The 53,723-nt window shown below is 64.4% G+C and carries 63 protein-coding genes and 2 tRNA genes (1 of these 65 running past the window's edge); 46 read left to right on the top strand and 19 right to left on the bottom strand.

The window, feature by feature from the left end:
* The 5 genes from H9532_RS02700 to ndhN all read right to left on the bottom strand — a co-directional run.
* A protein-coding gene (locus tag H9532_RS02700) for an HAD family hydrolase (RefSeq protein WP_296365576.1) crosses the window boundary here: on the bottom strand, positions 1-571 show its 5' portion. Its footprint begins 182 nt before the window's first position; only the first 571 of its 753 coding nucleotides appear in the window; its start codon is at positions 569-571; the stop codon falls past the left edge of the window.
* Positions 572-590: 19 nt separating this feature from the next.
* Positions 591-662 (bottom strand) — tRNA-Gln (locus H9532_RS02695).
* A 107-nt stretch (positions 663-769) separates the two neighbouring features.
* Positions 770-2,443, bottom strand: coding sequence for an AAA family ATPase (locus tag H9532_RS02690; protein WP_296365574.1), 1,674 nt, complete (start codon positions 2,441-2,443; stop codon positions 770-772).
* 55 nt (positions 2,444-2,498) lie between these two features.
* Positions 2,499-3,548, bottom strand: coding sequence for an LdpA C-terminal domain-containing domain (locus tag H9532_RS02685; RefSeq protein WP_296365572.1), 1,050 nt, complete (start codon positions 3,546-3,548; stop codon positions 2,499-2,501).
* Positions 3,545-4,012 (bottom strand): NAD(P)H-quinone oxidoreductase subunit N, encoded by a 468-nt coding sequence (gene ndhN, locus H9532_RS02680; RefSeq protein ID WP_296365570.1) that lies wholly within the window; start codon positions 4,010-4,012, stop codon positions 3,545-3,547. The genes H9532_RS02685 and ndhN overlap by 4 nt, the downstream gene beginning before the upstream one ends.
* A gap of 394 nt (positions 4,013-4,406) precedes the next feature.
* On the opposite strand from ndhN, the gene rplC reads away from it, so the two are divergent.
* The 30 genes from rplC (at position 4,407) to prfA (ending at position 21,110) form a co-directional block, all read left to right on the top strand.
* Positions 4,407-5,054 carry a 50S ribosomal protein L3 gene (gene rplC, locus H9532_RS02675; protein WP_296365568.1) on the top strand — a complete coding sequence of 216 codons (648 nt, stop codon included), beginning with the start codon at positions 4,407-4,409 and terminating at the stop codon, positions 5,052-5,054.
* An 11-nt stretch (positions 5,055-5,065) separates the two neighbouring features.
* A complete protein-coding gene (rplD, locus tag H9532_RS02670; protein WP_010311672.1) occupies positions 5,066-5,701 on the top strand; it encodes a 50S ribosomal protein L4 in 636 nt (211 codons plus the stop codon).
* On the top strand, positions 5,694-5,996 hold the full coding sequence (locus H9532_RS02665; protein ID WP_296365566.1) for a 50S ribosomal protein L23: 303 nt from the start codon (positions 5,694-5,696) through the stop codon (positions 5,994-5,996). The genes rplD and H9532_RS02665 overlap by 8 nt, the downstream gene beginning before the upstream one ends.
* 15 nt (positions 5,997-6,011) lie before the next feature.
* Positions 6,012-6,875 (top strand): 50S ribosomal protein L2, encoded by an 864-nt coding sequence (gene rplB, locus H9532_RS02660; protein WP_296365565.1) that lies wholly within the window; start codon positions 6,012-6,014, stop codon positions 6,873-6,875.
* 35 nt (positions 6,876-6,910) lie between these two features.
* A complete protein-coding gene (rpsS, locus tag H9532_RS02655; protein WP_010311665.1) occupies positions 6,911-7,186 on the top strand; it encodes a 30S ribosomal protein S19 in 276 nt (91 codons plus the stop codon).
* A 4-nt stretch (positions 7,187-7,190) separates the two neighbouring features.
* Positions 7,191-7,544, top strand: coding sequence for a 50S ribosomal protein L22 (rplV, locus tag H9532_RS02650; protein WP_296365562.1), 354 nt, complete (start codon positions 7,191-7,193; stop codon positions 7,542-7,544).
* Between the two features lie 19 nt (positions 7,545-7,563).
* Positions 7,564-8,292 (top strand): 30S ribosomal protein S3, encoded by a 729-nt coding sequence (gene rpsC, locus H9532_RS02645; RefSeq protein WP_296365560.1) that lies wholly within the window; start codon positions 7,564-7,566, stop codon positions 8,290-8,292.
* A 16-nt stretch (positions 8,293-8,308) separates the two neighbouring features.
* Positions 8,309-8,770, top strand: a complete 462-nt coding sequence (gene rplP / locus H9532_RS02640) for a 50S ribosomal protein L16 (protein WP_296365558.1) — start codon at positions 8,309-8,311, stop codon at positions 8,768-8,770.
* 2 nt (positions 8,771-8,772) lie between these two features.
* The gene (gene rpmC, locus H9532_RS02635; protein WP_296365556.1) at positions 8,773-8,982 is read left to right on the top strand and encodes a 50S ribosomal protein L29; all 210 of its coding nucleotides are present in this window, start codon (positions 8,773-8,775) and stop codon (positions 8,980-8,982) included.
* Between the two features lie 17 nt (positions 8,983-8,999).
* Positions 9,000-9,251 carry a 30S ribosomal protein S17 gene (gene rpsQ, locus H9532_RS02630; protein ID WP_010311655.1) on the top strand — a complete coding sequence of 84 codons (252 nt, stop codon included), beginning with the start codon at positions 9,000-9,002 and terminating at the stop codon, positions 9,249-9,251.
* 12 nt (positions 9,252-9,263) lie between these two features.
* Positions 9,264-9,629 (top strand): 50S ribosomal protein L14, encoded by a 366-nt coding sequence (gene rplN / locus H9532_RS02625; protein ID WP_296365554.1) that lies wholly within the window; start codon positions 9,264-9,266, stop codon positions 9,627-9,629.
* Position 9,630: 1 nt separating this feature from the next.
* Entirely contained in the window at positions 9,631-9,987 is a 357-nt protein-coding gene (gene rplX / locus H9532_RS02620) for a 50S ribosomal protein L24 (RefSeq protein ID WP_296365552.1), read from the top strand.
* Positions 9,988-10,053: 66 nt separating this feature from the next.
* A complete protein-coding gene (gene rplE, locus H9532_RS02615) occupies positions 10,054-10,593 on the top strand; it encodes a 50S ribosomal protein L5 (RefSeq protein ID WP_296365550.1) in 540 nt (179 codons plus the stop codon).
* A 19-nt stretch (positions 10,594-10,612) separates the two neighbouring features.
* On the top strand, positions 10,613-11,014 hold the full coding sequence (gene rpsH, locus H9532_RS02610) for a 30S ribosomal protein S8 (RefSeq protein WP_214338246.1): 402 nt from the start codon (positions 10,613-10,615) through the stop codon (positions 11,012-11,014).
* 16 nt (positions 11,015-11,030) lie between these two features.
* Positions 11,031-11,570 (top strand): 50S ribosomal protein L6, encoded by a 540-nt coding sequence (gene rplF / locus H9532_RS02605; protein WP_296365546.1) that lies wholly within the window; start codon positions 11,031-11,033, stop codon positions 11,568-11,570.
* Between the two features lie 32 nt (positions 11,571-11,602).
* Positions 11,603-11,968 carry a 50S ribosomal protein L18 gene (gene rplR, locus H9532_RS02600; RefSeq protein ID WP_296365543.1) on the top strand — a complete coding sequence of 122 codons (366 nt, stop codon included), beginning with the start codon at positions 11,603-11,605 and terminating at the stop codon, positions 11,966-11,968.
* Positions 11,969-11,982: 14 nt separating this feature from the next.
* Complete coding sequence (gene rpsE / locus H9532_RS02595) at positions 11,983-12,624, top strand: 30S ribosomal protein S5 (RefSeq protein WP_296365541.1); 642 nt, start codon at positions 11,983-11,985, stop codon at positions 12,622-12,624.
* An 8-nt stretch (positions 12,625-12,632) separates the two neighbouring features.
* A complete protein-coding gene (rplO, locus tag H9532_RS02590) occupies positions 12,633-13,085 on the top strand; it encodes a 50S ribosomal protein L15 (RefSeq protein WP_296365540.1) in 453 nt (150 codons plus the stop codon).
* Between the two features lie 105 nt (positions 13,086-13,190).
* Entirely contained in the window at positions 13,191-14,507 is a 1,317-nt protein-coding gene (gene secY, locus H9532_RS02585; protein WP_296365538.1) for a preprotein translocase subunit SecY, read from the top strand.
* 49 nt (positions 14,508-14,556) lie between these two features.
* Complete coding sequence (locus H9532_RS02580; protein WP_296365536.1) at positions 14,557-15,105, top strand: adenylate kinase; 549 nt, start codon at positions 14,557-14,559, stop codon at positions 15,103-15,105.
* 46 nt (positions 15,106-15,151) lie between these two features.
* Entirely contained in the window at positions 15,152-15,265 is a 114-nt protein-coding gene (gene rpmJ / locus H9532_RS02575) for a 50S ribosomal protein L36 (protein WP_010311631.1), read from the top strand.
* 68 nt (positions 15,266-15,333) lie between these two features.
* Positions 15,334-15,699 carry a 30S ribosomal protein S13 gene (gene rpsM, locus H9532_RS02570; protein WP_296365651.1) on the top strand — a complete coding sequence of 122 codons (366 nt, stop codon included), beginning with the start codon at positions 15,334-15,336 and terminating at the stop codon, positions 15,697-15,699.
* A gap of 130 nt (positions 15,700-15,829) precedes the next feature.
* Positions 15,830-16,222, top strand: a complete 393-nt coding sequence (gene rpsK, locus H9532_RS02565) for a 30S ribosomal protein S11 (RefSeq protein ID WP_010311626.1) — start codon at positions 15,830-15,832, stop codon at positions 16,220-16,222.
* Positions 16,223-16,279: 57 nt separating this feature from the next.
* Positions 16,280-17,218 (top strand): DNA-directed RNA polymerase subunit alpha, encoded by a 939-nt coding sequence (locus H9532_RS02560; protein WP_296365649.1) that lies wholly within the window; start codon positions 16,280-16,282, stop codon positions 17,216-17,218.
* A gap of 50 nt (positions 17,219-17,268) precedes the next feature.
* The gene (gene rplQ, locus H9532_RS02555; RefSeq protein ID WP_010311623.1) at positions 17,269-17,619 is read left to right on the top strand and encodes a 50S ribosomal protein L17; all 351 of its coding nucleotides are present in this window, start codon (positions 17,269-17,271) and stop codon (positions 17,617-17,619) included.
* A gap of 84 nt (positions 17,620-17,703) precedes the next feature.
* Positions 17,704-18,561 carry a tRNA pseudouridine(38-40) synthase TruA gene (truA, locus tag H9532_RS02550; protein ID WP_296365528.1) on the top strand — a complete coding sequence of 286 codons (858 nt, stop codon included), beginning with the start codon at positions 17,704-17,706 and terminating at the stop codon, positions 18,559-18,561.
* A 178-nt stretch (positions 18,562-18,739) separates the two neighbouring features.
* Complete coding sequence (gene rplM / locus H9532_RS02545) at positions 18,740-19,192, top strand: 50S ribosomal protein L13 (RefSeq protein ID WP_296365526.1); 453 nt, start codon at positions 18,740-18,742, stop codon at positions 19,190-19,192.
* Entirely contained in the window at positions 19,189-19,590 is a 402-nt protein-coding gene (gene rpsI, locus H9532_RS02540) for a 30S ribosomal protein S9 (protein ID WP_296365524.1), read from the top strand. Before rplM ends, rpsI begins: the two co-directional genes overlap by 4 nt.
* A gap of 32 nt (positions 19,591-19,622) precedes the next feature.
* Complete coding sequence (gene rpmE, locus H9532_RS02535) at positions 19,623-19,883, top strand: 50S ribosomal protein L31 (protein ID WP_296365522.1); 261 nt, start codon at positions 19,623-19,625, stop codon at positions 19,881-19,883.
* A 129-nt stretch (positions 19,884-20,012) separates the two neighbouring features.
* Entirely contained in the window at positions 20,013-21,110 is a 1,098-nt protein-coding gene (gene prfA / locus H9532_RS02530) for a peptide chain release factor 1 (RefSeq protein WP_296365520.1), read from the top strand.
* A gap of 7 nt (positions 21,111-21,117) precedes the next feature.
* Here prfA and H9532_RS02525 read toward each other — a convergent pair whose 3' ends face one another.
* The gene (locus tag H9532_RS02525; RefSeq protein WP_296365518.1) at positions 21,118-21,645 is read right to left on the bottom strand and encodes an HNH endonuclease; all 528 of its coding nucleotides are present in this window, start codon (positions 21,643-21,645) and stop codon (positions 21,118-21,120) included.
* Positions 21,646-21,746: 101 nt separating this feature from the next.
* On the opposite strand from H9532_RS02525, the gene alr reads away from it, so the two are divergent.
* Complete coding sequence (alr, locus tag H9532_RS02520) at positions 21,747-22,937, top strand: alanine racemase (RefSeq protein ID WP_296365515.1); 1,191 nt, start codon at positions 21,747-21,749, stop codon at positions 22,935-22,937.
* A gap of 18 nt (positions 22,938-22,955) precedes the next feature.
* Positions 22,956-23,044: transfer RNA gene (locus H9532_RS02515), tRNA-Ser, on the top strand.
* A 71-nt stretch (positions 23,045-23,115) separates the two neighbouring features.
* On the opposite strand, the gene H9532_RS02510 is transcribed toward H9532_RS02515, so the two are convergent.
* The gene (locus tag H9532_RS02510) at positions 23,116-24,039 is read right to left on the bottom strand and encodes a serine hydrolase (RefSeq protein ID WP_296365513.1); all 924 of its coding nucleotides are present in this window, start codon (positions 24,037-24,039) and stop codon (positions 23,116-23,118) included.
* 17 nt (positions 24,040-24,056) lie between these two features.
* On the opposite strand from H9532_RS02510, the gene H9532_RS02505 reads away from it, so the two are divergent.
* Together H9532_RS02505 and H9532_RS02500 are read left to right on the top strand one after the other, a co-directional pair.
* Positions 24,057-24,809, top strand: a complete 753-nt coding sequence (locus tag H9532_RS02505; protein WP_296365511.1) for a C40 family peptidase — start codon at positions 24,057-24,059, stop codon at positions 24,807-24,809.
* Between the two features lie 56 nt (positions 24,810-24,865).
* Positions 24,866-25,864: a glycosyltransferase family 2 protein gene (locus H9532_RS02500; RefSeq protein ID WP_296365509.1), complete on the top strand. Its 999-nt coding sequence runs from the start codon at positions 24,866-24,868 to the stop codon at positions 25,862-25,864.
* Here H9532_RS02500 and H9532_RS02495 read toward each other — a convergent pair.
* Positions 25,816-26,301, bottom strand: a complete 486-nt coding sequence (locus tag H9532_RS02495; protein WP_296365506.1) for a HEAT repeat domain-containing protein — start codon at positions 26,299-26,301, stop codon at positions 25,816-25,818. The genes H9532_RS02500 and H9532_RS02495 overlap by 49 nt on opposite strands.
* 95 nt (positions 26,302-26,396) lie before the next feature.
* Here H9532_RS02495 and H9532_RS02490 point away from each other — a divergent pair, with 95 nt between their 5' ends.
* Both H9532_RS02490 and H9532_RS02485 read left to right on the top strand, forming a co-directional pair.
* Positions 26,397-26,513 (top strand): photosystem I reaction center subunit VIII, encoded by a 117-nt coding sequence (locus H9532_RS02490; protein ID WP_010315023.1) that lies wholly within the window; start codon positions 26,397-26,399, stop codon positions 26,511-26,513.
* A 42-nt stretch (positions 26,514-26,555) separates the two neighbouring features.
* Complete coding sequence (locus tag H9532_RS02485; protein ID WP_296365502.1) at positions 26,556-27,047, top strand: photosystem I reaction center subunit XI; 492 nt, start codon at positions 26,556-26,558, stop codon at positions 27,045-27,047.
* Between the two features lies 1 nt (position 27,048).
* On the opposite strand, the gene H9532_RS02480 is transcribed toward H9532_RS02485, so the two are convergent.
* Both H9532_RS02480 and H9532_RS02475 read right to left on the bottom strand, forming a co-directional pair.
* A complete protein-coding gene (locus tag H9532_RS02480) occupies positions 27,049-29,265 on the bottom strand; it encodes a hypothetical protein (RefSeq protein ID WP_296365501.1) in 2,217 nt (738 codons plus the stop codon).
* A gap of 323 nt (positions 29,266-29,588) precedes the next feature.
* Complete coding sequence (locus H9532_RS02475; protein ID WP_296365499.1) at positions 29,589-30,998, bottom strand: DUF2079 domain-containing protein; 1,410 nt, start codon at positions 30,996-30,998, stop codon at positions 29,589-29,591.
* A 57-nt stretch (positions 30,999-31,055) separates the two neighbouring features.
* Between H9532_RS02475 and H9532_RS02470 the strand changes: the two genes are divergently transcribed.
* Positions 31,056-32,321: a ChbG/HpnK family deacetylase gene (locus H9532_RS02470; RefSeq protein WP_296365497.1), complete on the top strand. Its 1,266-nt coding sequence runs from the start codon at positions 31,056-31,058 to the stop codon at positions 32,319-32,321.
* Here the strand turns inward: H9532_RS02470 and H9532_RS02465 are convergent.
* The 4 genes from H9532_RS02465 to H9532_RS02450 form a co-directional block, all read right to left on the bottom strand.
* Positions 32,264-33,259 carry a glycosyltransferase family 2 protein gene (locus H9532_RS02465; RefSeq protein WP_296365494.1) on the bottom strand — a complete coding sequence of 332 codons (996 nt, stop codon included), beginning with the start codon at positions 33,257-33,259 and terminating at the stop codon, positions 32,264-32,266. The two genes, H9532_RS02470 and H9532_RS02465, sit on opposite strands and share 58 nt — an antisense overlap.
* A gap of 119 nt (positions 33,260-33,378) precedes the next feature.
* Positions 33,379-33,852: a DUF2079 domain-containing protein gene (locus tag H9532_RS02460; protein ID WP_296365492.1), complete on the bottom strand. Its 474-nt coding sequence runs from the start codon at positions 33,850-33,852 to the stop codon at positions 33,379-33,381.
* 18 nt (positions 33,853-33,870) lie between these two features.
* Positions 33,871-34,176: a DUF2079 domain-containing protein gene (locus H9532_RS02455; protein ID WP_296365490.1), complete on the bottom strand. Its 306-nt coding sequence runs from the start codon at positions 34,174-34,176 to the stop codon at positions 33,871-33,873.
* Complete coding sequence (locus tag H9532_RS02450; RefSeq protein ID WP_296365488.1) at positions 34,173-36,215, bottom strand: phospholipid carrier-dependent glycosyltransferase; 2,043 nt, start codon at positions 36,213-36,215, stop codon at positions 34,173-34,175. Before H9532_RS02450 ends, H9532_RS02455 begins: the two co-directional genes overlap by 4 nt.
* A 181-nt stretch (positions 36,216-36,396) precedes the next feature.
* On the opposite strand from H9532_RS02450, the gene H9532_RS02445 reads away from it, so the two are divergent.
* From H9532_RS02445 to H9532_RS02430, 4 genes are all read left to right on the top strand, one after another.
* On the top strand, positions 36,397-38,031 hold the full coding sequence (locus tag H9532_RS02445) for an iron uptake porin (protein ID WP_296365486.1): 1,635 nt from the start codon (positions 36,397-36,399) through the stop codon (positions 38,029-38,031).
* 223 nt (positions 38,032-38,254) lie between these two features.
* Positions 38,255-39,862, top strand: coding sequence for an iron uptake porin (locus H9532_RS02440; RefSeq protein WP_296365484.1), 1,608 nt, complete (start codon positions 38,255-38,257; stop codon positions 39,860-39,862).
* A 193-nt stretch (positions 39,863-40,055) separates the two neighbouring features.
* On the top strand, positions 40,056-41,651 hold the full coding sequence (locus H9532_RS02435) for an iron uptake porin (RefSeq protein ID WP_296365482.1): 1,596 nt from the start codon (positions 40,056-40,058) through the stop codon (positions 41,649-41,651).
* 487 nt (positions 41,652-42,138) lie between these two features.
* On the top strand, positions 42,139-42,738 hold the full coding sequence (locus H9532_RS02430; RefSeq protein ID WP_296365480.1) for a hypothetical protein: 600 nt from the start codon (positions 42,139-42,141) through the stop codon (positions 42,736-42,738).
* Between the two features lie 53 nt (positions 42,739-42,791).
* Here the strand turns inward: H9532_RS02430 and H9532_RS02425 are convergent, their stop codons facing one another.
* Positions 42,792-44,159 (bottom strand): hypothetical protein, encoded by a 1,368-nt coding sequence (locus H9532_RS02425; protein ID WP_296365479.1) that lies wholly within the window; start codon positions 44,157-44,159, stop codon positions 42,792-42,794.
* Between the two features lie 306 nt (positions 44,160-44,465).
* Here H9532_RS02425 and H9532_RS02420 point away from each other — a divergent pair, with 306 nt between their 5' ends.
* Entirely contained in the window at positions 44,466-45,419 is a 954-nt protein-coding gene (locus tag H9532_RS02420; protein ID WP_296365477.1) for a DMT family transporter, read from the top strand.
* Here H9532_RS02420 and H9532_RS02415 read toward each other — a convergent pair.
* The 3 genes from H9532_RS02415 to H9532_RS02405 all read right to left on the bottom strand — a co-directional run bounded on the left by H9532_RS02415 (position 45,367) and on the right by H9532_RS02405 (position 48,717).
* Positions 45,367-47,541: an AMP-binding protein gene (locus H9532_RS02415; protein ID WP_296365475.1), complete on the bottom strand. Its 2,175-nt coding sequence runs from the start codon at positions 47,539-47,541 to the stop codon at positions 45,367-45,369. The two genes, H9532_RS02420 and H9532_RS02415, sit on opposite strands and share 53 nt — an antisense overlap.
* On the bottom strand, positions 47,541-48,026 hold the full coding sequence (locus H9532_RS02410; RefSeq protein WP_296365473.1) for a Dps family protein: 486 nt from the start codon (positions 48,024-48,026) through the stop codon (positions 47,541-47,543). The genes H9532_RS02415 and H9532_RS02410 overlap by 1 nt, the downstream gene beginning before the upstream one ends.
* A 202-nt stretch (positions 48,027-48,228) precedes the next feature.
* Complete coding sequence (locus tag H9532_RS02405) at positions 48,229-48,717, bottom strand: hypothetical protein (protein ID WP_296365471.1); 489 nt, start codon at positions 48,715-48,717, stop codon at positions 48,229-48,231.
* A gap of 320 nt (positions 48,718-49,037) precedes the next feature.
* Here H9532_RS02405 and H9532_RS02400 point away from each other — a divergent pair, with 320 nt between their 5' ends.
* Positions 49,038-49,511: a hypothetical protein gene (locus H9532_RS02400; RefSeq protein WP_296365469.1), complete on the top strand. Its 474-nt coding sequence runs from the start codon at positions 49,038-49,040 to the stop codon at positions 49,509-49,511.
* A gap of 76 nt (positions 49,512-49,587) precedes the next feature.
* Here the strand turns inward: H9532_RS02400 and H9532_RS02395 are convergent, their stop codons facing one another.
* Positions 49,588-50,940 carry a glutamine synthetase family protein gene (locus H9532_RS02395; protein ID WP_296365467.1) on the bottom strand — a complete coding sequence of 451 codons (1,353 nt, stop codon included), beginning with the start codon at positions 50,938-50,940 and terminating at the stop codon, positions 49,588-49,590.
* 50 nt (positions 50,941-50,990) lie between these two features.
* On the opposite strand from H9532_RS02395, the gene H9532_RS02390 reads away from it, so the two are divergent.
* The 3 genes from H9532_RS02390 (at position 50,991) to H9532_RS02380 (ending at position 53,674) form a co-directional block, all read left to right on the top strand.
* Entirely contained in the window at positions 50,991-51,617 is a 627-nt protein-coding gene (locus H9532_RS02390) for an isochorismatase family cysteine hydrolase (RefSeq protein WP_296365465.1), read from the top strand.
* Positions 51,618-51,959: 342 nt separating this feature from the next.
* Positions 51,960-53,030, top strand: a complete 1,071-nt coding sequence (locus tag H9532_RS02385; RefSeq protein ID WP_296365463.1) for a phosphotransferase — start codon at positions 51,960-51,962, stop codon at positions 53,028-53,030.
* Positions 53,031-53,368: 338 nt separating this feature from the next.
* Positions 53,369-53,674 carry a hypothetical protein gene (locus tag H9532_RS02380; protein WP_296365461.1) on the top strand — a complete coding sequence of 102 codons (306 nt, stop codon included), beginning with the start codon at positions 53,369-53,371 and terminating at the stop codon, positions 53,672-53,674.
* Positions 53,675-53,723 lie beyond the last annotated feature (49 nt).

The following is a 53,723-nucleotide window of genomic DNA, read 5'->3' as shown; positions in this document are numbered from 1 at the left end:
AGATGGGGCGCGTTTGGTTTTGGCTCAGCTGCAGCAGCACTTCCGGTTTGCTGCCCTGCTCATGGCCATCTACCGCTTCGGGCTGCAACCCGTAGGCCTCCAGGAGCTGCCGCGCAAAGGCTCCCCCCTTGGTGGTGAGCACCCGCCAGGGGCTGCCTTCGGCCTCCAAGGCCTCCAGCCGCTGGATCACGCCTGGGTAGGGATGGTGCAGCGCCAGCCAGGCGTCTGGGTCTGCCTGGATCGCCTCGGCCCGCAGTTGCTCGAGCGCTAGCTGCAGGGCTTGCGGCTCCAGGTGCCAGCGCTGCAGGGCGGACTGCAGGTGATGGTTGTAATCGGCCAGATAGGCCGGCAGGTTGAGCTCGGCCCTGGAGAGTTCCAGGGCGGCCAGCACCATCTCCCAGCCCTTGTGGATCAGGGGGCGCAGTTGGCTGAAACCTGCAGGTGCTTGTTCAGGCAGCTGCCGCTCTGGGCGCAGGGCCAGGGCCGCCCGCCGGGCGCTCCACCAGTACTCGGCCATGCCATCCACGAGCACGCCATCGAAATCGAACACCAGCAGCGGCGCTTCAGCCATAGCTGGATTTGCTTCAAAACTGGGCCGCTAGGATTCGAACCTAGGAATGGCGGGACCAAAACCCGCTGCCTTACCACTTGGCGACGGCCCAATGAGTCGCTCAGATCAGTCGCAGGAGCGCTGCTGTGCGAGCACTCAGATAGTTACCCACAGCGGGTCGACCTTCGTCAATCTCGGCCGCCAATCTCACCTCTGCCCTCAGCGGGGAAAGATGCGGAGCCGCTGCTGGCGGCCGCTGCCGAACTCCGCTGAGGCCAGCTGATAGTGCGCCGCCAGCTCCGCCTGGAGGCGCCGCACCCGCTCGCTGCGGGGCAGCAACTCCACCGGTTGCCCCTTGGCCAGCACCAGCTGCTCCACGGCCAAGCGGCACTCCTCCAGCGCCGCCAGATCGTCGTCGGGACCGCTGCGTGCGGGCTCGGCTTCGGGGATATCGGCGGGTTCGCGCCGCTGCAGCAGTCGCTCCAGGCCCCGTTGCACCTGGGGCAGGGTGTCGGCCTTGATCACCAGGATCGGCACACCGGCCTGCTGGGCCCGGCGCCGCAGCTCGGGATGCTGACCCAACTGTTGGCGCAGGGCCAGCACCACATCGGCCTCCTCCACCGATTCCACGCATTGCACCGGCAGGCGGCGGCTGCGGATCGCTTGCTCCAGTAGCAGCGCACTGACGCCAACCCCGAAGAGCAGCAGCGGTCCCTGGGGGGTGTCGCTGTCGCCCCCGTCGTCGCTGCTGGCGGCGGGTTGGGCCGGTGCCACCGGATCCGGCAGGGGCACGGGCACCAGGTTCGGGTGGCGGCGTTGGCCCGCGGCGCGGTCTGCCGCAGGAGGGGCCGGTCGACTGAGGGCCTGGGGCGGGCTCGGCTCCTGCAGGTGCAGCCTGCCGTCGCCATCGAGTTCGCGTACCTGCGGCCGCGGCAACTGACCACGCAGCAGTAGATCCACGGTGCGGGCCACATCGCGATGCACCAGCCAGCGGTGGCGGCTGTGCATTTCCACCGCGAGGGGGAAGGTGGGCTCGGCGGCACGCTCCAGCACGGTTTTTTGGCTGCGCCGCCGCCGCGCCTCCTCATCACCGAGGGTCACCGATTCGATGCCTCCCACCAGGTCGCTGAGCGTGGGGTTCTTCACCAGGTTGGCGAGCTCGTTGCCGTGGGCCGTGGCCACGAGCATCACGCCGCGCTCGGCGATGGTGCGGGCCGCCTGGGCCTCTAATTCGGTGCCGATTTCATCGATCACGATGACCTCGGGCATGTGGTTTTCCACCGCTTCGATCATCACGTGGTGCTGCAGTTCCGGCCGGGCTACCTGCATGCGCCGGGCGCGGCCGATGGCGGGATGAGGGATGTCGCCGTCGCCGGCGATCTCGTTGCTGGTGTCGATCACCACCACCCGTTTGCCGAGCTCATCGGCCAGCACCCGGGCGATCTCGCGCAGGGCGGTGGTTTTGCCCACGCCCGGGCGGCCCATCAGCAGCAGCGACTGCCCGGAATCCATCAGATCCCGCACCATGGCCACCGTGCCGAACACGGCACGCCCCACCCGGCAGGTGAGCCCCACGATCGTGCCGGTGCGGTTGCGGATGGCGCTGATGCGGTGCAGGGTGCGCTCGATGCCGGCGCGGTTGTCGCCGCCAAAGGCCCCCAGTTGCTCCACCACCGCGGTCAGGTCGGCCCGTTCCACCACCGCCTCCCCGAGGCTCACCGCCCGCCCGGGGTAGCGGGCCTCCGGCACTCGGCCCAGATCGAGCACCACTTCCAGCAGCTGCTCGCGCGCCTCAGGCGGCGCAAGTGCCTCCCGCACGGCATCGGGCAACACCTCCAGCAGGCGATCGAGATCGTCGGTGATGCGCTGGGGGGTGATCGGAGCGGAAACCATCACAGGGGGCGGAACCGGCGGACGCGCCGGCATTCCTGAACTGGCGTTCTAGCCATCAGCGGCTCTGCCAGGGCGCCAGGAGGGCCTGGGCCCGGGTCAGGGCCTCCGCCAGCAGCTCCGGGCACGCCCGCAGGGGGGCGCCGCGCGTTTCGGCCTGTAGCAGCAACGGTTGCAGCAGGCTGCGGGCCATCCCGCCGAAGGCCACACCCGCCGCGCCGGCATCGGCGGAGAGCAGAGCGGCGGTGCTGGCGTTGGTACCGCCGGCCAGCTGCAGGGGGCCGGGGGGGGCCCAGGGGCGGATGGCTTCCAGGAGCTTCACGGCGGAGCGGGCCGTGCCCGCCCCCACATCGCCGCTCATCGGCCGGCCATCGAGCTGCCAGAGGGGCTTCAGGCCGCACTGCCGCACCAGGGCGAAGCGTTGCCAGAGCTCGCCAGCCAGTTCGCGGGGGCTGAGCGGTGTCTCGGCCGCTGCCGCGCTCCCGCTGTCTTTGGCGCTGGCGCCACGTTCCAAGCCGCAGCTCACGGCCAGGCGCTGCAGGGGCACCCCGCTGGTTTGCACCTGCTGCAGCCGCTGGGCGAAGGCCCCCTGGCGGCCGGCCTGGGTGTGCAGTTCCACGGCATCCGGCTGCACCGCCGCCAGCAGCTGCGGCACCACGTCTGGGCTGAGCAGCACCTGCTGCTCCTGGATCAGCCCCAGGGGGCAGGCGGGCAGGCAGCGGCCGCAGCCGTAGCAGCGCTCGGCCAGTACGCCGCCGCTGTCTCCAATCGCCAGGGCCGGGCAGACCCGTTGGCAGGGCCGCGGGCAATCGCTGGGGCAGAGCGTCGGATCAAAGCGGGCCTTGCGGAAGTGAGGGTCGGCGCCGTCGCTGAGGCTGAGCATCAGCCAGGGGCGGGTGGCGCCCCGCTCCACAGCCCATTCCATGCCGCGCCGGGCGGCGGCCGCTACGGCAACATCGGCGGCCACATCAATGCAGTGCACGCCCGCCAGGCTGTACACCGCGCAGAGATCTTCGATGGCGGCCAGATCCTGGTTGCCCGCGCCGCAGATCAGCTTCACGAAGCGGCCGGCCGCCAGAGCGGCGTGCGGAGCCGCCGCGGCGCTCAAGCGGCCTGGGCGAGCACCGAGGCCAGAGGCTGCCAGCGCAGGGCGCGGGCGCCACCGAGTTCCACCACGATCTTCAGGCGAGGTTCGCGCCGGGTGAGCTCGAGCAGGGCCGACAGTTCGGCGCGGGAGAGCACCTGGCCTTCCAGCAGCCACAGCAGCACAGGCGCGTTGCCGTCAAAAAGGTGGCCGAGCTGAGGGGCTGCCATCTGCACCTCGCCCACGGCCGCGCCGCGGCCGACGCTCTGGTGGCCGAGATGGGGCGGACGGACGCCGTGTTGCTGCAGCAGGAAGGCCTCTGGATCACCAAGGCCGCGGGCTGAGGTGATCTGGGCCCGGTAGCCGGCGGCCCGCATCCGACGCAGCAGGCGCGTCTCGGCGCCACCTTCTAATGGGGCGTAGAGGGCGAGGGCGCCGGCCCGCTCCAGCTCCTGGCGGAATCCGCGGCCGGTGAGCAGCAGGGGCATGGGCTGGGCGGGATGCTGGGGCGAGTCTGGCAGGACACCGCCGCTGGATGGGTGTCGGGCTGTGGGATACCATGTTCGCTTGTGCAATTGCAACTGTGCCCGTCCGCTAGCCGGGCCTCCAGCGCACTGCACAAAGGTCGCCAGTGGTGGCGGCCTTCCCGGGCCTGTGTGGCTCAACTGAGTCACCGGGAAACTGCTGAATCTGATGAACGGGTCTCCCGCGCATCCCAGCAAGTCCCAGCCCACGCTGTTTCGACGCTGCTAGCCCAACCGAATCTGCGCTGCTGCTCCGGATCGCTCCGGCTGCAGCCCATCTGATCCGGCCAACTGCGCAACCCGATTCAGCCACGCCACTCCAGAGGAGTGGTGGTCCTGCTGGCGTTTCTCCCTACTTATGTCCATCGGCATTCTTGGGAAGAAACTGGGCATGTCCCAGTTCTTCGACGACGAAGGCAGATCCATCCCGGTCACCGTGATCGAGGCTGGTCCCTGCCGGATTACCCAACTCAAAACCGACAGCACCGACGGCTACACCGCCGTTCAGCTGGGCTTCGGTGACATCCGCGAGAAGCTCGTCAACAAGCCGGCCAAGGGTCACCTGGCCAAGTCCGGCAGCGAGCCTCTCCGCCACCTGAAGGAGTACCGCGTCGATTCCGTCGACGGTCTGGAGCTCGGTGGTGCAATCACCGTGGCCGCCTTTGAGGCGGGCCAGAAGGTCGATGTGAGCGGCGACACCATCGGTCGTGGTTTCGCTGGTTATCAGAAGCGCCACGGCTTCAGCCGCGGTCCCATGACCCACGGTTCGAAGAACCACCGCGAACCGGGTTCCACCGGCGCCGGCACCACCCCCGGCCGTGTGTACCCCGGCAAGCGCATGGCTGGTCGCTACGGCGGCAAGCAGATCACCACCCGCGGTCTCGTGATCCTGAAAGTGGATGCCGAGCGCAATCTGCTGGTGGTGAAGGGCTCGGTGCCCGGTAAGCCCGGCGCCCTGCTGAACATCCTCCCCGCCAAGCGGGTGGGCGCCAAAGCCGCGAACTGAGGAGGACAGAGATGGCTAACTGTGTTGTTCGCGATTGGCAGGGCAAGGAGGCCGGCAAGGCCACCCTTGAGCTGAAGGTCGCCAAGGAAACGTCGGCTAACGACCTGGTGCATCGCGCCGTGGTGCGTCAGCTGGCCCACGCCCGTCAGGGCACCGCCAGCACCCTCACCCGCGCTGAGGTGGCCGGTGGTGGCCGCAAGCCCTACAAGCAGAAGGGCACCGGTCGCGCCCGTCAGGGTTCGATCCGCACCCCCCTGCGCCCCGGTGGTGGCGTGGTGTTCGGGCCGAAGCCCCGCACCTACAACCTCGCGATGAACCGCAAGGAGCGTCGCCTGGCCCTGCGCACCGCGCTGATGAGCCGCGCCGCCGACATCACCGTGGTGAAGGGGTTCGCCGCTGGTCTGGACACCCCCAAGACCAAGGAAATCACCGCAGCCCTGGGCCGCTTCGGCATCGCCGATGGCGCCAAGGTGCTGGTGGTGCTGGATGCCCCCAGCGAGGTGGTGCGCCGTTCGGTGCGCAACCTTGAAAAGGTGAAGCTGATCGCCGCTGATCAGCTCAACGTGTTCGATCTGCTCCACGCCAACCATCTGGTGGTGAGCGAGGAAGCGCTCGCGAAGATTCAGGAGGTCTACGGCGATGACTGAACGCTTTAACGGTCGTCTGGCGGATGTGATCCGCCGGCCGCTGATCACCGAGAAGGCCACCCGGGCCATCGAGCAGAACCAGTACACCTTCGAGGTGGACCACCGGGCTGCCAAGCCCGATATCAAGGCCGCCGTCGAGCAACTGTTCGACGTCAAGGTCGTTGGCGTGAGCACCATGAACCCCCCGCGTCGTACGCGTCGCGTGGGCCGTTTCGCCGGCAAGCGTGCCCAGGTGAAGAAGGCCGTGGTGCGCCTGGCCGATGGCAACGCCATCCAGCTCTTCCCTGAAGCCTGAGGGGTTTAACGAATCATGGGAATCCGTAAGTACCGCCCCATCACCCCCGGCACCCGCACCCGTGTGGCCAGCGACTTCGCTGAAGTCACCGGCCGCGGTCGCGAACGGGGCTTGGTGGTGGCCAAGCATCAGCGCAAGGGCCGCAACAACCGCGGTGTGATCACCTGCCGTCACCGCGGCGGTGGGCACAAGCGCCTCTATCGCCTGGTCGATTTCCGCCGTGACAAGCACGGCGTGGTCGCCAAGGTGGCCGCGATCCACTACGACCCGCACCGCAACGCCCGTCTGGCGCTGCTCTTCTACGCCGATGGCGAGAAGCGCTACATCCTGGCTCCGGCCGGTGTGGCTGTGGGCGCAACCGTGGTGTCGGGCCCTGAAGCTCCGATCGAGAACGGCAACGCGCTGCCCCTCTCCGCCATCCCCCTCGGCTCCAGCGTTCACTGCGTTGAGCTGTATGCCGGTCGTGGCGGCCAGATGGTGCGCACCGCCGGTGCCAGCGCCCAGGTGATGGCGAAAGAAGGCGATTACGTCGCCCTCAAGCTGCCCTCCACCGAGGTGCGCCTGGTGCGTCGCGAGTGCTACGCCACCCTCGGCGAAGTGGGCAACTCGGAAGTGCGCAACACCAGCCTGGGTAAGGCCGGTCGTCGCCGCTGGCTGGGTCGTCGCCCGCAGGTACGAGGCAGCGTGATGAACCCCTGCGATCACCCCCACGGTGGTGGCGAGGGTCGCGCTCCGATCGGTCGCTCCGGCCCTGTTACCCCCTGGGGCAAACCGGCCCTGGGTCTCAAGACCCGCAAGCGGAACAAACCCAGCAATCGGTTTGTGCTCCGGAAACGTCGTCGCACTTCCAAGCGGAGCCGCGGCGGACGCGATTCGTGATCCAACTCACCGCTTTGCTGTTCGTTTAAACCGCTATGGGACGCTCACTCAAAAAAGGTCCGTTCATTGCCGACAGCCTTCTGCGGAAGGTTGAAAAGCAGAACGCGGCTGATGACAAGTCCGTGATCAAAACCTGGTCGCGTGCTTCCACCATCCTGCCGATGATGATCGGCCACACCATTGCCGTTCACAACGGCAAGGCCCACGTGCCCGTCTACGTGACGGAGCAGATGGTGGGCCACAAGCTCGGGGAATTTGCGCCCACGCGCAACTTCCGCGGCCACATCAAGGACAAGAAAGGAGGCCGCTGAGGACATGGCTAACACCACATCCACCACTGCCCAGGCCCACGGCCGCTACATCCGCGGTTCCGTGTCGAAGGTGCGCCGGGTGCTCGATCAGATCCGCGGTCGCAGCTATCGCGACGCGCTGATCATGCTCGAGTTCATGCCCTACCGCTCCACCGGCCCGATCACCAAGGTGCTGCGCAGTGCGGTGGCCAACGCCGAGCACAACCTGGGTCTCGATCCCTCTTCTCTCGTGATCTCCTCCGCCACGGCGGACATGGGTCCGGTGATGAAGCGTTTTCGCCCCCGCGCCCAGGGTCGCGCCTACGCGATCCAGAAAAAGACCTGCCACATCAGCATTGCTGTGGCTCCTGCCGCCTGACCCCCGAGGACACCGACCGATGGGACACAAGATCCATCCAACCGGACTGCGCCTGGGGATCACCCAGGAGCACCGGTCCCGCTGGTACGCCCCCAGCAAGACCTACCCGACCCTTCTTCAAGAAGACGATCGGATTCGCAAGTTCATCCACAAGAAGTACGGCGCCGCTGGAATCAGCGACGTGGTGATCGCCCGCAAGGCTGATCAGCTCGAAGTGGAACTCAAAACCGCCCGCCCCGGCGTGCTCGTTGGCCGTCAGGGCAGCGGCATCGAGGAGCTGCGCAGCGGCATCCAGAAGACCATTGGTGATTCCGCCCGTCAGGTGCGGATCAACGTGGTGGAAGTGGAGCGCGTCGATGCCGACGCCTACCTGCTGGCCGAGTACATCGCCCAGCAACTGGAGAAGCGCGTGGCCTTCCGCCGCGTGATGCGCATGGCCATTCAGCGCGCTCAGCGCGCCGGCGTTCTTGGCCTCAAGCTCCAGGTGAGCGGCCGCCTCAACGGCGCCGAGATTGCCCGCACCGAATGGACCCGCGAAGGTCGCGTGCCTCTGCACACCCTGCGCGCTGACATCGATTACGCCACCAAGGTGGCCACCACCACCTATGGGGTGCTGGGAATCAAGGTGTGGGTGTTCAAGGGCGAAGTGCTGCCCGGCAACAAGGACAAGGTGCCCGTGGGTGCTGCGCCGAAGCGCCGCGCCAGCCGCCGGCCCCAACAGTTCGAAGACCGTTCGAACGAAGAGTGATCAGGAGGCCTGAACCATGCTGAGTCCAAGACGCGTCAAATTCCGTAAGCAGCAGCGCGGCCGCATGCGCGGTGTCGCCACCCGTGGCAACACCATCGCCTTTGGTCAATTCGCTCTGCAGGCCCAGGAGTGCGGGTGGATTACCTCCCGTCAGATTGAGGCCAGCCGCCGTGCCATGACCCGCTATGTCAAGCGGGGCGGAAAGATCTGGATCCGGATCTTCCCCGATAAGCCGGTGACCATGCGCCCCGCCGAAACCCGTATGGGTTCCGGTAAAGGCAACCCCGAGTTCTGGGTGGCCGTGATCAAGCCCGGTCGCATCCTGTTCGAGATGGGCGGTGCCGACATCACCCCCGAGATCGCCAAGGAAGCCATGCGCCTGGCGCAGTACAAGCTGCCCGTCAAAACCAAGTTCCTGTCCCTGTCGGATCAGGAAGCTGCCCTGGCTGCCGAAGCGGCCACCACCGTGGAGTCCTGACCATGGCCCGTCCCGACATCGCCGAGGTGCGCAAGCTTTCCGACGGCGACATCAACACCCAGATCGACGACACCCGTCGCGAGCTGTTCACCCTTCGCTTCGAGCAGGCCACCCGCCGGCTTGAGCAACCGCACCGCTTCAAGGCCGCCCGCATCAAGCTGGCCCAGCTGCTGACGGTGCAAACGGAGCGCCAGCGCTCCGCCGCTTCCTGATCCCCTAAGTAACCGTTATGGCAACCAAGGAAAGGGTCGGCACCGTCGTCAGCGACAAGATGGATAAGACCGTGGTGGTGGCGGTGGAGAACCGCTTCCCTCACCCCATCTATCAAAAGACGGTGAGCCGCACCAAGCGCTACAAGGCGCACGACGAGGAGAACGCCTGCAAGGTGGGAGACCGCGTCCGCATCACCGAAACCCGTCCCCTCAGCCGCACCAAGCGCTGGGCCGTGGCCGAGGTGCTGAACACCAGCAGCGCCAGCTGAGGAGACCTCCCGATGATTCAACAGGAAACATTCCTCAACGTCGCTGATAACAGCGGCGCCAAGCGCATCCAGTGCATCCGTGTGCTGGGCACCAACCGTCGCTACGCCCACGTGGGCGATGTGATCGTGGCCGCCGTCAAAGACGCCATGCCCAACATGGGCGTCAAGAAGTCGGATGTGGTCAAGGCCGTGGTGGTGCGCACCAAGGCCACCCTGCGTCGCGTCAACGGCAACTCGATCCGTTTCGACGACAACGCTGCCGTGATCCTCGGCAACGACAACAACCCCAAGGGCACCCGCGTCTTTGGTCCTGTGGCGCGTGAACTGCGCGACCGCAACTTCACCAAGATCGTGTCCCTCGCTCCGGAGGTGATCTGAGATGGCGACTGCCACCCCTAAAGCCAAGGCTCAGGTGCGCATCAAAATGCGCATCAAGAAGGGCGACACCGTGCAGGTGATCAGCGGTAAGGACAAGGGCAAGACCGGTGAGGTCCTGCGCACCCTTCCCTATGAGAACCGTGTCGTGGTGCAGGGTGTGAACCTGCGCACCCGCCACGTCAAGCCCACCCAGGAGGGCGAGACCGGCCGCATCGTCACCGAGGAAGCTTCTCTGCATGCCTCCAACGTGATGCTGTATTCCACCGATAAGAAGGTGGCCAGCCGCGTCGAAATCGTGGTGGAAAAGGACGGCACCAAGAAGCGCCGCCTCAAGAAAACCGGCGAGATCCTCGACTGATCTCCCTCTCTATCAACCTTGTCCGCCTTCTGACCAAGCCCAGAAGCGCAACCCCTGTCCCCCGTCATGTCCCTTAAACAGAACTATCGGGAGAAGATCCAGCCCAAGCTGCTGAAGGATCTCAATCTCTCGAACATCCACGAAGTCCCCAAGCTGGTCAAAGTGACCGTCAACCGGGGCCTCGGTGAAGCCGCTCAGAATGCCAAGGCCCTCGAGGCCTCCATCGAGGAGCTGGCCACGATCACCGGTCAGAAGGTGATGGTGACCCGCGCCAAGAAAGCCATCGCCGGCTTCAAGATCCGTCAGGGCATGCCGATCGGTGTGGCCGTCACCCTGCGTGGCGACCGCATGTATGCGTTCCTCGAGCGTCTGATCCACCTGGCTCTGCCGCGCATCCGCGACTTCCGCGGCGTGAGCGACAAGAGCTTTGACGGTCGGGGCAACTACACCCTTGGGGTGAAGGAGCAGATCATCTTCCCTGAGATCTCCTTCGACAAGATCGATGCCATCCGGGGCATGGACATCACCATCGTGACCACTGCCCGTAACGACGAAGAGGGCCGGGCCCTCCTCCGCGAGATGGGAATGCCGTTCCGCAGTAACTGAGCCCTCTTCGGACCCGACCATGGCTAATCACGACCCGATTTCCGACATGCTCACCCGCATTCGTAATGCGAGTGAGAAACGTCACCAATCCACCAAGGTGCCTGCTTCGCGCATGGCACGCAGCATCGCCAAGGTGCTGCAGCAGGAGGGTTTCATCGCCGAGATCTCTGAAGAGGGTGACGGCGTTGAGAAGCACCTCGTGCTCGAACTCAAGTACAGCGGCAAGCACCGTCAGCCGCTGATCCGCACCGTGCAGCGCGTCAGCAAGCCCGGCCTGCGCATCTACAAGAACACCCGCCAGCTGCCCAAAGTGCTGGGCGGTCTTGGTGTGGCCATCATCTCCACCTCCAAAGGTGTGATGAGCGACCGCGATGCCCGCAAGCAGGGCGTCGGCGGCGAAGTGCTCGCTTACGTCTACTGATCAGGGAGGTTGATCCATGTCTCGTATTGGTAAAGCGCCGATTCCCGTGCCGGGCGGCGTCACCGTCACCCTTAGCGGCCTCGACGTCAAAGTCAAAGGCCCCAAAGGTGAACTGAGCCGCACTCTCCCCGACGGTGTGACCATCGCCCAGGACGGCAGCACCCTTGTGGTGTCTCCCGCCAGCGACAACCGCCGCTCCCGCGAGCGCCACGGTCTCTGCCGCACCCTTGTCGCCAACATGGTGGAAGGGGTGAGCAAGGGCTACACCCGCAAGCTTGAGATCGTTGGCGTGGGCTACCGCGCCGCCGTTCAGGGCAAGAAGCTGGTGGTGAGCGCTGGCTACAGCCACCAGGTGGAGATGGTGCCTCCCGACGGCGTGACCTTCGCCGTTGATGGCAACACCACCGTGCTTGTCTCCGGTGCTGACAAGGAACTGGTGGGCAACGAAGCAGCCAAGGTTCGCGCCATTCGTCCGCCTGAGCCCTACAAGGGCAAGGGCATCAAGTACGAGGGCGAACGCATCCTGCGCAAGGCCGGTAAGACCGGTAAGAAATGAGGTCTGCCTGAGCGTCGTTACCCTGTACTGCCATGTCCACACTGTCCCGCAAGCAGCAAACGCAGAAACGCCACCGGCGTCTGCGTCGCAATCTCTCAGGCACGGCCGCGCGTCCGCGCCTGGCCGTGTTCCGCTCCAACAACCACATCTACGCGCAGGTCATCGACGACCACGCGCAGAGCACCCTCTGCTCTGCCTCCACCGTCGATAAGGAGCTGCGCTCCAGCGTTTCCGCCGGTGCCACCTGCGACGCCTCCGTCGCCGTTGGCCAACTGGTCGCCAAGCGCGCCCTCGCCAAAGGCATCCAACAGGTGGTCTTCGATCGAGGCGGCAACCTGTACCACGGCCGTGTCAAGGCCCTGGCTGACGCCGCCCGGGAAGCGGGCCTTCAGTTCTGATCCCTGCTCTCACCATGACCGAAACCAACGACCAAATCCAGTCCAACGACATCCCGGGCGCAGCTGATGTTCCTGCCGCGGCCGAAGGCCAGCAGGAACGCCGCGGTGGCCGGGGCGATGGCCGGGGTGACCGCCGCGGTCGCGGCCGTGACAACCGCCGTGGCCAGGAGCGTGACTCCGAATGGCAAGAGCGCGTGGTGCAGATCCGCCGCGTTTCCAAGACCGTGAAAGGCGGTAAAAAGATGAGCTTCCGGGCCATCGTTGTCGTCGGCAACGAGAAGGGCCAGGTGGGCGTGGGCGTCGGCAAAGCCGGCGATGTGATCGGTGCCGTCCGCAAGGGCGTGGCCGATGGCAAGAAGCACCTGGTGAAGGTGCCCCTCACCCGTCACTCCTCGATCCCCACCCTCGGCAATGGCCGTGACGGCGCCGCCAGCGTGCTGATCCGTCCCGCCGCCCCGGGTACCGGTGTGATCGCGGGTGGCTCGATCCGCACGGTGCTGGAGCTCGCCGGCATCAAAAACGTGCTGGCCAAGCGCCTCGGCTCGAAAACTCCCCTCAACAACGCTCGCGCCGCCATGGATGCCCTGGCTGGCCTGCGCACCCACAAGGAGACCGCCAAGGAGCGTGGCATCTCCCTCGAGCAGATCTACTCCTGAGGATTGCCATGACGTCGCTCAATCTCCAGTCTCTCGCGCCCCAGAAGGGCGCCCGTCGTCGCAAGCTCCGCAAGGGCCGCGGTATCGCCGCCGGTCAGGGTGCCAGCTGCGGTTTCGGCATGCGCGGCCAGAAGTCCCGCTCGGGTCGTCCCACCCGTCCGGGCTTCGAAGGTGGTCAGATGCCCCTCTACCGCCGGGTGCCGAAGCTCAAGCACTTCACCGTGATCAACCCCAAGAATTTCACGGTGATCAATGTGGGCAAGCTGGCTGAGCTCAAGGCCGGCAGCACCATCAACATCGACACCCTCGTGAAGGACGGCATCGTCACCAGCCCCAAGCACCCCCTCAAAGTGCTGGGCACCGGTGATCTGAAGGTGAAGCTCACCGTTCAGGCCGCCGCGTTCACCGCCAGCGCCCGCGAGAAGATCGAGGCCGCCGGTGGTACCTGCGAAGAGATCTGAGCTTCGGCTTGGTTCTAACCCCGACCCATTAGCGTCGGTGCCGCCTGGCGGAGCCTCCCGGCTTCACCAGGCGGTTTTTTGTTCTCCTTCCTCCGCCCGCCCGCCATGCTCGTCAGCCGGGGTCGCAACCCCAGTGCCGGTGAAATCTTCACCCAGCTGATTCAGTCCAAGGATCTGCGCAACCGCGTGTTGATCACCCTCGGCCTGCTGCTGCTGGTGCGCCTGGGGATTTACATCCCGGTGCCCGGCATCGATCGGGTTGCCTTTCAGGATTTCATCGCCCGCGGCGGTCAGCTGATCGGCTTCCTCGACATCTTCACCGGTGGCGGCATCTCCACTCTGGGGGTGTTCGGCCTTGGGATCCTGCCGTTCATCAACGCCTCGATCATCCTGCAGTTGCTCACCTCGGCGCTGCCCCAGCTCGAGGATCTGCAGAAGAACGAAGGCGAGGCGGGCCGGCGCAAGATCGCCCAGTACACGCGCTATGTGGCGCTCGGCTGGGGCATCCTGCAGAGCATCGTGTTTGCCCTGATCCTGCGGCCTTACGCCACCGCCGGCACCTCCGATCTGGTTTTTGTGCTGCAGACGGCTGTGGCCCTGGTGACCGGTTCGATGGTGGTGATGTGGATCAGTGAGGTGATCACGGAGCGCGGCATCGGTCAGGGCGCTTCGCTGGTGATCTACCTCAACATCGTGGCCACCCTGCCACGGGCCCTGGGCTCCACGATCGAGCTGGCCCAGAGCGGCGACCGCAGCACCGTGGGCGGCATCGTGGTGCTCGTGGCCGTGTTCCTGCTCACGATTGTGGGAATCGTGTGTGTGGAAGAGGGGAACCGGCGCATCCCCATCGTGAGCGCCAAGCGTCAGGTGGGCGGCGCCAGCCTCTCGGCTCGCCAGAGCTATCTACCGCTCAAGCTCAATGCCGGCGGCGTGATGCCGATCATCTTTGCGTCGGCTGTGGTGTTCCTGCCGCTCACCATCGCCAACATCACCAAACAGCCCTGGCTGATCAACATCGCCTCGGCCCTCAGCCCCAACAGCGGCACCCCCTGGGTGTACGCGCTGCTGTTTTTCGCGCTGATCATCGGCTTCTCCTTCTTCTACGCCACCCTCACGATCAACCCGGTGGATGTGGCCACCAACCTGAAACGTTCCGGTGTGGCGATTCCCGGCGTGCGCCCCGGTTCGGCCACGGCCACCTACCTCAGTGGCGTGCAGAACCGCCTCACCCTCCTCGGCGCCCTCTTCCTCGGGGCTGTGGCGATCATCCCCTCCGCGGTGGAATCGGCCACTCAGGTGAAGACCTTCCAGGGCCTTGGTGCGACCAGCCTGCTGATCCTGGTGGGTGTCGCCATCCAAACCGCCAAGCAACTGCAGACCGCCGTGATCTCGCAGCGCTACGAGGGCATGGTGCGCCAGTGAGCGCCATCAACACCCTGTTTGTTCCCTTTCTGTTGTTCCCCTTCGCGTCATGAAGCAACGCCTCCTCTTCCTCGGTCCACCGGGTGCTGGCAAGGGCACCCAGGCCCAACGCCTGGCCGAGAGCCAGGGATTGCTGCACCTCTCCACGGGTGATCTGCTGCGGGCTGAAGTGGCTGCCGGCAGTGAGCTGGGCCAGGAAGCTGAAGCCGTGATGGCCCGCGGCGAGCTGGTGAGCGATGCGTTGGTGCTGGCGATCGTGCGCAGCCGGCTTCAGTCGCACGCCGGTGGCTGGCTGCTCGATGGTTTCCCTCGCAACGTGGCCCAGGCCGATGCCCTGGCGCAGCTGCTTGAGGAGCTCGGCCAGCAGATCGAGCTGGTGGTGCTGATGGAGCTCGATGATGCGGTGCTCGTGCAGCGCCTGCTCTCCCGCGGCCGCGCCGACGACAACGAAGCGGTGATCCGCCACCGCCTCGAGGTGTACCGCCAACAGACCGAGCCCCTGATCGCCTACTACCGCGAGCGCGGTCTGATCGCTCCCGTTGAAGCGGCAGGCACGGTTCAGGAGATCGAGGCGCGGATCGCCAGCGTGTTGGGTTGACCCCTGTGGTAGGGTCAGCGTTTGCAAAATTGGAGAGACCGCTCCCATGAAGGTGCGTGCCTCGGTCAAGAAAATGTGCGACAAGTGCCGTGTGATTCGTCGCCACGGCCGGGTGATGGTGATCTGCGCCAACCCCAAGCACAAGCAGCGCCAGGGTTGATCCCTGGTTGAGTCTTGCCATCGGCCTACGGGCCAACCCCTCCCCTGCTCACCCCATCGTTAGTTTCTGTGGCTCGGATTGCCGGCGTTGATATTCCTCGCGACAAGAGGATCGAAATCGCCCTCACCTATGTGTACGGGATCGGCCTGACCACGGCCCAAAAAATCCTGGCCAAAACCGGTGTCAACCCTGATACCCGCGTCAAGGACCTTGACGACGCCGACGTGCAGAAGCTGCGCGGCGCCGCTGAGGGCTACACCCTTGAAGGCGACCTGCGCCGTCAGGAAGGCATGGCCATGAAGCGCCTGCAGGACATCGGCTGCGTGCGCGGTCGTCGTCATCGCGCTGGTCTGCCTGTGCGCGGTCAGCGCACCCGTACCAATGCCCGCACCCGCCGCGGCGCTCGTAAGACCGTTGCCGGTAAGAAGAAGTAAGGCCTGACCTGCTTCCGGCCTTCGGCCATCGCGTTTGCACCTGCCGAGCTGTCCCCATAGGGATGGCACGTCACCAGGTTGCCCCCCTCAGTTCCCTGATCACCTCCCTGCATCAGCAGGGCCTATCTCCATGGCCAAGCCCGCCAAGAAATCCGGCGCTAAGAAGACGAAGCGCAATGTGCCCAACGGTGTGGCGCACATTCAGAGCACCTTCAACAACACCATCGTTTCGATCACCGACACCGCTGGTGAAGTGATCTCCTGGAGCTCCGCAGGAGCCAGCGGTTTCAAGGGCGCCCGTAAAGGCACTCCCTTCGCCGCCCAGACCGCCGCAGAAGCAGCCGCTCGTCGCGCCCTTGAGCAGGGGATGCGCCAGATCGAGGTGCTGGTGCGCGGTCCTGGTTCCGGCCGTGAAACCGCCATCCGTGCCCTGCAGGTGGCTGGCCTGGAGATCACCCTGATTCGCGACGTCACTCCTCTGCCCCACAACGGCTGCCGCCGCTCCAAGCGTCGCCGGGTCTGATCCGACGCCTTGCCCCGCCCCAGAGGGGGCTCCTCCTCTTCTTTCGAGCTTCAGACCGTGTTGCAGTACCAGATCGATCGGGTTGAACACCAGATCGCCGACGACCGTTCCCAGACCGGCGTCTTTGTGATCGGCCCCCTTGAGCGGGGTCAGGCCATCACCCTCGGCAACTCCCTGCGCCGCGTGCTGATGGGAGCCCTCGAGGGCAGCGCCATTACGGCCGTGCGCATCGCCGGCGTGAACCACGAATACGCCACCGTCCCCGGTGTGCGCGAAGACGTGCTCGACATCCTGCTGAACTGCAAGGACATCGCCGTCAGCAGCCGCACCCGTGAGCTGGAGATCGGTCGTCTGGTGGCCAACGGCCCCTGCACCGTCACCGCTTCCGACCTGCAGTTCTCCTCGCAGGTGACCGTGATCGATGGCGATCGGCCGATTGCCACCGTGGCCGACGGCTACAGCCTCGAGCTGGAAGTGCATGTGGAGCGCGGCGTGGGCTATCGCCCTGTCGATCGCCGCAGCGAAGACACCAGCGCCATCGATCTTCTCCAGATTGATGCTGTGTTCATGCCGGTGCGCCGGGTGAACTACAGCGTGGATGAAACCGCTGTGGGTGAAGGCGGCAGCGCCCGTGAGCGCCTGCGCCTCGAAATCGAGACCGACGGCTCCGTCACGCCTGACGACGCCATGGCCCAGGCCGCCAATCAACTGATTGCCCTGTTCCAGCCCCTGGCCAGCCTCACCATGGTGGATGAGCCGGGCCTGGAGCCTGAGCCTTCCGCTGAGGCCCAGATCCCTCTCGAAGAGCTCAACCTCTCGGTTCGCGCCTACAACTGCCTCAAGCGCGCCCAGGTCAACTCCGTGTCCGACCTGATGGGCTTCAGCTACGAAGATCTGCTGGAGATCAAGAACTTCGGTTCGAAGTCGGCCGATGAGGTGATCGAAGCGCTTGAGCGCATCGGGATCTCCCTGCCCCAGAGCCGCACCAGCGCCTGATCGAGCGCGCGTCGTTTCTGTTCCGTTAACGCTTACCCACCGCATCCGTCATGCGCCACCAGTGCCGAGTTCCCAAGCTGGGACGCCCCGCCGACCAACGCAAAGCCATGCTGCGCGCTCTCACCACGCAGCTGATCCGCGAAGGTCGTCTCACCACCACCAAGGCTCGTGCCAAGGCCCTGCGCGATGAAGCCGAGCGCATGATCAGCCTGGCTAAGGACGGCAGCCTCGCTGCTCGTCGCCGCGCCATCGGCTACATCTACGACAAGCAGCTCGTGCACGCCCTGTTCGACAAGGCCCAGGAGCGTTACGGCGACCGTAACGGCGGTTACACCCGCATCATCCGCACCGTGCCCCGCCGCGGTGACAACGCTGAGATGGCGATCATCGAGCTGGTCTGATCCAGCCTTGGTTGTTCAACCAGCCGCGCGTGGTCATCAGACCCGCGCGGCTTTGTTGTGTCTGGCCCGTGTGCCTTCGCCGTCGTGGAACCGTCTGCTGACCCACTCACTCCCGCAGCACGGCGCATTGCGCTCTGCCTGCAATACGACGGCGCTCCCTACTGCGGCTGGCAGCGGCAGCCCCGTGATCCCAGCGTGCAGGAAACCCTGGAGGCGGCCATTGCCGCCTTGGATCCGCGCCGCCCCGTGAGCGTGCAGGCCGCAGGGCGCACCGATACCGGCGTGCACGCTGCTGCCCAGGTGGCGCACTTCGATGCGGAAGGTCCTATCCCTGCTCACCGTTGGCCGGCCGCTTTGAACGGGCGATTGCCTGCCAGCATCCGCGTGCGCGCCGGTGCAGAGGTGCCCGACGACTGGCACGCCTGCTTCAGCGCCAGCTTTCGGCGCTACCGCTACACGCTCTACAACGCTCGCCTGCCCAATCTGTTTCTCGCGCCCTGGAGTTGGCACCGCTACCAGCTGCGCCTCGATGAGCAGCTAATGCGTCAGGCCCTGGAGGGCATGCTCGGTGAGCATGACTTTGCGGCGTTTGAGCGGGCCGGGAGCTCCCGCTCTCACTCGCGCACCACCCTCCAGGAGGTGACAGTGGAGCGGCGTGGTGATCTGATCGAGGTGGAGCTGCAGGCATCGGGCTTCCTCTACGGCATGGTGCGGCTGGTGATGGGCCAGCTGGTGGCGGTGGGGGAGCAGCGCCTCAGCCTCGAGGCCTTCGAGCAGCGCTGGCGCACCGGTGCCCGCCATGAGGTGAAGGAAGCGGCCCCACCCCATGGGCTTTGTCTGCTGCGTGTGGGGTATCCCACGCCGGTGTTCCCTGAGGCTGCCTGGTATGATTGCCAACCGCGGTATTTGCTGGAGTGTTCCGACTCTCCGCCCCGCGCCTGAGCAGGCTCTCCGCGATGGGGGCGTGACAGGCGGCGAGGTAGGGTCGCTCCACGAGCTTCAGACGTCCGAGTGATCGGATGCCCTGCCGTCCCAGTCCAGACCTTCCGTCCAGACGCCCTGTCCCGCCCCTCTGCTCCTCTGAGCAGTGGAGCTCTTACCGATCCGGCCCGCCGGTGCGATGAACAAGACTCTCGTTCCCCCTCAGGATCCCTCCAGTCGCCAGTGGTATCTGGTGGATGCTGAGAACCAGACCCTCGGCCGTCTCGCCAGCGAAGTGGCATCGGTGCTCCGGGGCAAGAACAACCCCAACTTCGCCCCTCACCTTGACGCCGGCGATTTCGTCGTGGTGATCAACGCTGAGAAGGTGAAGGTCAGTGGCAACAAGTTCACGGAGAAGGTCTACCGCCGCCACTCGGGTCGTCCCGGTGGCATGAAGACCGAATCCTTTGCTGCTCTGCAGGCCCGCATCCCTGAGCGGATCATCGAGAAGGCCGTGAAGGGCATGCTCCCCCACAACGCCCTCGGTCGTCAGCTGTTCCGCAAGCTGAAGGTGTACAAGGGTGCTGAGCACCCCCACGCCGCCCAGCAGCCCAAGGCCCTCGCCCTCGATCCCGCCGCTTCCGCCCAATGAGCACCAACACCGTCGTCTACTGGGGAACCGGCCGCCGCAAGACTGCTGTCGCTCGCGTGCGCGTGGTTCCTGGCACCGGCACTGTGACCATCAATGGTCGCCCCGGTGACAACTACCTCAACTACAACCCCGTTTACCTGGCTGCGGTTACCGCTCCTCTCCAGACCCTGGGTCTGGCCAGCGAGTACGACATCCTGGTGAATGTGCGCGGTGGCGGTCTCACCGGCCAGGCCGACGCCATTAAGCAGGGCGCTGCTCGTGCCCTGTGCGAGCTCTCCCCCGAGAACCGCAAGCCCCTCAAGACCGAAGGTCACCTCAGCCGCGATCCCCGCGCCAAGGAGCGTCGTAAGTACGGCCTGAAGAAAGCCCGTAAGGCTCCTCAGTTCTCCAAGCGCTGATTCCGCTTCAGCTCCTCAGCCCCGTATTCGTTATGCCGAAGGCCGAAATCCATCCCACCTGGTATCCCGATGCCAAGGTGATCTGCAACGGAGAGGTGGTGATGACCACCGGCTCCACGTCCCCCGAACTCCACGTGGATGTGTGGAGCGGCAACCACCCCTTCTACACCGGTACCCAGAAGATCCTCGACACCGAGGGTCGTGTGGATCGCTTCATGCGCAAGTACGGCATGGGCGGTGCTGCCGCTGCTGATGCCAAGGACGGCGAGAAGGACGCTTCGGCTAAGGCCTGAGCGCTGGTGTCCTGATCGCTGCAGCCCTGATGCTGTGGTGTTGAGCATGAGCCGGATGCTTCAGGGCATCCGGCTTTTTGCTGTTCACTGCCCGATCGCCTGTTTGTTCCGCGCTCGTTTCCTTCCTGCATGGACGCCTCCTTCCTGAGTGAGCGCCTCGACGCGGCGCGCATCACCTTCGACACGCTTGAGCGGCAGCTGGCAGACCCGGATGTGGCTGCCAACCCAGCCCAGCTCGAGCCGATCGCCCGTGAACGGGCGCGGCTGGAGCCCCTGGTGATGGGGTACGACGAACTGCAGACTCTCCAAGGCCAAGAGCAGCAGGCACGGGAGTTGCTGCGCGAGAGCCGCGGCGATCTCGACCTCGAGGCCCTGGCCCAGGAGGAACTGGCTGAGCTGGCCACCCGCATCAGCGCCCTCGAAGAGCAGCTCACCCTGGCGTTGCTGCCGCGCGATCCCCGCGATGAACGCAGCGTGATGCTGGAGATCCGCGCTGGGGCCGGCGGCGATGAAGCGGCGCTCTGGGCCGGTGATCTGGCCCGGATGTACGAGCGCTACGCCCAGAGTGTGGGCTGGAAGGTGCAGCCGGTGAGTGCCTCCGAGGCCGAACTCGGCGGGTACAAGGAACTGATCCTGGCGATCAAGGGCGATGGCGTGTTCAGCCAGCTGAAGTTTGAAGCCGGTGTGCACCGCGTGCAGCGGGTGCCGGCTACTGAATCCCAGGGCCGGGTGCACACCTCCACCGCCACGGTGGCGGTGATGCCGGAGGCCGATCCGGTGGAGGTGCAGATCGATCCGGGGGATCTGGAGATCAGCACGGCCCGCTCCGGCGGCGCTGGCGGCCAGAACGTGAACAAGGTGGAAACCGCGGTGGATTTGCTCCACAAACCCACGGGTATCCGTGTGTTCTGCACCCAGGAGCGCTCGCAGCTGCAAAACCGCGAACGGGCCCTGGAGATCCTGCGGGCCAAGCTTTATGAGCGGGAGCTGGCGGCCGCCAACGCTGAGGAGCGCTCGGCTCGCCTGGCGCAGGTGGGCACGGGCGACCGCAGCGAAAAGATCCGCACCTACAACTACAAAGACAACCGCACCACCGACCATCGCCTCGGCCGCAACTTCTCCCTGGAGCCGGTCCTGCAGGGGCAGTTGGCGGAGTTGATCGGTGCGTGTGTGTCGGCCGATCAGCGCCGGCAGCTCGAGGAGCTGGCGGAGCAGGCCGGCGGCTGAGGCTGGCTCAGGCTGCGGCGTTGTGGCCGTTGTCGTCCCAACCCTGCACGTATTTGGCCCATTCGTGGTGTTGGCCCCGGGCCATCTGGCGCTGGGCCTCAAACAACGGCCCACTCAGCGGCCGCCTCGGGGGCTGCAGCAACAGCATCCCCGCTTCGCGGGGGGTGCGATTGCCCTTGTGCACGTTGCAGCGCAGGCAGGCGGTGGTCACGTTGTCCCAGCTGTGGCTGCCGCCGCGGCTGCGGGGCATCACATGATCGATCGAGAGCCGCTCGCTCTCGCTGCCGCAGTATTGGCAGCGGTGGCCGTCGCGCTGGAACAGGTTGCGGCGGGTGAGCGGCAGGGCCCGGAACGGCACCCGCACGAATTGGCGCAGCCGGATCACGGTGGGGCGATGCAGGCCAGGCCGCAGCTGCAGATCCGCCGCGTGCTCAAGCCCTTCCGCCTTCCCCTTGAGCACCATCACCGTGGCGCGCCGCCAGCTCGTGATGTTGAGCGGCTCGTAGGAGGCGTTGAGAACCAGCACGTGGCCCATGGGAGTGGCCCCCTGGCAGCCCTGGAATTGCTCGCCATGCTAGGGGCCACGATCCGGAACGCGATGCATCCCCGCTTACGCTTTCCGCGACGCCCCGCCGGATGACAGAAGCCTCCCCGGCCATCAGCCCCTCCGGGCAACCCTGGCCCCATCCGCGCCAGCGGGCCTGGGTGGAGGTGTGTGAAGCAGCGGTGCAGGCCAATGCCCGCAGTCTGCGCCGCTCCCTGGCGCCCGGCTGCAACCTGATGGCCGTGGTGAAGGCCGATGGCTATGGCCATGGTGCGGTGCCGGTAGCACGGGCCGCGGCCGCTGGTGGGGCCAGCAGTTTTGGGGTGGCCACCCTGCAGGAGGGGGTGGAGCTGCGTCAGGCGGGTCTGCGCCAGCCGGTGCTGGTGCTCGGGAACCTCACGCAGCCTGAGGAGTTGCGCGCCTGCCTGCACTGGCAGCTGATGCCCACCCTCAGTGGCATGCGCGAGGCCCTGCTCTGCCAGAACCTGGCGGCGGGCAGCGGCCGGCCGATGGCGGTGCAGCTCAAGCTGGATACAGGCATGGCCCGCCTCGGCGCCCCCTGGCAGGAGGGGCGCCGGATCGTGGAGGCCATCTCCGCCCTGGAAGCGGTGCAGCTGGCTGGGCTCTATTCCCATCTGGCCGATGCCGATGCACCTGGCACGGGCCTCGATCCGCTGACGCGCCAGCAGCAGGAGCGCTTTGAGCAGGTGCTCACGGCGGTGCAGCAGGCCGGTTTGGGCTGCGGCAGCCGCCATCTGGCCAATTCCGCCGGCACCTTGCGCACGGCGCAGCTCCACTACGACATGGTGCGGGTGGGTCTGGCGCTCTATGGCCAGCGGCCGGCGGCTCACCTGGGGGGCAGCCTGGTGCTGCAGCCCGCCATGCAAGTGCGGGCCCGGGTGAGCCTGATCCGGGAGGTACCTGCCGGCACGGGTGTGAGCTATGGGCATCGCTTCACCACCCAGCGGCCCAGCCGCCTGGCGGTGGTGAGCATCGGCTACGCCGATGGCGTGCCGAGGCTGCTCTCCAACCGCCTGCAGGTGCTGCATCAGGGCCGGCGGATTCCCCAGGTGGGGGCGATCACGATGGATCAGCTGGTGCTCGATGCCACCGATGCCCCGCAGCTGGATCAGGGCAGCGTGGTGACGCTGCTGGGCAGCGATGGGGGCGAGCGCATCGATCCCCTGGCGTGGAGCGATCCCTGCGGCACGATCCCCTGGGAAATCCTCTGCGGCTTCAAGCATCGGCTGCCGCGCCTACCCGCTGCTGGGCCGGGCGGCTGATAAGCTCAGCGGGCCGCTGGAGAGGTGGCTGAGTGGTTGAAAGCGGCTCCCTGCTAAGGAGTTACAGGAGGCAACTTCTGTCGAGGGTTCGAATCCCTCCCTCTCCGTTCCAGGTGTGATCCCTGAGCAAAAAGCCCCCTCGAGCAGGGGGCTTTTTGCTGCCGCTCCGCCGTTGCGGTTATGCCGCAAGGAGCTGCCGGCAGAGTTCGGGCAGGAGCTGCGCGTCGCCAGCCCGGGCCTGGCCTTCGCTGAACACCACCAGCAGCATTGGCGCCAGCCCTTCCACTTCCACGTAGGCCGCATCGTGGCGGGCCTGGCTCATCCAGCCGGCCTTGCTCCACAGCCGCGCGCCGCCCGGAAGGCCCTCACCCAGGAAGCCATCCACCTGGTTCTCCGGGTCGGCGCGGCGCTCGCTGAGATCAAGGCTGCGGGCCAGCAGATCGCGCATCCGCTTGCAGGCGGGCGGTGACACCAGGGCACCGGCGATCACCCCATGCAGCAGCCGCGCGCACAGATCGCTGCTGAGGCGGTTGCGGTTCTCCAGGGCCGGTCCATAGAACTGATGCTCACGCCCGTAGGGCTCATCACCCCAGGTTTTCTGGCAGGCATTGCAGCCCTGCCACTCCGGCCAACCCAGCTGTTCACACCATTGGTTCACCAGCTGGCGTTGCAGGCTCCAGCGCCGAAAGGCCGCCTCGGGCAGCTCCGGACCGCTGGTGGTGCCGGTGAGTAGATCCAGCACCAGGCCGGTGGCGTCGTTGCTCGAATCGCGGATCATGTCCGCCAGGGCGCGGCGCAGTTCCGGCGTGTCGTCGATCAACTGGCGTTGCAGCCAGGCTTCGGCGGCCACCAGATAGAGCAGCTTCACTACGCTGGCCGGATAGCGGGCCTGATTCCCCCGCCAACTGGCGCCGGGCGGCTGATCGGCCCAGAAATCGGCCAGATCGCTGCGGGGCGAGGCACTGTCGATCAAGGAGCTGCCATAGCGCACCCAGCTGATCGACACCTGTTCGCTCAACCCCGGGCGGCCATCGGCCTCCAGGGCCGCCAAGCTGGCCTCGAGCTGTTGGGCCATCGCCCCATCCGGGCAGTAGAACGCCATCGCGGCCAAAGGGGGCAATGGCGAGATTAGGGAGGTTGGCCGAAGGCACACCGGTGGCCCTGGAGCTGTTGCAGCTCGGCAGCAGCTGGCGGCTCACGGCGCCTGTGGATCTCACCAGCCATTGGCAGGGGGCCGGCCTGGCCACCCAGGCCGCATCCGGGCGGGTGTTCACCGTGATCGAGCCGTTGCAGCCCGGGCGCCAGCGCCTGCGGGTGCGCCTACGGGAAGACGGCTATCCCGGTTGGCTTGATCCCATGCTGGTGCTGGGCCATGCCCGTGCCTGCCTGCCGCCCCAGCCGCGGCTGTTGGATGCCAGCCAGATCACCGCGGCGCTGCCTGCGGTGCTGGCCTTTGCGGAGCGGGCGCGCCAGCAGCCGAATCACTACTTATGGGGCGGCACGCTCGGGCCGGATTTCGATTGCTCCGGTCTGATTCAGGCCGCCTTCGCCCAGGCCGGCATCTGGGTGCCGCGCGACGCCTATCAGCAGGAGCGCTTCTGCCAGCCCGTGGCCGTGGCGCCAGGCTGCTACAGCCTGCTGCGGCCTGGGGATCTGATCTTCTTCGGGCGGCCGCAGCGCTGCACCCACGTGGGGCTTTATCTGGGAGATGGCCGCTATCTGCACAGCTCCGGCCGTGAGCACGGCCGCAACGGCATCGGCATCGACGGCCTCGATCCGCAGTTGCTGGATCCGGTGAGCGTGCACTACCGCCGCGAACTCCGCGGTGCCGGCCGTGTGATCCGCTGCCACGACGGCAGCACCTTGCCCTGATGGCCATGCTCCTCACGCTGCTGCTGGCCTAGGTTCCAGCCAGCCTCAGCTGCCGGATGAACGCCACGACAGAGCCCGGATCAGCGTTGGCGGGCCAGCCTGAGCTCTCGATTGTGGTGCCTCTTTTTAATGAAGAGGAGAGCCTGCCGCTGCTGGTGGCCCGGTTGCTCGAAGCTTTGCGGCCCCTGGGCCGCAGCTTTGAGCTGGTGCTGGTCGACGACGGCTCCAGCGACGGCACCGCTGCGGTGCTGCGCGAGCTGGCGGCTGCCACCCCGGAGCTGGTGGCGGTGCTGCTGCGCCGCAACTACGGCCAGACCCCGGCCATGTCGGCTGGGTTTGATGTGAGCCGCGGCCGGGTGATCATCACGCTCGATGGGGATCTGCAGAACGATCCGGCTGATATTCCGATGCTGCTGGCGCAGCTTGAGCAGGGGTTTGATCTGGTGAGCGGCTGGCGCCATCAACGCCAGGACAACGCCGTGAGCCGCCTGCTCCCCAGCAAGATTGCCAACCGCCTGATCGCCCGGGTGACCGGCGTGAAGCTCCACGATTACGGCTGCTCCCTCAAGGCCTATCGGCGTGAGCTGGTGGAGGACATGAACCTCTACGGCGAGCTGCATCGCTTCCTGCCGGCGCTGGCCTTCATCGAGGGAGCGCGCATCAGTGAGGTGAAGGTGAACCACAACGCCCGCCAGTTCGGGCAGAGCAAATACGGCATCGATCGCACCTTCCGGGTGCTGATGGATCTGCTCACCGTGTGGTTCATGAAGCGCTTCCTCACCCGGCCGATGTACGTGTTCGGCTTCGGCGGGCTGGTGGGAATCGCGATCGGCTCGGTGCTCAGCGCCTACCTGCTGGTGGAGAAGCTGATGGGAGCTGAGATCGGTAACCGCCCGCTGCTGCTGGTGGCGGTGCTGGCGCTGATCGCGGGGGTGCAGCTGTTCTGCTTCGGCCTGTTGGCGGAGCTGCAGATGCGCACCTATCACGAAAGCCAGGGCCGGCCGATCTACCGGGTGCGTGAAACGTTGCGGGGTGGTTTGGCTACAGCGAGCTGAGCAGTTGCCGCACTGCGGCCGCGGAAGTGGGCCATGGCTTCGGCGGCCAAAGCCGCAACCTGCTGATCGCTATCGCGCAGGCCGCGGCGGATCAGCGGCAGGGCGTCGCGGTGCTGCCAGGCGCTGCACACCGCCAGGGCCTGGCGGCGCGGCTCGCCGCCCTGTTGGAACTGCCGCTCCAGTTGCGCCAGCAGTTGCAGGCGACCTCGCCGGTCGGCGGCGCTGGGCAGCGCAACGCTGAGGCTGTTGTGGCTGCTGGAGTCAGCGCTGCTGGCCGCTTCCCTCTGGCGCGGCAGCACCAGCTCCATCTGGCTGCGGTTGAGGGCCGCCACCGCGGAGGCATCGGTGGAGCGCAGGATCTTCGGGCGCGGCCGCCCGAGCAGCCAGCACGCAGCGATCACGGCGGCGATCGCTGCTCCGGAGAGGGCCTGGGTCATCGGTCTGAACTTTTATGTCGCCCCTTCCGCTGCCAGAGAGCAGCTTTGGAAGAGCTCCTTACAGTGCCGAACGGTAGCTGTATTGGCCCACGCTGATGACCGGAGACTTCGTCGCCGCCTGGATGCCCTCGGTGTTCGTGCCCCTTGTCGGGATCCTCGCTCCTGCGGTGGCCATGGCCCTGCTGTTCAACGTGATCGAAGCCCGCGACTGAGCTGTCGCCGCTTCATCGCCGCCAACCAACTCCCTTTCACCGATGACCGTGACCCCCGTCGCCGACCCCTGCGTCGGCAATCTGGCCACTCCCGTCAACAGCAGCTACTTCAGCCGTGCCTTCCTGAACGCGCTGCCGGCCTATCGCCCTTCCCTCTCTCCGAACCGCCGCGGTTTGGAAGTGGGTATGGCCCATGGCTTCTTCCTCTACGGACCCTTCGCCATCACCGGCCCGCTGCGCGCCACCGAATACGCCAGCACCGCTGGTCTGCTGGCGGCAGTGGGTCTGGTGTCGATCCTCACCGTCTGCCTGTCGCTCTACGGCACCGCTGGCCGCGGCCCCAACGTGCAGCCCGCTGACGCCACCATCGACAACCCTCCCGCCGACCTGTTCACCAAGGCCGGCTGGGCTGAATTCGCCAGCGGCTTCTGGCTCGGCGGTTGCGGCGGCGCTGCCTTCGCCTGGTTCCTCGCAGGCACCACCATCGTGTCTCCCCTGGTGAAGATCGCCGGTGGCGTGTGGAGCGTGGGCTGAGTCAGCCGCTCCTCGAGACTTCCCGCCTTTTTGAACTGCCCCGCCTTGGCGGGGCTTTTTTGTTGGGTTTCCGTAGCGCTTCCTGTCCACCGCTAACGCGGCCCAGCTCCGCGAGCAGCACCGGGAGGTCCACGCTCAACACTGCCAGCACAGGGTTGAGCGGCAGCACAAGGTTGAGCAGCACCACCGCGAGGTGGGGCACAAGCACCAGGGCGAGGTTGCGGCGGTGGCGCCGGGAGGCCTCCAGCGCGATCATCTGCGATCCCGCCAGGGTTGTCAGCGCTTCCGGCCGAAGCATGAGATCAGCGTTTTCGCCGCTGAGTCCGTGCTGCTCATTGAGCAGCTCGATCGAGAGATCGACCTGGGCTAGGCAAAGGGCATCCAGGGCCCCGTTGCCGAGCATGGCCAGCGGCTGCTTCTGGCGCAGCTCGCTGACGACGCGATTGCGCTCATGGGGATTGGCGGCCGTGTAAGTAGCTGTGGCCTGTCGATGTAGCCGGCCAGCGAGGTCTTCGAGCAATTCACTGTGGCTTTCCACCAGCAGATGAAGCTGCCAGCCGGCTCGTTGCAGCTGGCGCAAGCCCTTGACCAGGTGGCGTGAGAGCTCCATTTCAAAGCCCACCGCTCCGAGCACCTGCCCCTGGTGCACGAGATACAGAAGAGTCTCCGAAGCTGAGGTAATCAGCTCGGCCGGCGCCTGCAGCCTCAGATGCTGGAGCATCGATTGGCCACCGAACTGATAGGTGTTGCCCTTGATGCGGCCCTCAACCCCATGGACGCCCAGTGGTCGGAGACCCTCCACCACTGCCGGCAGGAGGTCTTCCTCCTCAAGGAGGCCACGGAGCGGGTGGAGGCCATGCGGTTTCTGATGGCAGCGGAAGCCGGCCACGGCCTGGATGAGTTCGTCGCGGCTGATCTGAAATGGCAGGGGGTAGATGCCGCCGATGTGCCACTGGCTGGTGCTGAGCACAACGGACTCACTCACCAGCAGCTGCTGGCAGTGGGCCAGGGCGTCGATCGCCTCAGCTCGTCGTAACACCAGGCCTTGCCAGAGCAGATCGCGCTGGGCATCCCCGTAGGTGAGAGAGGCAGAAAGCTGCCAATCGCTGGCTGGATCGAACTGCATCAGGGCGCCGGCGCTGCCATGGGGGCCCACCACCAGCAGGGCAGCTCCGGCGATCAACAGGTAGGGCACCGAGGCCTGATGCCAGCGTTCGGCATCGCGAAGCAGGGATGGCTTGGATGTGCGCGCGGCCTCCAGTTGTGCTTTGTGGAGCAGCCGTTGCAGGAGCCTGAGTTCAGGATCCTGCATGGAGGCGCACACCAGCCGAACCTGCAGCTGGCCCTCGATCACGATGGTTCCAAACGGCAGTTGCTGGAAGGCACGGGCGCTGAGCAAACGCGGGTCACCATCGCGCCAGCGCGTGCTCACCAGCGCTTGGCCATCCACGACCAGGCCATGGGCCGGCAATGGATCACCGGGGCCGAGCAGCAGTCGATCTCCGGCTGCGAGACCCTCGAAGGGTTGGTGCTGCCAGCTTCCATCGATCTGCTGCACGGCAAAGCTGAGATCTGTCAGCCGGCCCTGCAGTTGCTTCTGAAAGGCCTCCGCGAAGCCAGGCGAAGGTGTCCAGGCCTTGAACACCTTGCCGGCGGTTTCCAGGGTCCATTCCAGTAACACCGCCACGGGGCTGGCCTGCAGCAACAGGCTGCTGAACCAGAACAGATCAAGCCAGCTGCCAGCCAGTTGCCGTTGCCCCAGGCTGCGTAGGCAGCGCGCAGCCAGAGGCAGGTAACAGAGCCCAATGAACAGCAACAGTCCTGGCCAGGCGGGTAGGCCGAGCACGCCGACCCCTGCCAAAAGCCCGGTGGTGCCTGTGAGGTGCCAGAGGGCTGTACTGGAGGCCCGTGGCATGAACGCCAGAGCCTGGTCGTGCTCGTGCCGCAGGGCCAGGTGCAGCAGGGCCTGAAGCTGACGGCGCCGCAGGCTGCGTTGGCAGCTGTGCACGATCACCAGGCTGCCCGCCAGGATGTTGACCCGGATCGCTTGTACCCAGCTCAGGTGCAGGCTGGCGTTGATCAGGCGCTGCTGCAGCGATCCGTTGTGCAGGAGTGCATCACTGCTGAGCCGCAGTCGCCGTGGCAGCACCTGCCGCACCCTCCAGGGTTCGCCGCTGGGTGCCAGAACGATGTGATCGCCGGCTTGCAGCACATCCATGGGTTCAGCCTGGGGAGGAGGCCTGGGCGTGAGGCGTGTCGTGGCTCACCCAGCCTGGCAAGCTCGCGCACCGCATCAATCTCGTTAAAGTTTGCGGGTTCCGTCAGCAGTGATGTGGCCTCAGTGCGGCGCTTGCGCCCTCCTGGTGCCGAATGCATCGCCGGCTGATCCCAATCCCCCAAGGAGGAGGTGCCCGTGAGTCACAGTTGTTCCATGCAGGGTCTGCTGATCGCGGAGAACGCCGGCTGATTACGGCGCCTGATTCCTAGATCATTCGGTTCCGCGCCAGAGCGGACCCGGCGAGAGCCCCCGGAGAGCCAGCGTCAGCTGTGCCCTCCGGGGGCATCGTTTTGGCAGAGCTCCAGGCCGTTGTCCCAGCGGCGGCAGCTCCAGCCGGCGGCGCGGGCTTCACGCAGGAGCTCTTGCTGGCGTGCCTGCGAGGAGCCCCAGCCGGGATCCTTCGGGTTGAGCAGCAGGGCATCGAGCTGCTCGAGCCGGGTGCGGTCGCGGCGGGTGCGGGGGAAGCTCACCTGCTGGCGCTGGCTCAGCTGGGGCACCAGATAGCTGGTGGTGCTCAGGCGTGCCTCGGGCGGCACGGCCGCGATCGCTTCCTGGAGGGCGGGTCGCTGATCCACACGCTCCAGGTAGGGGCCGGTGAAGAACCACGGTTTGGCTAAGGCCGCCCAGCACACCACGCTCCAGCTGAAGCTCCGCCAGGGCATCGGTTGGCGGGGTTGTAGGGCGAGACCATCGATGGCGGCAACCACAGCGATCACGGCTACCGGCAGGCTGTAGTGGTGCACGAGGGTGCGCTGAGGAGCCTCCTCGGAAAGCACATTCACCAGCACGAGCGGGATGGCACCCGCCAGCACCGGTAGCGACACCTTCCGCCAGAACGGTGCGACCGCCACGCTGATGAGCAGCAGATACAGCAGGCCGCTGGCCCAGTCCACATGCTTGAGCAGCAGATCGGGCCGGGTGAGCATGTTGAGCAGCACCTGATCGAGGCTGTCGCCCAGATAGGAGAAGAGCTTGCCCGCCGCCTTGGGCCCGGCATCACTCCCCTTGAGCAGCGGGTAGAGCCAACGGTTGAGCAGCGCCAGCCAGCCCAGCGCCAGGCCGATCGCGGCGCCGGCCCAGATCCAGCGGCGCCGCAGCGCCTGCTCTAGGCCCAGGCCCGCCACCACCAGCACCAGACCATCGCGGCAGCCGAGCAGCAGCAGCAGCAGGCCAAACCAGAGCCAGGGTCGCTCGGCGCGGCTGGCCCAGTAGCAACCGGCCAGGGCCGGCATCACCCACACCTCGGGGTGAAAGTCGAAGAGGTTGGCGTTGAACACCACCGGCTGCAGCCACCACAGGCCGCAGGCCAGCCAGCAGAGCTTCGGGCTGAGGCCGGCCTGGCGGCCCACCCACCAGATCGGCAGGGCCGTGAAGCTGAGCGCGGCGGCCTGGCTGGCCAACAACCACTGCACGCTGCTCAGCAGCCTGTAGGGCAGGGCCGCGCCATAGAGGGCCCAGGCGCCGTGGTCCGCCAGGATGTGAACCCCCTCCATGGAAGAGATCGGCGGCAGGCCGCGGCTCACCAGCCAGATCCACTGATCGAACAGGCCGAGGTCGTAGGCGTTGCTCTGCAGGAGGGCATGGCGCGCCGCCGCGCAGATCCACAACAACAACGCAATCGCCCCACTGGTGAGTAGGAGATTGCGGGGCGGCAGGCTTCGGCTGTCGGGCATGGCGGATGCTCAGGCGCCGAGCTTCCCATAGGCTGCCGGCCCTGGCCATGGATGGCGGTGGGCGTGCGGGCGAAGCTGGCGGAGCTGATGCGCTACGGCGGTGTGGGGGTGCTGGCCGCAGCGATCCATGCGCTGGTGTTGCTTGGTGGCGAGTGGCTGGGCTGGCCCCTGGCGCTGGCCAACCTGCTGGGGTTTCTGCTGGCTTCGGTGTGGGGCTATCTGGCCCATGCCCTGTTCACCTTCCGTGAACACACCGGTGGCAGCACCTTTCCGCGGCGCTGGCTGCTGATCCAAACGAGCCTCAACGTGCTGGTGAGCTTGTTGTTGCCCGGTTGGCTGGGGGCCTGGGCTCGCAGTGCCGGCGGCACGTTGGTGATGGTGTTCACCCCCACCGCGATCAACTATGTGATTTGGTCGCTGGCGGCCCGCCACAGCCGCGCCCGGCGCGACCGCTCTCCCGCCGCGGGCCCGTTGCAGTTTCACGCCGATGATCTCGGCCTGCATCCGGCGGTGAACGCCACGATCCTGGAGCTCTGCGATGCGGGCGCCCTTGATTCCGCCAGCGTGCTGGTGGCCGGCCCGGCGGCAGCAGCGGCGGCCGAGGCCTGCGCGCGGCGGCCGAATCTTGAGCTGGCGCTTCACCTCTGCCTGAGCGAGGGGCCGCCGGCGGCGGATCCGGCTCGGATCCCGGCGTTGCTCGATGATCGGGGCCGCCTGGCCCTTGGATTTGGGCGTTTGTTGCTGCTCGGCTGTCTGCCGCCTTGGTGTCCGCCCCGGCGGCGGATCGAGGCCCAGCTGGCCCTGGAGCTTCAGGCCCAGATCCAGCGCTTTCAGGAGCTCTTCCCCACGCGACCCCTGCGGTTGGATGGTCACCAGCACGTGCACCTCACGCCGCTGGTGTGGCGCCAGTTGCGTCAGTTGCCGCCACACCAGCGGCCGGTCTGGATCCGCAGCCTGCGTGAACCCTGGCCCTGGCGCGGCATTCCCCTGGCGCTGTGGTGGCAGGGCTGGTTGGGCCTCGGGCCGATCAAGTGGCTCCTGCTCCGCCTGCTCAACAGCGGCCGCGCTGACGAGCTGGCCCGCCGCGGCATCGCCACCAATGCCGGCTTCTGCGGAGTGCTGTTCACCGGCCGGATCGATGCGGCGGTGATCGCGGCGGCCCAGCGCCAGCTGCGCCGCTGCGGCGGCGTGGTGCTGGCTCATCCGGCCGACGGCTCGCTTGCTGAAGTGGCTGAGCTTGAGGCCTACCCCCTCTCGCGCCGTTTCTACGCCTCCCCCTGGCGCGCGCGGGAAGCCGAGGTGCTGATGCGCCGCACCAGATAAGGCGGCCGGCGCTTGCTTTCCTCAAAGATGCGGCCGATGTATTCCCCGAGGATGCCGATGCCGATCAGCTGCACGCCGCCGAGGAACAGCACCGCCACGATCAGGGAGGCGTAGCCCGGCACATCGATGCCGTGCAACAGCGTGCTGATCACCAGGACCAGTGCATACACCAGGCTGATCAGGGAGATCACCGTGCCCACCGCGATCCAGATGCGCAGGGGCAGCACCGAGAAGCTGAAGATGCCATCGAGGGCATAGCTGAACAGCCGCCGAGCGTTCCAGGTGGTGGCCCCGCTGCTGCGCTGGGGGCGGTCGTAGCTGATGTCCACGCTGCGAAAGCCTGTCCAGGGAAACAGGGCTTTGGAGAAGCGGGTGCCCTCGCGCATGTCGGTGAGGGCGCGCACCACTGGCTGGCTGAGCAGCCGGAAATCACCGGCACCATCCACCAGCTGCACCGAATCGGTGAGGCGGTTGAACAGTGAATAGAAGCCGGAGGCGCTGAGGATCTTGAGGGTGGATTCCTGATCGGCGGCGCTGCGGATCGCCGTCACCATCTCGGCGCCCTCCTGCCAGTGGCGCACCATTGCGGGGATCAGTTCAGGCGGGTGCTGCAGGTCGGCATCGATCAGCACCACCGCGTCGCAGCGGCCGCGGGCCTGATCGAGGCCGGCGAGCATGGCGGCCTCTTTGCCGAAGTTGCGGGTGAGCTCGATCAGGCTGATCGGCAGGGCTGTGGGTTGATCCCGGCGGGCCTCGATCGCGGCGCGGATCACGGCGGCCGTGTTGTCGCTCGAACCGTCGTCGATCAGCAGAAGCTGCTCCGCCACGCCCAGCGCCTCGATCGCCTGGATGAACGCTCCGATCCCGACCGCTTCGTTGAAGCAGGCGGCGACCACCCAGAGGCTGGGCGGCGATGCGGCGCTCGAGGGCGGGGTCATCCGGCAGGCCCGATCGCCCGGGCGTGAGTGCTACCCAATCAGCAAAGCATCTGCGTCTTGCACGCAGCCTTAAGGCTTGGGAAGGGTGTTGGGGCTGTTGTCTGGCCTGTATGGGGCGTTCAGCCCTCTTTGATCTCCCGCAGCAGCCGATTGAGTTGCTGCTCGGCAGATGCATCCACCTCTCCGTTGCGCTGCAACACCACCACCCCATCGTTCACCGCCTGCACGCGGTATCCCTCGCTTGGGAGTGTTTTCAGGAGCTGCAGGCTGCGTTTCAGCGCCTTTTGCTCCTGGCGGAAGGCCTCGGCATAGCGGAGATGCTGGTTGAGATCCACGGCGACCCACTCCACATGGATCGCCGCGCCTGAGCGGGTTTGATACGCCCCGTGGTCGGGGAATCGCACCAGGACTAGCCGCGCTGCCAGGTGAGGGATGAGTTGATTGCTGGCCACCACACTCGCTCCGTGTGGGATCCGCGCCAGGGAGGCGTTGGCTCCGAAGAACGCCAGGGTGACCATGGCCGCCAGATCTCGCTCCAGCCGCCGGCGCGCGATGCGATGCAGCACCAGGCCGGCTGCGGCGATCAGCGCCACCTGCAGCAGCGGCAGCGCTCACTTGCCCAGCAGAGCCACCAGCGTGATCCATGGCACCAGGCTGGGGGTGAAGTGCTGGCCGAGGCGGTGGTAGCCAGGGGCCGGTAGCTCGCCCCCGTGCACCACGTTGGTGGACAGCTGAGAGGAGAGCGTGCTCTCGAACGGATGGCCGCTCAGCCCGTTCCAGAGCACCTGAAACAGGATGCCCTGATCCATCGTGGCGGCGAGGCTGTGGAGTCGCCACCACTGCAGTGCCCAGCCCACGAGGGTGAACACCCCGGCGGCCAGCCACACCCGTTGCCCTGGGCTGAGGCGTTGGTTCATGGCTGCTTCAGCTCCTCAGACACGGCTTGAACCGCTGCTGGCAGGCTGCTGCTCAGCGCCAGGGGGCCGCGCGGATCGAAGCAAAGGCTGCGGCTGAGATCGCGCAGGCCGAGCAGCACAGAAGCGGCGACTGGATCGCGGGTTTTGGTGTCGGCCACCCGCGCTGCGCCGCAGCTGCGCCAGCCGGCCAGTTGCACCACGCTGCGATAGGCGCTGGGCCAGTGGCCCGGGCCCTCGAGCTGCTCCAGGCGGGCAAACCAGTGGTCGGCCTGGAGCGGCCTGTTCTGCAGCACCGCCAACAGGGCCAGGCTCCAGAGCGCATCACGATCGCTGGGGTTGCGCCGCAATTGGGCCTCAGCCCATTGGCTCACATCTGATTGATAGCTGAAGCGGGGATCGAGTAGGTGCCAGGGGCCGATGGCCGCAAACACCGGCTGAAGGCCGCGGGGGCCTTGCTCCAGCCCTCGGGCCAGGGTGATGAAGCGCTGCTGGAAGCAGCTCGGAGCTGCCAAACCCGGCTTGCGGCGCCACAGCTCCAGCTGGCGGCCTTTGGTCCATGACCAGATCTGCACCCGTTCGTAGCGGCCATCCCGGCGCACAGCACGGCTCAGGGCGCGGGCGGAGGGGCGTGTGGTGCCCTGATCGCCGCTGGCCAGCAGCCACCACTCCCCCTGCTCGAGGGCAAGGTCTTGTTCACCGGGGTTGCGCCCCAGGCGCCGCACCAGGATCTGGCCGCCTTGCTGGCGGCCCAGCAGGGTGAGGCTGTGCTCATTGAGATCGGGGCTGCTGCCACTGATCAAAAGGGTGGTGGGGGCCTCACCCACGCGGGCGCGCAGGCTCTGGATCGCCGCCACCACGCTCGAGGGCGGCTCGCGATTCAGCTGGCTCCAGCTGGCCTGGGCCTCGATCCCGCCGGCACTGAGCAGGCCGAGGGCCAGGGCACCGCCGGCCCAGCGGCCCGAGCGCCGCTGGGCGATCCACTGCCCCAGGGCCCACCAGCCTCGCGCCAGCAGCAGCGCCAAGAGCGGCAGCACCGGAGCGATGTAGCGCTCGTCTTTGTTGGGGCTCAGGCTGGTGCACAGCCAGCCGCTGATCGCTACCCCCAGCAGCCAGGCCCAGCCATCGGGCCAGCGCTGCCGCCAGTGGCCGCGCTGCTGCCAGCCGAGCAGAGCCAGCCCAGCCAGGCCGGCGCCGAGGCTGGCAGCGCCCAGTTGTTGGCTCCAAAGCCGGGGGTACCAGATCAGGCTGCGTGGATCGAGGCTGCCGGGATCGCCTTCGGCCGCTCCGGAACTGACCACAGCGCGCTCGGTGCCGCCGAGGGTGGTGATCCAGTTGTGCTGCAGCCACGGCAGCAGTAGGGCCAGCACCACGGCCAGGGCCGCCCAGGCTTGCCAGCGGCGCCCGGGTTGCCCCTGGGCCTGGCCGAAGCTCCAGAGGGCCGGCAGGGCCAGCACCAACAGGGCGCTCTGCTTGATCAGCAGGGCCGCGGCCATCGCCGCCGCGGCCGCCAGGGCCTGGCCCCAGCGCCCACCGTGCTCAGGTCGCTGCCAGCGCCAGAGCAGCCACAGGGCCAGGCTGCAGCTGGCGGTGAGGGGCATGTCGAGGGTGAAGTCCACCCGCAGGCTGGAGAGGGCAGGCGCCAGCGCCACGAGGGCGGCCGCCAGCAGCCCGAAGCCTGGTGAGAGCAGCTGCCGCCCCCAAAGAGCGATCACCAGCAGCAGCAAGCCGTGCCAGAGGCTCAGGGCCCAGCTGGCGCCATCCACGCTCTCGCCGGCCGCGGCCATCACCGTGCCGCTCACCAGCGACGCCAGCGGCGGGATTTTCGGAGAGAGATCCAGCAGCCCCTGCCAGCCCGGCCAGCCGCCACCCCGCAGCAACCCGAGGGCCCGGCCGTGGTCGATGGCGCTGTTGAGGTAGTCGGCCTGATCCCAGGCCGGCAGCTGCTGATCGGCCTGGAGCCAGGCGCGATCAGCAGCGGTTGCCAGGAGCCAGAGGGCCACGAGCAGAAGCCACCACAGCCAGAGCGAGCGCTTGAACACAGGCAGCGGTGGGGCGGCGGAGCAAGAGAAGTCTGCGCGAGGTGCGCCAGGGGAGCTTGTTGGTATCGGCTGCTACATGCCATTGGGCTTTGTGGCACAGGTTCTCTGTGTTGCCCGTGGCATGGCCTGCAAGATGGCCGCACGGCGCGTTGCGCCCAATTCCTCTTTTGGTGTGAGGACCATGAAACTGTTCCAGAAGCTTCTTCTGGCGCCTGCTGCCCTGGGCCTGATGGCTCCTGTGGCTGCTTCCGCCGCTGATCTCAACATTGCTGGCCTGAGCCAGTACGGCTCTGAGGAGCAGGTGACTTCGATCACCCAGTTCTCCGACGTGCAGCCCACCGACTGGGCTTATCAAGCACTGAGCAACCTGATCGAGCGCTACGGCTGTGTGGCCGGCTACCCCAACGGCACCTACCGCGGCAGCCGTGCGATGACCCGCTATGAAGCGGCCGCCCTGCTGAACGCTTGCCTCGACCGGATCACCGAAGTGACCGACGAGCTGAAGCGCCTGATGAAGGAGTTCGAAAAGGAACTCGCCGTGCTGAAGGGCCGTGTGGATGGCCTCGAGGCCAAGGTGGGTGAGCTGGAAGCCACCCAGTTCTCCACCACCACCAAGCTGAAAGGTATCGCCACCTTCGTGCTGGGTGCCAACAGCTTCGGCGGCAGCAATGGCCGCATCAAGGACGCTGCTCGCGACCTTGAGGGTGCTACAGCCTTCGCTTACGACGTTCGCCTGAACTTCGACACCAGCTTCACCGGCAAGGACCTGCTGCGCACCACCCTGCGCGCCGGCAACTTCGGTGACTCTGCTTGGGGCGGTGCTCCCACCGTTGGCGGCAATGGCGCCAACCTCGGCCTGAACGCTCTGGAAGTGGCCTTCCAGGAGAACTGCGGCACCGGCATGGATTGCGGTGACGTTGTGGCCATCAACCGTCTCTTCTACCAGTTCCCCATCGGTGACAAAGTCACCGTGACCTTCGGTGGCCGTGTCCGTCAGGACGACATGCTGGCCATGTGGCCCAGCGTGTACCCCGCTGACACCGTCCTCGACGTGTTCACCTATGCCGGCGCTCCTGGTACCTACAGCCTGAACCTGGGTGCTGGTGCCGGTGTGTGGTACCAGGACAACGGCTGGAGCTTCAGCATCAACTACGTTGCCGCCAATGGTGACAACGGCAGCCCTGTTTCCCGTTACGACGCTGATGGCAATCAGCTGGGTGGCGGTATCGGTACCGCTGCTTCTAACGAAACCTTCACTGCTCAGATCGGTTACGCCGCTAGCAACTGGGGTGCTGCTGTTGCCTACAACTACGGCAACGGTGTTGGCCCTGCTTCCGGTACACCTGCTGCAGTGCTTGCTGGCGCTTACGCCGGCAGCAACAACTCTGTAGCCGTGAGCGCCTACTGGCAGCCCTCTCAGAGCGGCTTTATCCCATCCATCAGCGCTGGCTGGGGCATCACCGGATACTCCAACTACGACGACGGTTTCAACTTCGACGGTCCGACTGCTAACAGCTGGTACGTCGGTCTGCAGTGGGATGACGCCTTCATCAAGGGCAACGCCCTCGGTATGGCTCTGGGGCAGCCCACCTTCATCACCAACACCGGCCGAGACAGCCAGTCTGCCCAAGACGGCAACTGGGCATGGGAGTGGTGGTACAAGTTCCAGGTCACCGACAACATCAGCGTGACTCCCGCTCTGTACTACCTGTCCAACCCCCTCGGTCAGGCTGGCTGGGAACTGAACGGTCGCAGCAACAGCAGCGCCCCCCTCACCAACTTCGGTGGCATCATCAAGACCACCTTCAAGTTCTGATCGTTTGATCTGAACCGGAATCCTTTCCTCACACATCAGGGTTCCTTCCTCACACAGTCCTCCAATCCTCTGGATCAGCCCCGGCTTCGGCCGGGGCTTTTTTTCATGGCGTGGATGTGCTTTCGGCTACGCCTGCTTGTAGTTGCTGTCTGAATGCGGATCTGCCTACTCTTGTAAGTTTTTTGGGCTCGTTTTACGGGCCCCCTCAATTGGTGTGAGGACCATGAAACTGTTCCAGAAGCTTCTTCTGGCGCCTGCTGCCTTGGGCCTGATGGCTCCATTGGCTGTTGACGCCAACCGGCCTGCTTCCGCCGCTGATCTCAACATCGCTGGCGTCAGCCAGTACGGCTCAAGCGCCGACCAGGTGACGTCGATCACCCAGTTCTCCGACGTGCAGCCCACCGACTGGGCTTATCAAGCACTGAGCAACCTGATCGAGCGCTACGGCTGTGTGGCCGGCTACCCCAACGGCACCTACCGCGGCAGCCGTGCGATGACCCGCTATGAAGCGGCCGCCCTGCTGAACGCTTGCCTCGACCGGATCACCGAAGTGACCGACGAGCTGAAGCGCCTGATGAAGGAGTTCGAAAAGGAACTCGCCGTGCTGAAGGGCCGTGTGGATGGCCTCGAGGCCAAGGTGGGTGAGCTGGAAGCCACCCAGTTCTCCACCACCACCAAGCTGCGTGGTGATAGCCGTTGGGTGCTGGGCGGACAGGTTTTCGGGGGCGACTCGCCGCTCTACAACAAGTCGAAGAACACCTACGGCGATACGTCACTGCGCAACGGCCTCAGCTTCAACTACGACGTTCGCCTGAACTTTGATACTAGCTTCACCGGCAAAGACCTGCTGCGCACGCAGCTGCGCGCCGGCAACTTCGCTGATTCTGGATTTGGCGTTGATCCAGTTCGCCTCTCTCAGCTGGATGCCGGCTTCCAAGAAAACTGCGGAACCGGTGCTGACTGCGGAGATGTGGTTGCCATCAACCGCCTCTACTACAAGTTCCCGGTTGGCAAGAACATCACCGTGGTGGGTGGCCCGCGGGTCCGTCAGGACGACATGTTTGCCGTGTGGCCCTCGGTGTACACCGGTGACAAGATCCTGAAGATCTTCCAGTTCGCTGGTGCTCCTCAGGCCAACACCCAGGTTCTTGGTGGTGGTGCCGGCTTCTGGTGGAAAGAAGGGAAGAGTGGTTTCAGCTTTGGTGCCAACTATGTGGCCGGTAATGCCGATGTGGGGGATCCGAGCGTCGGTGGTGTTGCCAATGGCAATTCAGCCGCGACAGGCTCGGTTCAGCTGGCCTACACCGGCCAGAACTGGAACATCACGGGTCTGTATGCCTACAGCAACCGTGGTGTGAGTGTGGGCGCAACCCCCCTCGCCCGCGCGGCCGTGTCCACCGGCTACAACGGCACGAATGCTTTCAACCTGGCTGGTTATTGGCAGCCACTGCAGAGCGGTTGGATGCCTTCGATCAGCGCAGGTTGGGGTATCGCCACCTCCAATGATGTGGGCGGCAGCCGCAATGACTCCACAGACCTCAATGTCACCACCCAGTCCTGGATGGTGGGTCTGAACTGGAAGGATGCCTTCGTGAAGGGCAATGTGCTGGGCATGGCCGTGGGTCAGCCCACGTTCGTGACCGGCGGCACCGACAACGGTCCGTGGGATGGCAACTACGCCTGGGAATGGTTCTACCGCTTCCAGGTCACCGACAACATTGCTGTGACCCCGGCCATCTTCTGGCTGTCGCGTCCTCAAGGTGAGCTCACCGGTCAGGGCAACACCTTCAACAGCTTCGGCTACCTGCTGCAGACCACCTTCCGCTTCTGATCTTTCGCGCCTCGCGCACGCACCAGCAGCTTCAACCCTCCGCCATTGGCGGAGGGTTTTTTGTTGCCCGGATGGCCGTTGTGTTCTGCGCGACAGCGACCGGTGTTGCTCTGCGGGCAAAGGGCGTGGGCCGGCCGATACGTTCCGGAGTAACCCCGCTTTGGCGTGGGTCCCCTCAATTGGTGTGAGGACCATGAAACTGTTCCAGAAGCTTCTTCTGGCGCCTGCTGCCCTGGGCCTGATGGCTCCTGTGGCTGCTTCCGCCGCTGATCTCAACATTGCTGGCCTGAGCCAGTACGGCTCTGAGGAGCAGGTGACTTCGATCACCCAGTTCTCCGACGTGCAGCCCACCGACTGGGCTTATCAAGCACTGAGCAACCTGATCGAGCGCTACGGCTGTGTGGCCGGCTACCCCAACGGCACCTACCGCGGCAGCCGTGCGATGACCCGCTATGAAGCGGCCGCCCTGCTGAACGCTTGCCTCGACCGGATCACCGAAGTGACCGACGAGCTGAAGCGCCTGATGAAGGAGTTCGAAAAGGAACTCGCCGTGCTGAAGGGCCGTGTGGATGGCCTCGAGGCCAAGGTGGGTGAGCTGGAAGCCACCCAGTTCTCCACCACCACCAAGCTGCGTGGTGAGGCCACCTTCGATTTGGGTGCTTACACCTACGGCGGCTCGGCCAAGAACGGCAACAGCGGCCCCGGCCTTGATGATGACGAGAGCCTGCTCAGCGCCATGGTGTTCAACTATGACGTTCGCCTGAACTTCGACACCAGCTTCACCGGTAAGGATCTGCTGCGTACTCGTCTGCGCTCCGGTAACTACGGTGAATCCGCCTTTGATGGTGGTCAGTACCGCGCCACCAAGCTCGATAAATCGTTTGAGTCTGGGGCCGGCCCCAACGTGGTTGACATCGACCGCTTGTACTACACCTTCCCGGTGGGTAACGAGCTGAAAGCCACCCTCGGCGCTCGGGTTCGTAACACCGAGATGCTGGCGATCACCCCCTCGGCCTACAAGTCGTACATTACTGATTTCCTCTACGGCACCTACGGCACCTCCGGCACCTACAACAAGGAAACCGGCGCTGGTGTGGGTCTGGTCTGGAAGCAGAAGGTGAAGAAGGGCAATCCCTATCTCGCCGCTGGAGTGAGCTACGTGGCCAAGAATGCCGATAAGGGCAGCCCCGACGAGGGTGGCATCATGACCGACAACTCGGCTGGCTCCTTCCTGGCCCAGCTGGGTGGTGCTGGCAAGAATTGGGCCCTCACCGGTGCTTATCGCTACGGCCAGTGCGGCACCAATATCCGCTCCGGTACGCAATACACTTATGATAACTCGAAGGCTAAGTGCGACGATCTAGGTGATAGCGCTGCCACCAACAGCTTCGCCATCAACGGCTACTGGCAGCCCTCTGAGAGCGGCTGGGTGCCTTCTATCAGTGCCGGTTGGGGTATCACCACCTTCACTAATGGCTATCGCGAAGCCATCAACACCAAGAACGCTCAGTCCTGGATGGTGGGTCTGCAGTGGGATGACGTGTTCGTGAAGGGCAACTCTGCCGGTATGGGTGTGGGCCAGTCGCCCTTCACCACCTCCACCTTTGATGGCAGCACCCCCTATGACGGCAACTACGCCTGGGAGTGGTGGTACAACTACCAAGTCACCGACAACATCAGCGTGACCCCCGCTCTGATCTATCTGAGCCGTCCTGCTGGTCAGAACACCCCCCAGGGCGAAACCTTCAATGCTTTCGCTGGCCTGATCCAGGTGGGCTTCAAGTTCTGATCGTCTGATCAGGCCACTCCTCACGCGCCTCCTCGCGCACACTCACACACCAAAAGCTCAGGCCCCTCGCTTCGGCGGGGGGCTTTTTTCATGTGCGCCCCCCCGTAGCCTCCAGTGCCTCCAAATGGTGCCCATGGCTTATCGCTTTGCTTTCAGACGCATCACCCGCGCTCAGCGGGCCTTGCCTGCCCAAGATTTAATCGCTCCTGCCGATGAGGGGTGGTATAGGGATCCATCGCCTACGACGCCGGCCGCGGTTTTCGGCCTTTCAGCGAGCTGGTTGCTCGGGTGAAAGGCGAACGGATGCATCACATGTGCAACACAGGCTTTGCTGTGCGCCTTATCAATCGATTGCGGGAGCTGTGGTTGGAGTGCCGCCAGGCCCGCGAATGGGGGCCACTGCCGTGGCATCAACTCGCTCACGCGTAAACGTTTGTATCTGTTCGTCAGTCACCGCCAGTAGCCTTCCGCGCCTCACATCTTCACCATGATTACGACCTACTCCACTCTGGACCGAACTGCCTCTTATCTGATCCTGCACCTCACAGATCTGCGGATCAATGCGCGCATTTTTGGCCATCACGCCATGTCTCAGCTCGAAACCGACTTGCTCGATATCGCTGATGAGGCTCGTCGTGAAGGCCGCAGGCTGGGAGTGAATAAGCTGGTGATTGCCGGCTTAGGCGGCTGTGTGTCGCCCCTTCTGCAGACTTCTGGGCATCAGCTTGGCTGCGCGGAGGCCGTCGTGATGGCTGCTCAGTTGTTCACTCAGTTGATCAACGCTCTGAGCAGTCAGTTTGAGATCGAGATCTTTGGTGTGACTGGAACGGTTCAGTCTTTTACGGGTGAATTGGCGGTTCGCGCTTCCAATGCCATGCGCTTCATCGATGGCCTGGTTTATTGCTCACTTGAGCGCGATCTGCGCCAGGAGCCAGGCGTTGTCTTTCGGGGAATTGAGGAGGAGGCGATGTTGCTCAAGGCCGGAGAATCCAGTTTTCTCTGGAGCTACCACTATGACCTTGATTCCCCTCGTGATCTCCCGATCCAAAGCTCGTTGAGCTTGGCCGAGGTGGTCGTGATGGACTGAGGTTCAGTGTGTGCCGTCATAGGCATGGCCTCCCGCATTGGCGGGAGGTTTCTTTATGGCAATGCCTGCTGTTCAAATTGATGGAGTTCCAGCTCCAGCTGCCATTGCTGGCGCGCCTTAGCGCTACTCGCCAGGTATCCCTTACAGGCGGAGGAGATCGGTTGAAGGCTGCGGCAGGCCGTGATGCGAGCCTGATAGGCATCGGATTCCCACAGGCTTGGCCCAGGCAGGAAGCTGTATTCCAGGCTGTTGCGAGCTAGACGCTTGAGAGCGCGGTAGTCCAGCCTGTAGCGCCGCACGGCCAGCAGAAACTGTTCGGTGAGATCGGTGCGTAGAACACCCTCGTCGTCTGACGCCAGAGCCGTGGGAACGTTGGCTGCCTTGTAGTCGAGCAGGGGGTGATCCGTTTCCTTCACGCCAAGGATCACTTCGTTGCTGGTCAGACAGAGCTCGACCAGCACCCGCAGGCGAGCCATCAAGGTCATCAGTTGCGCCGCATGCCGCTCGAAGCTGATGGCTACACCGTGACCGATCCGGCGTGCGCCGGCAATCTCCACCGCTTCACGAATGTGGAAGGCCAACTGCTCTGGCGGCGCCAGATTGAGTGTGAGCTCGCCGGCATGCAGAGCGATGGGTACGGCTGGATACCGTTGCCTGAGCCACCCCAGCATGTGCATCTGCAGCGTGTAATCCCGCAGAGACAATGGATGATCCTCTGGACCCACCAGATTGATCCCAGCCACCTGCTCTGAGGCGTGGGCTAGCTCAAACGCATAAACGAACTGGGCGAACACATCCTGGGGCTGTTGATTGCGTCGCGTCTGCTGTAGGAATCTGACCGTGACGCTGCAGCCTGGTTGGGCACTTGCCGAGCCGCATCCCAACGTTTTCTGGGTGGCTCGGCTCAGAGCCTCGAGCTGCTGACGGCCTTCACTCACCAGTGAGGGCATGCCCCGTGCTAGTAGAGCGGAGTGTGCGGCCTCTAGAGAGCCTGTCCAGGGAATGGTGCGGCTCAGCGTTCGTACTGGATCGCCATTCACAGTGATCATCAACTCCAGGTAGCGAATCGATTGCGCTGCCGCACGATTGGCTACGGCGGCCACCATGGACCCTTGTCGGCTGGGTTGGCGGGAGAGGGCCGAGAAACCTGCAAACGCCTCGAAGAAATCATCGTGGCCCGCATGGCCGCCGCCGCTGACATCACGCGTGGACCATTGATCCAGGACCTGTCCATAGAGCTTTCCGTCCTGCACCACACGTGCGGCGGGTAGCAGCGAAGAATTACGGCTGCACTGTTCGGGCGCGATCAGCCGAAGGCTTTGGTGCTCCAGGCAGTAGCCATCCTCTGCGGCCCATTGGAGATATTCCTCGGCAAACACCGCCCCGCTGAGATGGCTATGGAGATCGGCTCCTTTCGGCATGGCCTTCAGGAAGGTGCGAAGCCGCCCGGGGTGATCCCGATTGCGCTCTACCCATGCCGACGCGGCTTGTTCGAATGTGGGGACGGCGGCTGACGCCATCGGCAGCCAGCAACCTGTCAGCAGCACAGCGGCTAGCAGTGTGCGAGTCGGGCGGTTCAGCGGGGACCAGTGACTCAAGGCGGGGCTTCAGCTCAGTCCAAGTGTGTGCGATCGAATCACGTGTGTCAGGTGTGTTCTGCGTTACATGGTGCGAGGTTCCGTTGCTAGGCCGTTGCTACGTTCCGGCTACTCCGTCTTTAGCTGCGCGTGCTGGATCTGAATGCTTTAGGTCTGTTGGCCTACATCCTGCTCACTGGCTTGCGCGGCACTGTTCTCAAGGCACTGCAGATCACAGGTGAGGAGAATCCCATCGGTGGTGAAAATCCGATTAGTTTCTGCAACGTTTTTCTGATTTCTCAGGCCACCGTTGGCCTGGCGATTGTTGTATCGGATGGATGGCGTAGCTTCTCTGATGTCGACAAGCTCGATCGTCATGGCCGCCGGCTCATTGTGGCTGATGCGTTCTTTGGCTGTTTTCTGGGGCCGATGAGCTTTTTCCTGGCTCTCGACAAGCTCTCGGTGGTCACCCAGACGTTGCTCTTCTCTCTGACGCTTCCCTTCACAGCCGTGATTGCCACCTTATGGCTGCGGGAGAAGCTTCCTGATCGCTTCTGGGGAAGCCTGCTGCTGATTACGGTTGGCTTGATTGTTGGAAAGTTGTTGCGTCCGATGGGGATGAGCACTCCGGAGGCTGCCAGTCAGACCACCGGCGTGATCTGGGCGCTTGTATCGATGAGTTCCCTGGCCCTGCGCAATTCGATCCGCCGCAAGCTGGCGCCGTATCCGATCTGCCGAGGCCTCTCAGCAGGGATTCCCAACCTTGCAGGTGCGGTTGCCTTTGGGATCATCGCATTGCAGCAATATGGGCCTCAGCACTTTTTCTATCTCAGCTTCTGGTGGGTGCTGGGTGTGCTCGTGATCTACTCCATCACCCTGTGTGTTGGATCTGAAGTCCTTCGTCAGTTCTGTCAGCGTCGTTTCCCTGTTACCCAGGTTGGTTTGGCTAGTTCCAGTACGTTGGTTGTGACGGTGCTCAGTGCAGCAGCATTCCTCGGTGAACCCTTGCATCCTGCAACGATCCTCAGCATGCTGTTGATTCTGGCTGGCGTTACGTTGCGTCTTGTTTTCCCTTCTCGGCCGGATCCGTCTTCTGCTTCTTAGCCGTGCTTGAGCTTCCTAATGTTTGCCAGATGTAATTCACCCATTGCTCAATCAGTTCTGGCTGTTTGACCACTGCTTTATGATCAGATGTTGCTAGGTGCAGTGTAAGTGGGTTGGATTGGAGCACCTGAGCTCGCTTCGTTGATAGGCCTCCCCGCCACTCGCTCGCCAACACATGCAGGGGCGCGTTCAGCGTCTTGCAGGCTGATTCCTCGATCCAGCGACCAAGAAGGTGTTGACGCCAGGATTTCACGAGGAGGCGATGCTGGTTGTCTTGGCTTCGAATCCAGCGTCGTGGAATCAGCCGCCAGATCCTGGCCAGCTTGCGTCGCCATGGCCAGCGGTAGGTGCCTATGAAGGGATCGACAGGATCCAGCAGGATCACTCCTCCTAACGCAACACCACGCTGCTCCAGAACCTCCGCGACCGCATAGGCCAACCAGGCCGGTAATGAAAAGCCGCCCACCCAGAGCTTCTCTCCGAGATCACCGTTGCAGGCCTTGAGCAGCAGGTCGACCTGCTCGCTGGCCACCTGTCTGAGGCCTGGGCTTTGATCGGCTCTCCAGCTTGGGGGGGGGGCTGGCAATCCAAGGCCGATGAGCCCGATCGCGATCGGCCTTGAGATCTGGAGTGCGTTCAGGCCGCCTCCGCACCAGAGCAGATTGGTGCGTTCCAGGCTGCTCACAAGCTGAGCTTGATCCAGAGAATCGAGATCTGCCCGTAGCTTCACGAGTTGTGGTGTTGCATGCCAGGCCAGGGCGTGAAGCGACTCGGGCTGGCTCATGGCCCTTTGCAGGGCCGCTAGATCCAGCTTGCCGTTGGGGTTCAGAGGCAGCGTTTCCAACCCGAACAGATGCCGGGGCTGCAGTCGTACGTCGTCGATCGACCTGCACACAGCGCGCCCGATCTTGCGCATGTTGGCTTGACTGAGTTGCTCCAGTTCCAGCCAGGCCACGATGCCCTCTGCCTCGGCGAACAACTGGCAACGCCGCACGCCAGGTTGCTGTTCAAGGGCGCTTTGCAGTGGAGCGGCGTCAATCCACTCGCCATGGTGTTTGAGCAGCTGATTGCTGCGGCCCAGCAGTTCCAGTTCGCCGGATTCACTCCAGCGAGCCAGGTCGTTGCTCACAAACCGCATGCAGCCGTCATGCCAGTCGGTGGGTGCGAGCTCCCATCGGCTCTGCTTCTGCACCAGTAGACCTTCAATCAGCGCTGGTCCTTCCACCTGCAGGCGCCCGATGGCGTCTTCACCATCGACGTTCTGCTGGTCATCGCTCACCAGGCTGATGCGTTTGCCCTCAACGGGCATGCCGCTGAAGCGTTGCCAGGGGCCAGCCAGGGGCAGCTGTTGTTGGGCGATGACGCCGGTTTCGCTGGCGCCAAGGGCATTGAGGCACTGTCCGCCCGGTTTTGCCCAGCTCTGCAGCACCGGCCAGAGGTTGGCTGGGCAGGCTTCGCCGGTGAGTGAGATCCAGTGGAATCGGCCCACACCGTCGCTGCGTGCTCCGAGGCTCTGAAGCTGGCTCGGTGTGGCGTAGAGCAGTTCGCCTCCATGGGGCAGCAGAGCCAGATCAGCGCGCCCGATCACCTGGCACCAACCTTCCAGCAAGCCCGCCAGTAGATGTTTGGTGGCCGCGCCAAACCAGGGATTCACGACCATGGCGCAACGGCTTCCGGGCGGCAATTGCAGTTGCCGTGCATTGGCCTTGGCTTCCAGCAACGCCTGGCGCCAGCCGCGCACCAGCACCTTGGGACGACCGGTTGATCCCGAGCTGAACAGGATCTGCTGCCACTGGCCCTCACCGGATGCAGGGCCCCTGATCGAGCTGGCGATGCTCTCCGCCAGATCGGCATGGCTGCTGTCCGAATCCTGGGCAATCCACACACCACCGGCGAGCCAGAGCCCCAGGAGTTGCGGGAGGTCAATCCAGGCACCACTCCAGGCCCAGCTCTGGCATTGCCCAACGCACCAAGAAGGCAGAGTTTCGTAGTGACTGCGCCAGTGATCTGCCTTCTCTCCCAGCTCGCCGAAGCTGAGGGCTCCTTCAGTGGCTAAGAGCGCCACCTGATCCTGGTGGCGCTCCCGGCTGCGAGCCCAGGCGGTGCGCCAGCTCTCCAGCATCAGCCTTCCAGGAGGCTGCGCAGCATCCAGGCGGTTTTCTCGTGGATCTGGAGCCGTTGGGTGAGCAGGTCGGCGGTGGGTTGGTCGTTGGCCTCGTCGGCGACCGTAAACACACTGCGAATGGTGCGAGCCACAGCCTCGTGGCCGGCCACGAGTTCGCTCACCATTTGCATTGCAGATGGAACACCATCGCTTTCCTCGATAGTGGAAAGGCTTGCATAGATCTTGGCGCCAAAGGGAGCTGGATAGCCCAGGGCGCGAATGCGCTCCGCAATCTCATCGAGGGCTGTCCACAGTTCGGTGTATTGCTCCATGAACATCACATGGAGTGTGTTGAACATCGGTCCGGTCACGTTCCAGTGGAAGCCGTGGGTTTTGGCATAGAGCACCGTGCTGTCGGCCAACACGCGACCAAGAGATTCGGCAATTGTGGCGCGTTGCTCAGCGGGGATGCCGATGTCGATCTTGACTGAGCTGGCTGCCATGGTTTTTGTCCAATAGACTGGCTATTGGCTGATCCTAGCCTCTCGCACCGGTTGTGTGATTGTGGTGATGAGATCTGCTCCATCAGTCTGTTTTCCCTGACTGCTTGCAGCGATCCGAGGGAGCACCGTTCTGGGCCCGGTAGAAGAGTGATCGCTCACCCGCGTCGAGACGCATGCTCTGCTGCAGGTGAGCTTTTTGAAGCTAAACCACGTGTGTGTAGTAGTTGGTTGTGATGCCCCAGGCGGGCTCATCAAATGGTTGGGCGATGGGGCCAGCCGGGCCGTTGATGGAGAGCATCAGGGTGTCTGTTTTTCGATCGTAATGGCCGTAGGCTTCCCGCGTGGGGGTCTTGGGATCGCGCAGAATGAAGCTGTTGCGAAAGGGGTTCAGTTGCACGACCCAGTTCACTGTGTAAACAGTTGGATCATCCTCTGAGAGCACATAGGAATTGACCGCTCTCAACTGAGTTGGGCTTGATTTGGTGAACTTGTAGTTGTTGCCATCTGTTTTTTCGTACGACGTCACGTTGTCGCCGTCGAACACATTGATGTCGCGATGCACGCTCACCCATTCCCCCTCGGTGAGGATGCGAGTCAGCTTCTTGTGGGACTTGATGTAGTCATCTCGGTCTTCGGCGGCGTCTTTTCTCTGCTTATTGTTGAGTTGGCTCCAGTTGAGGATTGGATCCATAGCTGTGAACTGGCTCGATGGAAGCCCAAGTCTATGTATGGCCGGTGACCGGGCGTTAAGCTTGTGAATCATTTAATAGTTTTCTGTGGGGGCGTGGTGGATGGCATCGTTGTTGTCTAGAAGTCTTGGGTTTGGGGCATTGAGGTGCTCATTGGAGTGATTGCCTCAGCGGGCTGCATCCCCGCTTTTGCGTTATTCGGAGGCACTCTCGTGCCCTTGTGGGCTTTGCAGTCGGGCTACAGAGAAATAAGAAATCGCAAAAGCAACGACCCAGGACTGGGATTCGGCGATAGCATCAAGTCGCAGGGCAGGGTCTTGGCATGAGCAACATCAATCCCAATGGGCAAGAGAAGGACGTCATCACGGGAGCCCGCAAGCAGTTCAGGCGGAAACTGAATCAATGGGGCAAGTATCTTGAGCAGGGAGAGTGGGCTGGCACATTCAGGGCCTGGAACGTTGAGCACGACGACGACAGCAAAGACGCGGCGGGCACTGGACTCGATGGGATTATTGAGTTCAAGAAATTGGCCAATGGAAATCTAACGGCTCGCATCGAATGGAATCACGCCGTTGATGATACGCCCCAATCAGCCGACTACATCATTTCTCTTTCTCCCTACAATCGAACCTTCACTGGGTTGGGCTACTTAGCCGGCTTCGATGAGACGGCAAGAGCAACGGGTTACTTTGATCCGAAGCGAGGGCTCTTGAATGTGATCGACATCGGACCAAGTCAGGGGAGTCTCACAGGAGGAACCTTCATCAGAACTTGGGACTTTGTCGATATCGGCTGACGACAAGGCCTTTGTTGGTCTGGCACGCATGGTTCTGTGCGTGGCCATTCAGTCTGGCCGTTGTATCTGAGCCCGTTTAACCCAACCCTCCAACCAGCGGCCACCAGGCATCCGCTGCGGCGAGCTCGGTGTCGCTGAGGCCAGCGCAACGTCGCACCTCCGCGGCCTGGCTGGCGAGCAGGGAGCCATGCAATGCATCCCCCAGCGCCTCCCGCAGGAGAGCACTGCCAGCGAAAGCAGCCGATGCCTCCGCCAAGCTCCCAGGCAGGCGCACCGCTGATCCGACGGGGAGCTTGGCCGGATCCCCACTCACCGGCGGTGGCAGTGGCTGAGGTTCCTTAAGTCCCGCCAGTGTTACGGCCTGCACGGCCGCCAGCAGTAGGTAGGGATTGGCTGCGTGATCCGCCACTTTCAGTTCGAGATGGGCGGGAGCGGCATCCGCATCGGTAGGAATCAGCCGCAAGGCCGCCTCGCGGTTCTCAATGCCCCACACCTGAAATGGTGCCGACCATGACCCGGGGGCCAACCGCTGGTAGGAGATCGCCAGGGGACATGCCAGGCCTAGCAAGGCCGGTAGCTCCTTCAACAGAGCGGCGAGCACGGCACTGCCGGCGTCGCTGAGCCCACCAGGGTTGGCGCCTCCCTGGAGCAACGGCACGCCATCACGGCAGATGCTCAGGTGCACGTGGCCGCCATTGCCCACCCGCTCCAGACGCGGTTTGGGACTGAAGCTGCAGTGCCAACCCAGGCGCCGGGTCACACGCTGAATCACCAGCCGAGAGTGCACCAGCCGATCAGCAGCCTCAAGGGGCGTGCCCGGAGCCAGCGATAACTCGAACTGGCCGGCTCCGTATTCCGGGTGGAACTGCAGCCAGGGGATGCCGGCGGCCTGCAAGGCTTCGAGTAGGGCGCTGGCGTAATCCAGCCCCTCGATGAGTCGATCAGCGCCATAGGGGCCGCCTGGTACGGCAGGCTGGGGCGCCCCCTGGGCATCGGGGATGGCCACCAGCCATTCCAGTTCGAAGCCGGCCTTCAGCTCCACCCCCTCTTCGTTCAGGCGCTTTTGCTGCAGGCGACAGCGATGGCGCTGGTCTGCTGCGTAGGGCGCGCCGGAGCGCTCAAAGCGTTCGCCGGGAGCCCAGGCCCAGCCGCTGTGGGTCTCGAGCCGGGCCAGGGCGCTGGCATCTGCCCGCAAGCGCAGATCGCCGTCCGGGCGGGCGAGGGGATGCTGTGGATCAATGGCCCCGGCGGCACCGAAGGCATCGGCCACCGGCGAGAACCCCACCCCAGTGGCCACCGCAGCGTCGAAGGCTGCCAGCGGCACCACCTTCACCAGAGGTGCGCCGACATTGTTCACCCAGGTGATCGCCACCCAGCGGAATCCCTCCTCAGCCAGAGTTTCAACGGTGGGCCAGGAAGGCTTGGGCACGGCGATGTCGAACAACTAGAGCCATGATTGCGAAGGCTCTAGAACTCCGCATGGAGGCGACTTCCCAGGGTGGCTGGTGGCAGCCCGGCGCTACTGCGCTGTTGCTGGTCGATCTGCAACAGGGCACCTGCGGTGATTGCCAGCCCCAACCGCAAACAGCTTTTGATCGGCAGTTCAACCGCAACACCTTGCCGGCAGCTCAGCAAGCCCTGGCGGTGGCACGGCACGCGCGGCTGGAGGTGATCTACACCGTGATCGCCAACCTCACGGCGGATGGCCGCGATCGCAGCCTCGATTACAAGCGCTGCGCCATGGGCTTCTCACCCGGTAGCCGCGCCGCCCAGGTGATCCCAGAACTTGCACCCCTGGCCGATGAGCTGGTGTTGCCGAAGAGCTCCTCCTCGCCCTTTAGTTCCACGACGCTTGATTATCTGCTGCGTAATATCGGCATCCGCACACTCGTGGTGATCGGGCTGCTCACCGACCAGTGCATCGACCACACCGTGAAGGATGCTGCTGACAGGGGCTACAAGGTGGTGTGCCTTCAGGATGCTTGCCAGGCGGAGACACCGGAACGACATGCCGCTGCTCTGGCTTGCTTCAGCGGCTACTGCAACCAGATCTCTGTGGCTGAATTCGAATCCATCTTGATACGCATTCCACCCTCAAGTAAATAGTTAATGCTTGGCGATATCTCATCTTCTGAGGCGCAGAGATCCTCGCGTGCGGGTCTCGTCGTCACTCTCGGGGGCGAGGTCGAAAGTCCGTCGTAGTGATCGGCCATGACAGATGCCTCAGACGGTCTTGCGAATGATGATGTTCCCGTTTGTGGTATTGCTTTCGACTCATCGCGGTGCGGCAAGTCCGATTGAATGCCTACGTGGTTCATTCATACTTCGTCGAGAGTGTCCCCACTTGATCTGTGTCGTGCTGTGATACACGAGGGCGTGAACGAGTGCCACTTGCGTTCGTAGGGGCGCCCTCAAAGCTAATATCGAAACAAATTCTATTTAATTGATTTGGAGCCATCTGCGAGCACCCCGGCGATCCGTCGCCCAGAGACCAGCTGGCTCTCTGATGTTCTTGGTGTTGCCATCTGCTCCATTGACGCGACTGAGATCGGCGACAGCCGAGGATTCCTGTCAACGACGTGGAGGCTGCAAGTCTGCACGGATCCTCCGGGCGTTTTGCCTCCTAGCCTTGTGCTCAAAAGCGAGACCACCGATCCACTTTTTCATGGCATCGCGAGGTCTCAACGTGCGTTCGAGCGTGAGATTGCATTTTATCGGACATTAGCCCCATCGGTTACATCTCGGTTTCCTCGCATCTACGGGTTGGGCGATGCGAACGACCCATGGTTGTTAATGGAAGATCTCAGTCATTACCGGGCTGGCGATCAAGTGCGTGGGTTGTCCCACGAGGAAGCCAGAGCAGTTGTGAGGCGGCTAGCCACCATCCATGCCTGTTTCTGGCAAAAGCCAGATCTCGAGCTTCATTGCTGGTTGCCAGTCCATCAGTATTGGTTTTCTGATCTGGACCACACTCTTCTTAAGCCATTTCTGCAGACCTATGGGCGGCGCATTGGTGATCGGATGTCACTGGTCATAGAGGGATGCCTGAAGCAGCTGGGAGAGATTGATGCGGCCATTGCTAACAGGCCTTTCACTCTTGTGCATGGCGATCTGCGGGCAGACAATCTCTTGTTTACTGGCTCAGAGTCTGACCCAGCAACAATCATCCTGGACTGGCAGAATGCCTGTCGGAGCATGGGTGCCATCGATTTGGCTTATCTTCTTGGCGGGAGTGAGCCCTTTTTTGAGCGTAGCGGCCATTTAGACGAACTGCTCTATCTATGGCATGGAGAGTTGGTTGCGCAAGGCGTCAGCCATTACTCGGTAGCCGATGCACGTAAGGACTTGCAGCTCGCGGCACTGCGTTGCCTGCCTGTGGCGTTACGACTTTTTGCCACACTCAATGAACCAAGTACTACGGTGCGCGGCGCTCTATTCCGAGACGAAGCGATTGAACGGCATTGCTCTGTTGTGGATGAGCTTCGCGCCTGGGAAGCGCTGCCGTTGCCCATTGAATAACCTCCCAAGGCTCGCATCGGCATGTTCATGTCGTGAGAACCAACGCCGCTGCCACGCACTGGGGGTATTCACTGGCAGCGGTACTTGGCGTAACGATAGGGATCGATGGCGTGACGCGAACATGATGGGTCCTAGCCTTGATTTAAGGCAGGTCGAAGACCGCGCCACACGAGTGACATGCTCTTGACCCGGCAACTATGAAATGGCTGAGATGGACTTGGCAGTACAGCGCCGCCGATGGCAGCAGCCCGATCGCAAAGGGGCGCCTATGGACAAGCTCCAGGCCCACACGTGATGGCTATTACAGGGTTAGGGCCATCAAAGGAAATCGTGATGGTGTGAAGATCGCTTCGCTTCTGCCGGCAGGAGCCGCCATTCCAGGAAATATCGATACCATTACGGGACAGCCCTATTTGGGAGACAATCTGATTAGGCCGCAAGATCCGGGCGCCGATCGACCACAACTGACCGTGGGCGGCATTAACTTTTCTCTGAACGATGGCAGCTTTACTAACTTATTCTACGCAACTTACCCGCCGACACCTAGCTACTACGACTTCCACTCAGTTGCTCCGTTTCCTGATGGAGTGGTCTCACCCAACACCGAGACATTCATCGGCTTCACCGCAGAGATCGTCAGCTAGGGAATCTCTGGACAAACGGGTTTGAGCGACCGCAGTGAGCAGGAAAGAG

The sequence above is a fragment of the Vulcanococcus sp. Clear-D1 genome (genome assembly GCF_014654725.1).
In the GTDB taxonomy this organism is placed as follows: Bacteria; Cyanobacteriota; Cyanobacteriia; order PCC-6307; family Cyanobiaceae; genus Vulcanococcus.
Note: the sequence above shows the minus strand (reverse complement) of the source record. Positions and strands in the feature narration are given on the sequence as shown.

Bases quoted from the DNA above. Each gene is read 5' to 3' on its own strand.
- H9532_RS02690 (WP_296365574.1), bottom strand. From the start codon at position 2,443: ATGGTTTCCGCTCCGATCACCCCCCAGCGCATCACCGACGATCTCGAT.
- ndhN (WP_296365570.1), bottom strand. From the start codon at position 4,012: ATGCCCCTGCTGCTCACCGGCCGCGGATTCCGCCAGGAGCTGGAGCGG.
- rplC (WP_296365568.1), top strand. From the start codon at position 4,407: ATGTCCATCGGCATTCTTGGGAAGAAACTGGGCATGTCCCAGTTCTTC.
- rplD (WP_010311672.1), top strand. From the start codon at position 5,066: ATGGCTAACTGTGTTGTTCGCGATTGGCAGGGCAAGGAGGCCGGCAAG.
- H9532_RS02665 (WP_296365566.1), top strand. From the start codon at position 5,694: ATGACTGAACGCTTTAACGGTCGTCTGGCGGATGTGATCCGCCGGCCG.
- rplB (WP_296365565.1), top strand. From the start codon at position 6,012: ATGGGAATCCGTAAGTACCGCCCCATCACCCCCGGCACCCGCACCCGT.
- rpsS (WP_010311665.1), top strand. From the start codon at position 6,911: ATGGGACGCTCACTCAAAAAAGGTCCGTTCATTGCCGACAGCCTTCTG.
- rplV (WP_296365562.1), top strand. From the start codon at position 7,191: ATGGCTAACACCACATCCACCACTGCCCAGGCCCACGGCCGCTACATC.
- rpsC (WP_296365560.1), top strand. From the start codon at position 7,564: ATGGGACACAAGATCCATCCAACCGGACTGCGCCTGGGGATCACCCAG.
- rplP (WP_296365558.1), top strand. From the start codon at position 8,309: ATGCTGAGTCCAAGACGCGTCAAATTCCGTAAGCAGCAGCGCGGCCGC.
- rpmC (WP_296365556.1), top strand. From the start codon at position 8,773: ATGGCCCGTCCCGACATCGCCGAGGTGCGCAAGCTTTCCGACGGCGAC.
- rpsQ (WP_010311655.1), top strand. From the start codon at position 9,000: ATGGCAACCAAGGAAAGGGTCGGCACCGTCGTCAGCGACAAGATGGAT.
- rplN (WP_296365554.1), top strand. From the start codon at position 9,264: ATGATTCAACAGGAAACATTCCTCAACGTCGCTGATAACAGCGGCGCC.
- rplX (WP_296365552.1), top strand. From the start codon at position 9,631: ATGGCGACTGCCACCCCTAAAGCCAAGGCTCAGGTGCGCATCAAAATG.
- rplE (WP_296365550.1), top strand. From the start codon at position 10,054: ATGTCCCTTAAACAGAACTATCGGGAGAAGATCCAGCCCAAGCTGCTG.
- rpsH (WP_214338246.1), top strand. From the start codon at position 10,613: ATGGCTAATCACGACCCGATTTCCGACATGCTCACCCGCATTCGTAAT.
- rplF (WP_296365546.1), top strand. From the start codon at position 11,031: ATGTCTCGTATTGGTAAAGCGCCGATTCCCGTGCCGGGCGGCGTCACC.
- rplR (WP_296365543.1), top strand. From the start codon at position 11,603: ATGTCCACACTGTCCCGCAAGCAGCAAACGCAGAAACGCCACCGGCGT.
- rpsE (WP_296365541.1), top strand. From the start codon at position 11,983: ATGACCGAAACCAACGACCAAATCCAGTCCAACGACATCCCGGGCGCA.
- rplO (WP_296365540.1), top strand. From the start codon at position 12,633: ATGACGTCGCTCAATCTCCAGTCTCTCGCGCCCCAGAAGGGCGCCCGT.
- secY (WP_296365538.1), top strand. From the start codon at position 13,191: ATGCTCGTCAGCCGGGGTCGCAACCCCAGTGCCGGTGAAATCTTCACC.
- H9532_RS02580 (WP_296365536.1), top strand. From the start codon at position 14,557: ATGAAGCAACGCCTCCTCTTCCTCGGTCCACCGGGTGCTGGCAAGGGC.
- rpmJ (WP_010311631.1), top strand. From the start codon at position 15,152: ATGAAGGTGCGTGCCTCGGTCAAGAAAATGTGCGACAAGTGCCGTGTG.
- rpsK (WP_010311626.1), top strand. From the start codon at position 15,830: ATGGCCAAGCCCGCCAAGAAATCCGGCGCTAAGAAGACGAAGCGCAAT.
- rplQ (WP_010311623.1), top strand. From the start codon at position 17,269: ATGCGCCACCAGTGCCGAGTTCCCAAGCTGGGACGCCCCGCCGACCAA.
- rplM (WP_296365526.1), top strand. From the start codon at position 18,740: ATGAACAAGACTCTCGTTCCCCCTCAGGATCCCTCCAGTCGCCAGTGG.
- rpsI (WP_296365524.1), top strand. From the start codon at position 19,189: ATGAGCACCAACACCGTCGTCTACTGGGGAACCGGCCGCCGCAAGACT.
- rpmE (WP_296365522.1), top strand. From the start codon at position 19,623: ATGCCGAAGGCCGAAATCCATCCCACCTGGTATCCCGATGCCAAGGTG.
- prfA (WP_296365520.1), top strand. From the start codon at position 20,013: ATGGACGCCTCCTTCCTGAGTGAGCGCCTCGACGCGGCGCGCATCACC.
- H9532_RS02525 (WP_296365518.1), bottom strand. From the start codon at position 21,645: ATGGGCCACGTGCTGGTTCTCAACGCCTCCTACGAGCCGCTCAACATC.
- alr (WP_296365515.1), top strand. From the start codon at position 21,747: ATGACAGAAGCCTCCCCGGCCATCAGCCCCTCCGGGCAACCCTGGCCC.
- H9532_RS02510 (WP_296365513.1), bottom strand. From the start codon at position 24,039: ATGGCGTTCTACTGCCCGGATGGGGCGATGGCCCAACAGCTCGAGGCC.
- H9532_RS02505 (WP_296365511.1), top strand. From the start codon at position 24,057: ATGGCGAGATTAGGGAGGTTGGCCGAAGGCACACCGGTGGCCCTGGAG.
- H9532_RS02500 (WP_296365509.1), top strand. From the start codon at position 24,866: ATGAACGCCACGACAGAGCCCGGATCAGCGTTGGCGGGCCAGCCTGAG.
- H9532_RS02495 (WP_296365506.1), bottom strand. From the start codon at position 26,301: ATGACCCAGGCCCTCTCCGGAGCAGCGATCGCCGCCGTGATCGCTGCG.
- H9532_RS02490 (WP_010315023.1), top strand. From the start codon at position 26,397: ATGACCGGAGACTTCGTCGCCGCCTGGATGCCCTCGGTGTTCGTGCCC.
- H9532_RS02485 (WP_296365502.1), top strand. From the start codon at position 26,556: ATGACCGTGACCCCCGTCGCCGACCCCTGCGTCGGCAATCTGGCCACT.
- H9532_RS02480 (WP_296365501.1), bottom strand. From the start codon at position 29,265: ATGGATGTGCTGCAAGCCGGCGATCACATCGTTCTGGCACCCAGCGGC.
- H9532_RS02475 (WP_296365499.1), bottom strand. From the start codon at position 30,998: ATGCCCGACAGCCGAAGCCTGCCGCCCCGCAATCTCCTACTCACCAGT.
- H9532_RS02465 (WP_296365494.1), bottom strand. From the start codon at position 33,259: ATGACCCCGCCCTCGAGCGCCGCATCGCCGCCCAGCCTCTGGGTGGTC.
- H9532_RS02455 (WP_296365490.1), bottom strand. From the start codon at position 34,176: ATGAACCAACGCCTCAGCCCAGGGCAACGGGTGTGGCTGGCCGCCGGG.
- H9532_RS02445 (WP_296365486.1), top strand. From the start codon at position 36,397: ATGAAACTGTTCCAGAAGCTTCTTCTGGCGCCTGCTGCCCTGGGCCTG.
- H9532_RS02440 (WP_296365484.1), top strand. From the start codon at position 38,255: ATGAAACTGTTCCAGAAGCTTCTTCTGGCGCCTGCTGCCTTGGGCCTG.
- H9532_RS02435 (WP_296365482.1), top strand. From the start codon at position 40,056: ATGAAACTGTTCCAGAAGCTTCTTCTGGCGCCTGCTGCCCTGGGCCTG.
- H9532_RS02430 (WP_296365480.1), top strand. From the start codon at position 42,139: ATGATTACGACCTACTCCACTCTGGACCGAACTGCCTCTTATCTGATC.
- H9532_RS02425 (WP_296365479.1), bottom strand. From the start codon at position 44,159: ATGCCGAAAGGAGCCGATCTCCATAGCCATCTCAGCGGGGCGGTGTTT.
- H9532_RS02415 (WP_296365475.1), bottom strand. From the start codon at position 47,541: ATGCTGGAGAGCTGGCGCACCGCCTGGGCTCGCAGCCGGGAGCGCCAC.
- H9532_RS02410 (WP_296365473.1), bottom strand. From the start codon at position 48,026: ATGGCAGCCAGCTCAGTCAAGATCGACATCGGCATCCCCGCTGAGCAA.
- H9532_RS02405 (WP_296365471.1), bottom strand. From the start codon at position 48,717: ATGGATCCAATCCTCAACTGGAGCCAACTCAACAATAAGCAGAGAAAA.
- H9532_RS02400 (WP_296365469.1), top strand. From the start codon at position 49,038: ATGAGCAACATCAATCCCAATGGGCAAGAGAAGGACGTCATCACGGGA.
- H9532_RS02390 (WP_296365465.1), top strand. From the start codon at position 50,991: ATGGAGGCGACTTCCCAGGGTGGCTGGTGGCAGCCCGGCGCTACTGCG.